The sequence below is a fragment of the Paenibacillus sp. FSL R7-0198 genome (genome assembly GCF_038000415.1).
GTDB lineage: Bacteria > Bacillota > Bacilli > Paenibacillales > Paenibacillaceae > Paenibacillus.
The window spans coordinates 5940161-5997831 of sequence record NZ_JBBOCB010000001.1 but is presented as its reverse complement, the minus strand read 5'-3'; the positions used below and the strand labels follow the sequence as shown (position 1 = coordinate 5997831).

52 protein-coding genes, 1 tRNA gene and 1 riboswitch (2 of these 54 running past the window's edge) are annotated in these 57671 nt (G+C 46.2%); of the genes, 15 read left to right on the top strand and 38 right to left on the bottom strand.

Annotated features, from left to right (window positions below):
* From MKY87_RS26365 to MKY87_RS26355, 3 genes are all read right to left on the bottom strand, one after another.
* Positions 1 to 152, bottom strand: the start of a protein-coding gene (locus tag MKY87_RS26365; RefSeq protein ID WP_340908331.1) for a polysaccharide deacetylase family protein. Its footprint begins 637 nt before the window's first position; the window shows 152 of its 789 coding nt (coding positions 1-152); it begins with the start codon at positions 150 to 152; its stop codon lies off the left edge, out of view.
* Positions 153 to 218: 66 nt separating this feature from the next.
* Positions 219 to 1157, bottom strand: a complete 939-nt coding sequence (locus tag MKY87_RS26360) for an aldo/keto reductase (RefSeq protein ID WP_340966828.1) — start codon at positions 1155 to 1157, stop codon at positions 219 to 221.
* Between the two features lie 112 nt (positions 1158 to 1269).
* Entirely contained in the window at positions 1270 to 3294 is a 2025-nt protein-coding gene (locus MKY87_RS26355; RefSeq protein ID WP_340966827.1) for a Na+/H+ antiporter, read from the bottom strand.
* Between the two features lie 405 nt (positions 3295 to 3699).
* On the opposite strand from MKY87_RS26355, the gene MKY87_RS26350 reads away from it, so the two are divergent.
* A complete protein-coding gene (locus MKY87_RS26350; protein ID WP_047842412.1) occupies positions 3700 to 3999 on the top strand; it encodes a hypothetical protein in 300 nt (99 codons plus the stop codon).
* A gap of 96 nt (positions 4000 to 4095) precedes the next feature.
* Here MKY87_RS26350 and MKY87_RS26345 read toward each other — a convergent pair whose 3' ends face one another.
* Positions 4096 to 4578, bottom strand: coding sequence for a MarR family winged helix-turn-helix transcriptional regulator (locus MKY87_RS26345; protein ID WP_091032120.1), 483 nt, complete (start codon positions 4576 to 4578; stop codon positions 4096 to 4098).
* Positions 4579 to 4849: 271 nt separating this feature from the next.
* On the opposite strand from MKY87_RS26345, the gene MKY87_RS26340 reads away from it, so the two are divergent.
* On the top strand, positions 4850 to 5965 hold the full coding sequence (locus MKY87_RS26340; RefSeq protein ID WP_339784697.1) for an FAD-dependent monooxygenase: 1116 nt from the start codon (positions 4850 to 4852) through the stop codon (positions 5963 to 5965).
* A gap of 117 nt (positions 5966 to 6082) precedes the next feature.
* Here the strand turns inward: MKY87_RS26340 and MKY87_RS26335 are convergent, their stop codons facing one another.
* The 9 genes from MKY87_RS26335 to MKY87_RS26295 all read right to left on the bottom strand — a co-directional run bounded on the left by MKY87_RS26335 (position 6083) and on the right by MKY87_RS26295 (position 19263).
* On the bottom strand, positions 6083 to 6310 hold the full coding sequence (locus MKY87_RS26335; RefSeq protein WP_339784699.1) for a hypothetical protein: 228 nt from the start codon (positions 6308 to 6310) through the stop codon (positions 6083 to 6085).
* Between the two features lie 216 nt (positions 6311 to 6526).
* Positions 6527 to 9103, bottom strand: coding sequence for a beta-mannosidase (locus MKY87_RS26330; RefSeq protein ID WP_340966826.1), 2577 nt, complete (start codon positions 9101 to 9103; stop codon positions 6527 to 6529).
* Between the two features lie 90 nt (positions 9104 to 9193).
* A complete protein-coding gene (locus MKY87_RS26325; protein ID WP_339784703.1) occupies positions 9194 to 10780 on the bottom strand; it encodes a helix-turn-helix domain-containing protein in 1587 nt (528 codons plus the stop codon).
* Positions 10777 to 12558, bottom strand: a complete 1782-nt coding sequence (locus MKY87_RS26320; RefSeq protein ID WP_338593683.1) for a cache domain-containing sensor histidine kinase — start codon at positions 12556 to 12558, stop codon at positions 10777 to 10779. The genes MKY87_RS26325 and MKY87_RS26320 overlap by 4 nt, the downstream gene beginning before the upstream one ends.
* A gap of 30 nt (positions 12559 to 12588) precedes the next feature.
* Entirely contained in the window at positions 12589 to 13443 is an 855-nt protein-coding gene (locus MKY87_RS26315) for a carbohydrate ABC transporter permease (RefSeq protein WP_165790059.1), read from the bottom strand.
* A 36-nt stretch (positions 13444 to 13479) separates the two neighbouring features.
* Complete coding sequence (locus MKY87_RS26310) at positions 13480 to 14361, bottom strand: carbohydrate ABC transporter permease (protein ID WP_091032136.1); 882 nt, start codon at positions 14359 to 14361, stop codon at positions 13480 to 13482.
* A gap of 101 nt (positions 14362 to 14462) precedes the next feature.
* On the bottom strand, positions 14463 to 15776 hold the full coding sequence (locus tag MKY87_RS26305) for an extracellular solute-binding protein (RefSeq protein ID WP_338593681.1): 1314 nt from the start codon (positions 15774 to 15776) through the stop codon (positions 14463 to 14465).
* Between the two features lie 258 nt (positions 15777 to 16034).
* Positions 16035 to 18128 carry an acyltransferase family protein gene (locus MKY87_RS26300; protein ID WP_340966823.1) on the bottom strand — a complete coding sequence of 698 codons (2094 nt, stop codon included), beginning with the start codon at positions 18126 to 18128 and terminating at the stop codon, positions 16035 to 16037.
* Between the two features lie 574 nt (positions 18129 to 18702).
* A complete protein-coding gene (locus MKY87_RS26295) occupies positions 18703 to 19263 on the bottom strand; it encodes a flavin reductase family protein (protein ID WP_249911150.1) in 561 nt (186 codons plus the stop codon).
* Positions 19264 to 19492: 229 nt separating this feature from the next.
* Here MKY87_RS26295 and catA point away from each other — a divergent pair, with 229 nt between their 5' ends.
* A complete protein-coding gene (gene catA / locus MKY87_RS26290; RefSeq protein ID WP_339784708.1) occupies positions 19493 to 20140 on the top strand; it encodes a type A chloramphenicol O-acetyltransferase in 648 nt (215 codons plus the stop codon).
* An 82-nt stretch (positions 20141 to 20222) separates the two neighbouring features.
* Here the strand turns inward: catA and MKY87_RS26285 are convergent, their stop codons facing one another.
* On the bottom strand, positions 20223 to 22826 hold the full coding sequence (locus MKY87_RS26285; protein WP_340966821.1) for an adenosylcobalamin-dependent ribonucleoside-diphosphate reductase: 2604 nt from the start codon (positions 22824 to 22826) through the stop codon (positions 20223 to 20225).
* A gap of 500 nt (positions 22827 to 23326) precedes the next feature.
* Between MKY87_RS26285 and MKY87_RS26280 the strand changes: the two genes are divergently transcribed.
* From MKY87_RS26280 to MKY87_RS26270, 3 genes are all read left to right on the top strand, one after another.
* Entirely contained in the window at positions 23327 to 25090 is a 1764-nt protein-coding gene (locus tag MKY87_RS26280; RefSeq protein ID WP_339784712.1) for a DEAD/DEAH box helicase, read from the top strand.
* Between the two features lie 3 nt (positions 25091 to 25093).
* Positions 25094 to 26287, top strand: a complete 1194-nt coding sequence (locus MKY87_RS26275) for a YqhG family protein (protein WP_340966819.1) — start codon at positions 25094 to 25096, stop codon at positions 26285 to 26287.
* 209 nt (positions 26288 to 26496) lie between these two features.
* Positions 26497 to 27447 (top strand): hypothetical protein, encoded by a 951-nt coding sequence (locus tag MKY87_RS26270; protein ID WP_340966818.1) that lies wholly within the window; start codon positions 26497 to 26499, stop codon positions 27445 to 27447.
* Between the two features lie 155 nt (positions 27448 to 27602).
* Here MKY87_RS26270 and MKY87_RS26265 read toward each other — a convergent pair whose 3' ends face one another.
* Entirely contained in the window at positions 27603 to 27821 is a 219-nt protein-coding gene (locus MKY87_RS26265) for a YqzE family protein (RefSeq protein WP_339784717.1), read from the bottom strand.
* A 195-nt stretch (positions 27822 to 28016) separates the two neighbouring features.
* Between MKY87_RS26265 and MKY87_RS26260 the strand changes: the two genes are divergently transcribed.
* Positions 28017 to 28760: an N-acetylmuramoyl-L-alanine amidase family protein gene (locus MKY87_RS26260; RefSeq protein ID WP_339784718.1), complete on the top strand. Its 744-nt coding sequence runs from the start codon at positions 28017 to 28019 to the stop codon at positions 28758 to 28760.
* Here the strand turns inward: MKY87_RS26260 and MKY87_RS26255 are convergent.
* Positions 28735 to 29529, bottom strand: coding sequence for a divergent polysaccharide deacetylase family protein (locus MKY87_RS26255; protein WP_445669467.1), 795 nt, complete (start codon positions 29527 to 29529; stop codon positions 28735 to 28737). The genes MKY87_RS26260 and MKY87_RS26255 overlap by 26 nt on opposite strands.
* 452 nt (positions 29530 to 29981) lie before the next feature.
* Between MKY87_RS26255 and MKY87_RS26250 the strand changes: the two genes are divergently transcribed.
* Positions 29982 to 31676 (top strand): carbohydrate-binding protein, encoded by a 1695-nt coding sequence (locus MKY87_RS26250; protein ID WP_445259515.1) that lies wholly within the window; start codon positions 29982 to 29984, stop codon positions 31674 to 31676.
* 144 nt (positions 31677 to 31820) lie between these two features.
* On the opposite strand, the gene MKY87_RS26245 is transcribed toward MKY87_RS26250, so the two are convergent.
* Together MKY87_RS26245 and pelA are read right to left on the bottom strand one after the other, a co-directional pair.
* Positions 31821 to 31905 (bottom strand) — tRNA-Leu (locus MKY87_RS26245).
* A gap of 132 nt (positions 31906 to 32037) precedes the next feature.
* Positions 32038 to 33000, bottom strand: a complete 963-nt coding sequence (gene pelA, locus MKY87_RS26240) for a pectate lyase (protein WP_339784720.1) — start codon at positions 32998 to 33000, stop codon at positions 32038 to 32040.
* Between the two features lie 419 nt (positions 33001 to 33419).
* Positions 33420 to 33551: riboswitch (cyclic di-AMP (ydaO/yuaA leader) on the top strand.
* A gap of 5 nt (positions 33552 to 33556) precedes the next feature.
* Here pelA and MKY87_RS26235 point away from each other — a divergent pair.
* On the top strand, positions 33557 to 34021 hold the full coding sequence (locus tag MKY87_RS26235; protein ID WP_091032168.1) for a C40 family peptidase: 465 nt from the start codon (positions 33557 to 33559) through the stop codon (positions 34019 to 34021).
* Positions 34022 to 34145: 124 nt separating this feature from the next.
* Positions 34146 to 34847 (top strand): hypothetical protein, encoded by a 702-nt coding sequence (locus MKY87_RS26230; protein ID WP_340966812.1) that lies wholly within the window; start codon positions 34146 to 34148, stop codon positions 34845 to 34847.
* Between the two features lie 69 nt (positions 34848 to 34916).
* On the opposite strand, the gene MKY87_RS26225 is transcribed toward MKY87_RS26230, so the two are convergent.
* The 4 genes from MKY87_RS26225 to MKY87_RS26210 form a co-directional block, all read right to left on the bottom strand.
* Positions 34917 to 35246, bottom strand: a complete 330-nt coding sequence (locus MKY87_RS26225) for a carboxymuconolactone decarboxylase family protein (protein ID WP_017689352.1) — start codon at positions 35244 to 35246, stop codon at positions 34917 to 34919.
* A gap of 141 nt (positions 35247 to 35387) precedes the next feature.
* Positions 35388 to 35606: a hypothetical protein gene (locus MKY87_RS26220; protein ID WP_307413871.1), complete on the bottom strand. Its 219-nt coding sequence runs from the start codon at positions 35604 to 35606 to the stop codon at positions 35388 to 35390.
* A 119-nt stretch (positions 35607 to 35725) separates the two neighbouring features.
* Entirely contained in the window at positions 35726 to 36055 is a 330-nt protein-coding gene (locus tag MKY87_RS26215) for a hypothetical protein (protein ID WP_036609615.1), read from the bottom strand.
* A gap of 97 nt (positions 36056 to 36152) precedes the next feature.
* Positions 36153 to 36734 carry a xanthine phosphoribosyltransferase gene (locus MKY87_RS26210; RefSeq protein ID WP_036609617.1) on the bottom strand — a complete coding sequence of 194 codons (582 nt, stop codon included), beginning with the start codon at positions 36732 to 36734 and terminating at the stop codon, positions 36153 to 36155.
* Positions 36735 to 36938: 204 nt separating this feature from the next.
* Between MKY87_RS26210 and MKY87_RS26205 the strand changes: the two genes are divergently transcribed.
* Entirely contained in the window at positions 36939 to 37994 is a 1056-nt protein-coding gene (locus MKY87_RS26205; RefSeq protein WP_338593654.1) for a YkvI family membrane protein, read from the top strand.
* 136 nt (positions 37995 to 38130) lie between these two features.
* Here MKY87_RS26205 and MKY87_RS26200 read toward each other — a convergent pair whose 3' ends face one another.
* The 6 genes from MKY87_RS26200 to MKY87_RS26175 all read right to left on the bottom strand — a co-directional run bounded on the left by MKY87_RS26200 (position 38131) and on the right by MKY87_RS26175 (position 45058).
* The gene (locus MKY87_RS26200) at positions 38131 to 39261 is read right to left on the bottom strand and encodes a glycosyltransferase family 4 protein (protein WP_339784724.1); all 1131 of its coding nucleotides are present in this window, start codon (positions 39259 to 39261) and stop codon (positions 38131 to 38133) included.
* A gap of 260 nt (positions 39262 to 39521) precedes the next feature.
* Positions 39522 to 40073, bottom strand: a complete 552-nt coding sequence (locus MKY87_RS26195) for a GNAT family N-acetyltransferase (protein ID WP_340966809.1) — start codon at positions 40071 to 40073, stop codon at positions 39522 to 39524.
* Positions 40074 to 40180: 107 nt separating this feature from the next.
* Positions 40181 to 41221, bottom strand: coding sequence for a hypothetical protein (locus tag MKY87_RS26190; protein WP_340966808.1), 1041 nt, complete (start codon positions 41219 to 41221; stop codon positions 40181 to 40183).
* A gap of 97 nt (positions 41222 to 41318) precedes the next feature.
* Positions 41319 to 42122 carry a Cof-type HAD-IIB family hydrolase gene (locus MKY87_RS26185; protein WP_278295848.1) on the bottom strand — a complete coding sequence of 268 codons (804 nt, stop codon included), beginning with the start codon at positions 42120 to 42122 and terminating at the stop codon, positions 41319 to 41321.
* A gap of 495 nt (positions 42123 to 42617) precedes the next feature.
* Positions 42618 to 43364: a pseudouridine synthase gene (locus tag MKY87_RS26180; protein ID WP_340966807.1), complete on the bottom strand. Its 747-nt coding sequence runs from the start codon at positions 43362 to 43364 to the stop codon at positions 42618 to 42620.
* Positions 43361 to 45058, bottom strand: coding sequence for an RsmB/NOP family class I SAM-dependent RNA methyltransferase (locus MKY87_RS26175; protein ID WP_340966805.1), 1698 nt, complete (start codon positions 45056 to 45058; stop codon positions 43361 to 43363). Before MKY87_RS26175 ends, MKY87_RS26180 begins: the two co-directional genes overlap by 4 nt.
* Before the next feature lie 221 nt (positions 45059 to 45279).
* Here MKY87_RS26175 and MKY87_RS26170 point away from each other — a divergent pair, with 221 nt between their 5' ends.
* Complete coding sequence (locus MKY87_RS26170; RefSeq protein ID WP_036609632.1) at positions 45280 to 45828, top strand: thioredoxin family protein; 549 nt, start codon at positions 45280 to 45282, stop codon at positions 45826 to 45828.
* Between the two features lie 218 nt (positions 45829 to 46046).
* Here MKY87_RS26170 and MKY87_RS26165 read toward each other — a convergent pair whose 3' ends face one another.
* From MKY87_RS26165 to MKY87_RS26155, 3 genes are all read right to left on the bottom strand, one after another.
* A complete protein-coding gene (locus tag MKY87_RS26165; RefSeq protein WP_340966803.1) occupies positions 46047 to 46529 on the bottom strand; it encodes a DUF309 domain-containing protein in 483 nt (160 codons plus the stop codon).
* The gene (locus MKY87_RS26160) at positions 46516 to 47331 is read right to left on the bottom strand and encodes a GTP pyrophosphokinase (RefSeq protein WP_091032183.1); all 816 of its coding nucleotides are present in this window, start codon (positions 47329 to 47331) and stop codon (positions 46516 to 46518) included. Before MKY87_RS26160 ends, MKY87_RS26165 begins: the two co-directional genes overlap by 14 nt.
* A 134-nt stretch (positions 47332 to 47465) precedes the next feature.
* Positions 47466 to 48563: a quinone-dependent dihydroorotate dehydrogenase gene (locus tag MKY87_RS26155; RefSeq protein WP_340967556.1), complete on the bottom strand. Its 1098-nt coding sequence runs from the start codon at positions 48561 to 48563 to the stop codon at positions 47466 to 47468.
* A gap of 253 nt (positions 48564 to 48816) precedes the next feature.
* On the opposite strand from MKY87_RS26155, the gene MKY87_RS26150 reads away from it, so the two are divergent.
* Positions 48817 to 48954, top strand: a complete 138-nt coding sequence (locus MKY87_RS26150) for a hypothetical protein (RefSeq protein WP_017689367.1) — start codon at positions 48817 to 48819, stop codon at positions 48952 to 48954.
* Positions 48955 to 48996: 42 nt separating this feature from the next.
* On the opposite strand, the gene MKY87_RS26145 is transcribed toward MKY87_RS26150, so the two are convergent.
* From MKY87_RS26145 to MKY87_RS26135, 3 genes are all read right to left on the bottom strand, one after another.
* Positions 48997 to 50439, bottom strand: coding sequence for a L,D-transpeptidase family protein (locus tag MKY87_RS26145; protein ID WP_340966801.1), 1443 nt, complete (start codon positions 50437 to 50439; stop codon positions 48997 to 48999).
* Between the two features lie 219 nt (positions 50440 to 50658).
* Positions 50659 to 50901, bottom strand: coding sequence for a ferredoxin (locus MKY87_RS26140; RefSeq protein ID WP_091032191.1), 243 nt, complete (start codon positions 50899 to 50901; stop codon positions 50659 to 50661).
* Positions 50902 to 51018: 117 nt separating this feature from the next.
* Positions 51019 to 52320 carry a DNA polymerase IV gene (locus MKY87_RS26135; protein WP_340967555.1) on the bottom strand — a complete coding sequence of 434 codons (1302 nt, stop codon included), beginning with the start codon at positions 52318 to 52320 and terminating at the stop codon, positions 51019 to 51021.
* A 531-nt stretch (positions 52321 to 52851) separates the two neighbouring features.
* Here MKY87_RS26135 and cimA point away from each other — a divergent pair.
* The gene (gene cimA, locus MKY87_RS26130) at positions 52852 to 54471 is read left to right on the top strand and encodes a citramalate synthase (RefSeq protein WP_091017507.1); all 1620 of its coding nucleotides are present in this window, start codon (positions 52852 to 52854) and stop codon (positions 54469 to 54471) included.
* An 80-nt stretch (positions 54472 to 54551) separates the two neighbouring features.
* On the opposite strand, the gene MKY87_RS26125 is transcribed toward cimA, so the two are convergent.
* On the bottom strand, positions 54552 to 55103 hold the full coding sequence (locus MKY87_RS26125) for a TlpA disulfide reductase family protein (protein WP_338593625.1): 552 nt from the start codon (positions 55101 to 55103) through the stop codon (positions 54552 to 54554).
* A gap of 226 nt (positions 55104 to 55329) precedes the next feature.
* Between MKY87_RS26125 and MKY87_RS26120 the strand changes: the two genes are divergently transcribed.
* Complete coding sequence (locus tag MKY87_RS26120) at positions 55330 to 55821, top strand: Mov34/MPN/PAD-1 family protein (RefSeq protein ID WP_340966799.1); 492 nt, start codon at positions 55330 to 55332, stop codon at positions 55819 to 55821.
* Here MKY87_RS26120 and MKY87_RS26115 read toward each other — a convergent pair.
* The 3 genes in view from MKY87_RS26115 to MKY87_RS26105 are tightly spaced (at most 41 nt apart) and all read right to left on the bottom strand, a layout consistent with a single transcriptional unit that may run on beyond the window.
* Complete coding sequence (locus MKY87_RS26115) at positions 55807 to 56544, bottom strand: exonuclease domain-containing protein (protein WP_340966797.1); 738 nt, start codon at positions 56542 to 56544, stop codon at positions 55807 to 55809. The genes MKY87_RS26120 and MKY87_RS26115 overlap by 15 nt on opposite strands.
* Positions 56541 to 57626, bottom strand: coding sequence for a DUF294 nucleotidyltransferase-like domain-containing protein (locus MKY87_RS26110; RefSeq protein ID WP_445669466.1), 1086 nt, complete (start codon positions 57624 to 57626; stop codon positions 56541 to 56543). Before MKY87_RS26110 ends, MKY87_RS26115 begins: the two co-directional genes overlap by 4 nt.
* 41 nt (positions 57627 to 57667) lie before the next feature.
* On the bottom strand, positions 57668 to 57671 hold the final stretch of the coding sequence (locus MKY87_RS26105) for an ammonium transporter (RefSeq protein ID WP_036609643.1). 1397 nt of this gene lie beyond the right edge of the window; only the last 4 of its 1401 coding nucleotides appear in the window; its start codon lies beyond the right edge, outside the window — the gene reads right to left on this strand; its stop codon occupies positions 57668 to 57670.

Sequence of the window (57671 nt, the reverse complement as noted above, 5' to 3'; positions counted from 1 at the left end):
AGTTTATCCTGTGTGGGAACTTCCCACACAATCTCTCCTCGTTCCTCATAATACTGACGGTTCTTCTGTACAGGCTTCGCATAGGCAGAACTGCTACCCAGCAAAATAATTAGCGTGAACATTCCGATGACTCGGGCTGCCTTCAGGTTCATGTGGTGTCCTCACTTTGTCTTCATACGTAAACTCCCTGTTAGCATTTCCCGATTCACCCGAACTCATTAACGAAAGATCTGATCCACGACTGCAATTTCTTCAGCAGTTAATTCCACATTTAATGTTTGCAGATTGTTAATGACCTGCTCCGGTCGCTTGGCACCCGGAATCAATGCATCAATCGAAGGCTGAGTCAGGTACCAGGCCAAAACCAGATGAGCAACCTCAACATCTTTGGATTGTGCTATGCTGCGCAGTTGCTCAACTTTATCGAGATTTTCAATAAAAGCTTCACCTGTAAACAGCGGGTTCTTTGCCCGTCCATCCTGAAAGGTTGTATCACGATTATATTTCCCGCCCAACAGTCCCGCTGCCAGAGGGAAGTAAGGAACAAAAGAAATGTTATGCTCAGCCGTATACGGCAACAGCTCTTTCTCCGCATCTCTTTTGAACAGATTATATTCAGATTGCAGTACGTCTACATGCCCGTCCTTGTTGGCTTCACGCAACTGATCAATGGAGAAATTAGATACGCCAATGGCACGGATTTTGCCAGCGTCTTTTAATTGTTTTAACGTATCTACCGCTTCATCCTTAGGCGTATGTTCATCCGGAAAGTGGATGTAGAACAGATCAATGTAATCGGTTTGCAGACGTTTCAACGCCTCATCCACGGATGTTTTCAGAAAAGCAGGTGAGTTATTTATGACAATCTTGCCATCCACTAATTTATGAGCTGCCTTGGTTGCAATGATGGTATTCTGCCGCTGACCGGTTTCCTTCAGTACTTCACCAATCAGTCGTTCGGAATGCTCCGGTCCATAGATGTATGCCGTATCCACAAAGTTAATACCTTGTTTCAAAGCTGTACGAACCACTTCCTTACCCGTCTCATCATTCAGCATGTCCGGATAGATATTATGTCCGCCTACTGCATTCGCACCCAGTCCAATGGGATTCACGATCAGATCCGTCTTGCCCAATCGAATTTGTTGTTCTGCCATGTCTCATCTCTCCTTCACTGATCGATATAAGTACATTTCTGTAATGATGCATGTTTCTTGTTACATATTATATCAAACCATTTAGCATATTTAAAATATCGGATTTATCGGATTAGGTGTTTTTCAGCGCAGTTGCTTCCACGTCGTTAATAAACCGGCGCAGTTTCGCAGCCACATCACGGGTGATTTCGCCGTTTTCATACAGTTGCTGAACCGTATTGCGCTGTTCCTGAATAGCTACCATCTGCAACTCCAATTTCTCCTGATTAAACGGATCTTCCGTTTTACCCTGGTTCCAGGTGCGCAATTTGGCAATTACACGCTCATACTTGGCAATGACCGACAGTGCGACGACTCGATTCCCATCGTTCATATGGGCACGAATAGCCTTAATTGCTGCTTCAGAGGTGCGTAACTTCACCTGACGGAACAGTTCTGCATTTTCAAGCATGAATGGTTGATTCGGCTTCTGGGACCGGTTGGTGAACAGATGTCCTAACACACGGCCGATCTCGCTGATCGAAGTCATGAACTGAGTGTTTGTGCGATTCGCCAGCATCATTTCCTTGCGATCCAGCCAGCTGTCACATTTGAAGGCCGCATCAGAAGCAATTGCATTTTCGTCCAGCATTACTTCAACTTCTTTACGCTCCGCGCGGGTGGCAATCAGGTTAATAGCCGTTTCTTGTTTCTGAATATCTTTGCGTTTACCGGCGGTAAGCTGACCTGCGGCCTGTCTGATGTACTTGGACAAGTCGGAGACAACTGCGAGTGCAGCAGCTTTATTCTCATCGTTCATTTCGGATTTGACAGCTCGTATTGCCGCATTGAGCATAATGTCATGTGCTTTTCGTTCTGACTTCTGCGGTGTTTCTTCTGTGGATTTCCCATCGTCCTTGGCCAGAACCGGAAGAAACACACTCGCCGCAATCAGGGAGAAGAGGATAACCCCTGCCGCGAGGAAAATAATCAGATCCCGTTCAGGGAAAGGTGATCCATCCTGAAGCACATAAGGGATTGAGAACGCACCCGCCAATGTTACAGCCCCCCGTACCCCAGAGAGGGAAATGATCGTAATATCCTTGAATCTGGGCCGGCCAATTGAGGATTTGGTACGCAACAATTCATTCCCTTGCCAGAACAGATAGATCCAGAGAAAGCGCAGAACCAGCAATAACACCGAGATTAGGCCCACATAGCCCAACACCTGCAGATTATTAAACGATACATTTTCAAAAATGGTACTCAGCACATCCGGGACCTGTACACCCAGAATAACAAACACCAGACCATTTAGTATAAATAAAATGACTGACCATGTGCTCGCAGATACCACCTGCATTTTTAACTGAACCGATTCAGCGCGGTCACGCTCAATGGCGTGGATAATACCACCTGCCACTACCGCAAGAATACCGGATACCCCAATTTCTTCACTCACCAGATAGATGATAAATGGCGTCAGGATTTGCAGCAGCATGTGAATGGTTACATCTTCCATGCCCAGCCTGCGAATCCACATCCCGAGCCTGATTAGCAGAAAAGATAACAATGCCCCGACGAGAAGTCCGCCAATTGCAATCAGAATAAAACTAAAGGTTGCCTGCGCCAGGGAAAATACACCTGTAACCGTGGCTGCAATGGCGAATTTGAAGGCGACCAAGCCGGATGCATCATTCATTAATGCTTCACCTTCAAGAAGCCTATGTATACCTTTGGGCAAATGTACCCGCCCAGCCATGGCGCCAACGGCCACTGCATCTGTCGGGGACAATATGGCTGCAAGAGCAAAAGCAGCAGGTAACGGAATTGAAGGAATCAGCCAATGAATGGCATATCCCGCCACGACTACTGTCACGAATACAAGCCCTAGTGCAAGCAAAAGTATCGGTGCACGCAGATTCCATAATTCATTCCTTGGTGTTCGCTTACCATCGTTGTATAACAAAGGTGCGATGAAAAGGACAAAGAACAATTCCGGATTCAACGGCAGGTGAACACCTGCGGGAAGCAAAGCTATAGCTACACCAAGCACAATTTGAATGAGCGGAACGGGAATAAAGGGTACAAACCGGTTTAAAATATTGGATAAACCAATTAGTACCAGTAACACAAGTACGGCAATAAATATTTCCATGATGACAATCCCTTTCCGCTATAGAAGTGGTGAAACCTTTGTTGTATAGGTTTATTTTAACATAATCCAGACTTTGTTATAAAAATGTTGTCATATTCATATACCCATTTAACTGGTCACAGACTAATCATTATAAGTTGAACTATTCATTTACACGATAACGGAGAGGACAGAAAAAACCTGAAAAAGCAAAGCGTTCGCCTTTATCCCCGGATTTTCCCCTTTGGAAAAGGGAATCAAAAAAAATCAGGGGATAACAGCGATTGGAAGGTTATTCTGTCATCGTAGTGTCAGTGTAAATAATCTTTAGTTAACTTATATAGATTGAAGAATTCTGATGGATTCTGTATATAAGATGTTACAATATGCTCAGGACAATACCCGTTTGGAAAGGAACTTGCATCTATGGCATTTGGAATTAAACGACAAGAGCTTGCTGCTTGGAAGGAACAAGTGGCTCGGGGTGAGATTGCGTACCTCACTCATTTCTGGATTGACAACCGATTCCCCGGTATCACCAGTGTCACCAAAGTTGGCTGTGCAGATCTGGAACGTCTCGAACGTTGGTGCAACGATCATGGGCTGGACCCGCGATACATTCATCGGCGGCAGCCCTTTCCCCACTTTGACCTGATGGGCAGCAAGCAAAAAGAAATTTTGATCCAAGAAGGCATGACAGATCATGTGGTTCGCTTTCATTTGTAGATCAGCTCAAAAACGCCAGTCTTCAAGGTTCATCCCCCCGCAATTAGGGACGAACTCATGAGGACTGACGTCTTCAAGGATCAAGTCATATATGGACTACCGGTGGATCTGCTCAAACGACTTCATGTTCTCCAGCAGTTTCAGTTCAATTTTCTTCAGCATGCCAAACATCTGCTGTTGCTCCTCTTCGGAAAGTGCTTGCAACAATTCCCATGTCATTCGGCCGCGATTCGCATTAAGTGTCTTGGCTAGCTGCGCGCCTTCATCCGTTAAGGACAGCCACACAATCCTCCGATCTTCTTCACTGCGCACCCGCTGGATCAACCCTTCCGTCTCCAGTTGATTCAGTACAATGGTGGTTGCGCCGGAAGACAAACTAAGTTGTCTGGCCACATCAACCGCCATACATTTTTTTTCCCGTAAAATCATGCCCAATATATGACTTTTTGTCGGATTCAGTTTACAGTTGGTTTCGGTCTTCTGCTGCTGATCCAATACTTTGTTTTTATATCTGAAGAAGGCCTCCAACAATTGATCTACATTTGCCAATTGAGAGTTTCGCTCCGTATCCGGGCTCATAAACGTTCCTCCTGCCTTTCATCATAACCTACCTTATATTGTAACATATTTACACTATGATGTTTGTGAAAAATGCGCTTGTATCCGACACCCTATCGTTGACTGCAAGACTCTTGTTTTATTTCCGGTTTCACCTATTGCATTATGGCAACGGGTTTGTTTATAATAACCTATATCTTTAAAGTTACTTTTAGTTACTTAATGATTTTAATAAATCTGTTGTTATAAAGTAAATGAAGCGCCATCATTATAATGTAAGGGACTTATGCACATGAATCAGAATATACAATCTCAACTCAAAACAGATGTTTGCATCGTCGGTGCTGGACCTGGCGGTGCTTTGCTTTCTTATTTACTGAATCAAAAAGGAATCTCCACGATGCTCATTGAGCGGCAGCCCCACCTGCACAAGTCGTTTCGCGGGGAGTTGCTCAATGTGGACGGCGAAGCCATTTTGAATAAACACGGCCTCTATTCCCTCATTCAGGAACGCGGAGCGCTGCTCTTGGAAGAGATTCAGTATTGGGAAAATGGGCAGATTATTCATACGGTATCACCAGGCAATGGAGAATCTCATGTTGGTATTCATGTACCTCAAGATCATCTCCTGGAAGCCATCGTGTCGCACGCTGAGCAGCACAACTCCAATGAACAAGTACTGTTTAATACCATCATGACTGGCTTGCTACGAGACAAAAACGGCCAGGTCGTGGGTATTAACATTCGGCAGAACGGCGTTCCTGCCTCCATTCAAGCATCTGTTATTGTTGGTGCTGATGGCAGATATTCTGCTGTACGCAAACATTCCGGTTTGACCCCCGAGATTCGCAAGCACGGGTATGATCTGCTCTGGGCACGCATTCCAGCACCCGTAGGTTGGGAACCCGCTGTTCGGATGGCCAGCATGGATGGTCAACAGCTCGCACTGTTCTCACAGTTCGGCGGTTATGTTCAGATTGGATGGAACATTCCCGAGGGAGCTTACTCCAAGCTGCGAGAGCAGCCGATTGCTCCTTTTGTAGATAAACTTGTATCTGCTTTTCCTTGCCTGTCTGATTCTGTAGCTGCCAACATTCAGAGCTGGAGTGATTTTGTTCTGTTATCCGTCGAAAGCAGCTATTGCCAGTCGTGGGCACAGGACAATGTTGTACTTATCGGTGATGCCGCTCATACCATGACACCAACCGGTGCGTTTGGACTTAATGCCGCGCTCGAAGATGCGGATGTGCTCTCCGAATTACTTGTCCAAATGGCCGCAGATCAATTCAGTTCCACTGCACAACTTCAGGAACTTCAGACGATTCGCGGTGCAAAGGTACAGCAGCAACTTGCACGACAAGTGGAGATGGAATCCTCTTTCCAACAGCGTTATGAATCCTCTCTCTAAACCCAGTTAATACGGATAAAATGTTTATATGCCCAAACAGCCGATCACTTCCTCATAGAGAAGAATCGGCTGTTTGGCTTGTTGGTTTATCTTTTTCATGTAATTCCGTACCCTTCTTCATTTTCGTTTGCGTGGAGCAAACGTGTCTTCTCTGGGTGCTTCTTGTACAGTATCAACGTCCTTCGGATAGGATGAGATGTTATCTTTTTCATATACTGCTTTCTCCAGATTGTTTAAGCGGCGCAATACTTGTTTGCTTTTACGAACGATATATACAATACCAATAATCAGCAGGATCAACATCAGAATGAATATAACCATCTCCGGATAAAAGACAAATGACATAAAATTACCTCCTTTTGAAAACGATTGCTTTCCATCATTCTAACCTTAATATGCCAACATGTGAACCCGATTGGAAGTTTCGCTTGTGGACTAAGGACAGGGTAACCTGACACAACGACATGAACTCACCTGCTGCAAAAGCAAAAAAAGGTGGCATCCCTGATCAGGATTACCACCTTGAACCTCGCATAAGATTCGAAGTCTGTTATTAATATTTTATCCTTCTCTGCCGTTCATGGCACTGACCCGAAGTTCTGTCAAAGGCAGAGAAGAATGCTCCGGATGACGAAGTCTTACCGTCCGGCTCTCACCGGGGAGCAGATCGAAATAATTGTCACTGAATCGTACACGCCCAAGGGGAAGCTCCAGCTTCACCAATCGTGCAATCGCACCACTGGCCGTAACCGTAACAGACTGCTCCTCCTCGTTCACATGTACGCTCAATTGCGACTCAGGCAACGTCACATCCTTAGGATCACGCAAGAAGTACCGATTAATTGGCGCCGCGAACCCTTCGGATACCAGCTCAACCATTACTTCCTCCGCACGTCTGCCCTGTAACACCTCTGCTTCAGTTAATTCAGCAATACACAGTGAGGATTGTGATGTTACTTCAACAGCATGTGTGCTGGAGTAGATCTTCTCTCCATTCAATGCATAGACATTGAGTCGAAGCTCCCCTTTCAAGACTTCACGTGTATCGTTCACAACCCACAATGCAAGCGGCTCCCCCGGCTCATGCTCCAGTGACAACAGGACAGGATGAAAGAATATTTTCCCGTAATAAAAGGATGCCTTCGGTAGCAGTTCATAATCAATCATGGACCAGCTTGTTCCTGGCCAACTGTCATTTAATTGCCACACGAGCGCACCGCTGTTACGGTGATTGATGCGCCGGAAATGTTCAATTCCATAGCGCAATCCTTCTGCTTGAGTCAGCATGGAATAATTCATGTACTCCTCTATATTTTGCGGAATGCCTGTGTAACCTTCCATCAACAAAATACCTTTTTGATGATTGGTATCCTTGTTACGATAGGCCATCTCCGGACTACCCCAGTAAAACTGACCTGCGGGCATATTTTTCTCCAGTGTGTAGCGATTGGCCGAGGCGTGCATACCAAATTCACTGCTGAACAGCGCATGATCCTTTTTATAATTTTTGAACGTTACACCTTCAATACTGTAGTCCAGCAACGGCGGCTCTCCATACTTCCTTGGATAGACCGAACCATGCCATACCTGCCAGTTGTGGCGGTCCCCCACATCTGGATCATTAGCATCCTGACCATTGCTGTCCCCGAACGGTGAAGAGGGCCAGTACGGACGAGACAGATCCAGTCGTTCCAGCACCTCAGGGATCAGCTCATGATAGATAAGTTCACCGTAGAACGGGCTGGTAATATCTCCACTTGCCGACTTCATATCATAGAGCCAGTCTATTTCATTATTGCCACACCAGATGGCAAGCGAGGCACGGTTACGCAGACGCAGGACATTGTTTTCTACCTCTTGCCGTACATTATCCATGAAATCACGATTGAAATCCGGGAACAATGCATTCGCAAATGCAAAATCCTGCCACACCAACACCCCTTGCCGATCACACTCATCGTAGAAGACATCCTTCTCATATATACCACCAGCCCAGACACGCAGCATGTTCATATGTCCTTCCACCGACAGCTCGACAAGCTCACGATATCGAGAGTTCGGGATGGCGCCAATCAGATGATCAGCCGGAATCCAGTTGGCTCCCTTGGCGTAGATCTTGACTCCGTTCAGGATAAAAGCAAATGCATCTTCACCCCGTTCATTGTGAAGAGCCAGCTCAATCGTTCGTAACCCATAAGGCTCGCTATAACGATCCACCTCAACGCCATCTGCGTATAATGTAACCTCCAGCGTATACAGATACGGCTCACCCAGATCATGAGTCCACCATAACTGAGGTGACGTGACGTTCAACCTGATATCTGCCTTACCACCTTCTACAGGTAGTTCAGTGGCACCTGCCACCTCGTGTCCATTGCGATCCAGCAAACGAACATTACAGGACGCAACCACAGCCTGTTCACGTTTCTGTCTGCTACGGAAAGACAAGACGGATTTCACATCCGCCGTGACGCGTAAGACAGCCAGCTCTGTACTGACTGATTCCGTGCGAGCATACACACTTTCCAGCTTGGCTATTGTTCGTTTTTCCAGCCGTACAGCACCCCAGATCCCCACCGTAACCATACGTGGCCCCCAGTCCCAGCCAAAGTTCATCGCTGCTTTGCGCAACCATGGCCGTTCCTTCGTATACGAGGACCAGTCAAAGGTTTCTTTGTCCCGCTGATACAGGTGAAGCGGATCGAACTTGACAGCAATCGCATTCCAGCCACTGCGTACCAGAGACGTGACGTTAAATGTATGTGACATAAGCATATTGGCCGTTTTCCCGACTTCATGGCCGTTGACATATACCGTTGCAAACGTATCCAATCCTTCGAACACCAATTCAAAGTGCTCCTCAGTTTCTGCATCTCTCACCAGATTGAAGGTTGTGCGGTACCACCATTCCTTATGCTCAATCCAGCGACTTTTGGCATCATTATGACCGTAATAGGGCGGATCAATGATACTGCGCTCAATCAGTGCAGCATGTACATCCCCAGGCACTTCTGCCCCGATCCAGAAACGGTCATCCAGCGCAGCAGCTGCAACATCCACTGCCCGCTTGTCCCCAACTTCAAAATGCTGTATCTTCCATTGTCCCGATAAATCCTGACTTGAACTATGGGTCTTCATAAGTTCGCCCTCACTCTCCAATAACCCTGAGTAACACCATATCGAAAACGTTTGCAGTAAGGCAAGACATGTTTCCTCATCTGCTCATTTCTAACTTCCCGAAGGCTTGAACGACAACGCCTCTTCGCGATATTCACTCGGGGTCTTGCCGGTATGTTTTTTGAACAGCCTGCTAAAATATTTCACGTCCTCGTAGCCGCTGATGGCAGCGACTTCACTGACCTTCGCTGGAGACACCGCCAGCATATCCATCGCTCTTCGTATACGCATATCGGTGACAAAATCACCGAAGGTCACACCCATTTCTTTTTTAAACAGCTCACTGAGGTGACCCGGATGCAAATGAACATGTCCAGCTACCTGCTGCAGATTAATATCCTGCGCCAATGAAGATTCAATATAACCGATAGCCTTCTGCACATGAGCAGCCTGTCCCTGACCCATTCGGCTATGATAGATATGCATCAGACCATACAGATGATGGAACAGCATATCCCCGAGGTCACCAGCTTCAGCATCCGGTTCCGGCAACCATGGCTCGAGCCTTGCGGGTTCTTCACGCCCTGTGGCTCGCATTGTGCGAGTCAGCCAGCGATGACCTACAATGACGGCTGAGTGCAGACAAGCATTGAACGATTCTGGTGTGACCTCCGGCTCTGTAATCAAATTAGCCACAAGTTCCCGCGTCCATGTCGTTAACGTGACTGAATCATTATCCAGCAATAATGTACCAAGTGTGGTCTCCTCTTCGTGCGTAAGTACAGTTTTACCACCTTGGCGATCCTGAACGTGCTCATAATGCCATACTTTATAATCCACCAAACCCCGATATCGGAATGCAGCTGACGCAGTACTGTAGCTTTCGTGCAGATCTGCATATCCACGCACAGGCAGACCTACCGCTGCGCGCAGGGTGCACTTCAGTAATTGCTCCACCCGACGTAATGCACTCTCCAGCCTGAACGTAGTTTCATGTTCCACAGGCGGCCATGAAACTACACAAATAATTTGCTGTTTCTCTACATGAGCAATGGCACCAGGTAACATATCCTCCAGGGTATTCTGCACCGCAAATCGTAATAGCGCATCCGAGGATCGATCCCAACCCTCTGCTCGAAGAATAATGACTTGTCTGAGAATCTGTTCATCATCAAGGCCACCAAGCCCTGCCTCTTTTCCAACATCAGATCGCAAGAATGAAGGAAAATGGCCCGAAGCGGTGTCACCATCAATGATCCACCCGGCAAATAACCGCTCTCGATTCTCCCGCATAAGCTGTCCCTCTCTGGACTTCTCTGCCCAACGTTCCGAGATTCGCTGTTTGGCCTGTAATACGGTTTTGATGATCTCTTCCGGCTTACTTGTTTTGAGCAGATAATCTGTAACACCTTGGCGAATCGCCTGTTGGGCATAAGAAAAGTCATCGTATCCGGACAAAATAATGACCTCCAGCTCAGGTAACAATCGCAGGCCCTCTTCTGCCAGTTCCAGCCCTGATCTGCCTGTCATCCGAATATCGGTCATCAGGATATGTGGACGTTCCTCAGCCAAACGTGTTAACGCCTCCTCTGCCGAGGCAGCAGGTTGAAGAAGTTCAATTCCGAGTTCATGCCAAGCGATAACGCTGGCAAGCCCTGTACGGATAATCACTTCATCATCAACAATTAATAGTCTCATGACGAACCCTCCAAGATTGGAATGGAAAACGAAATCCGGGTACCTCCCCCAATCCTGCTGTCTACTTCAAGCTGTGCATCCGCTCCATAATGGAGCAGCAGTCTCTCATTCACATTGCAGAGCCCATAACCGCCTTGGTTTAGCTGTTTTTCCGGCTGTTTTCCCTTCCATTCCCTAATGCTTATCCTTAATTGTTCCAGCCTGTCCGGCTCCATGCCGACACCATCATCCAGCACCAGCACATTCATCTGTTCATTATCCGGGTCCTTGCGAATCATTATGGTGATGGTGCCCACGCCTGTTTTGGGCTGAATGCCATGAATCATGGCATTCTCAACGAGCGGTTGCAGCAACAGCTTCAGCATCATTCGCTTCTCAAGCGCTGGATCTACGATATAATGCAACACGAATTGATCAGGGAAACGAATTGACTGCACACGCACATAATGGCGAATATGAGCAATCTCTTGTTCCACAGGGCAGTAATCCTGACCATTATTCAAGCTGATACGTAGAAAATCACTCAGGCCCTCAACCATATCCGCGATCCGCTTCTCTTCAGACATCAAGGCAATCCAATGAATTGAAGAGAGCGTGTTATAGAGAAAGTGCGGGTTAATCTGCGCCTGAAGCACTCGAAGATCCGCTTCTTTTTTACGAGCTTCACCCCGAATAACCTCTTCCTTCAATAACTGAATATGTGCACCGAGCAGATTGTAACTCTCCCCAAGCCTACCGATCTCGTCATCACTTTCAGACCGAAACAAAGGAAGCGGGCGTTCCGGATCAATTCGGGACAGATGTCGGGTAAGTACACGAAGCGGCCTCGTCACACGACGAACCGTAAACCAGACCAAGCCAGCACTGATCGCAGCAGACATCGCAACGGCGCAACCGGTCAGAATAAGAATGTACCGATTCTCGGACTTGTACTGGTCATAAGGAACCGTTCCAACCAACGTCCAACCGGTCAGTTCTTCCGGATAATAGAGCAATGTCCGTTTATCGTCACCACTGCCATATGTGGTTGTTCCGCTACCGCCATCCTGAATTAACGTTGTGACTCCTGGTTCGGCCTGCTCCAGCTTAAGTCCAAGCCGGGATTTGTCCATTGAAGACAGAATCTCTCCAGAACTGCCGATGAGCTCCAGTCTGCCTTGCCCTCTGCCTAATCCCAGAGCGGCCCATCCCTTGGATATGGCCTTCTCATCCAGACTAATGGCTAACCAGCCGATGGGTCGATAATCATGGATACTGCGGATTGGCCGAACCAATGTGATCACATTTTGAATACCCGCGTAATTCTGCACCGGGTATACCCCCGTCCATTGTTTGACTGCTTCACCGCTTGGAACAGAGGGATACGAAAGGTTGGATTCATTGGATTCATACCAGGTAGCGGTTGACAATGTGGCATCAAAACGTCCCGGATATATAGCGATGTTAGCGATATATTTCTTGGAAGCCGCCAGATTGGTCATTCTGCCCAGGATATCCACTCGGTCCAGCTCATGATCTTCATTGTGGCTAAGATACTGCTGGATGTCCCGTTCTCCAATCAGGAAAATCGATAGGTTCTCGGCATCTTGCAGCATATAACGAAGATTCGCTTCCACCTGTTTCAGTGTATCCATGCCGGACAGTTTTGTTTTTTGCTCTGTAATGCGGGAAGAGATCAGAAAGGCGAACAGGCCCAAGGCCAGCAATGGCACAATCATTGAAGCCGTCACGACGACCGATAGCTTCCTTTGTAACGAAGATGTGAGCCAGCGTGCCAAACGTTTCTCCTCCTCTGGATGCGCTTTCGCTTATCCTTTGACAGCTCCTGCTGTCATACCTTTCATAACTTGTTCCTGGAATACGAGATACAAGATAATGGTTGGAATGACCGACAGTGTCATGGCAGCTAGCGTTAAGCCGTAATCGGTTTGATACCCATCCGCAAAGTTCGCAATGGCCAGCGGTAACGTTTTCAATCCGGTTTTGTTGATGAATACAAGCGCAAATGAAAAGTCATTCCACGCATGCAAGAAACTCAGGATCGTAACCGTAGACAACGCAGGTACGGACATCGGTAACATGATCCGGGTAAACAGCCCCCAAAGTCCTGTTCCATCAATGAAAGCTGCCTCTTCAATATCACGTGGAACACTTGTCAGATAAGCAGTAAGCACAAAAATAGCTGTAGGCAATGCAAAAGCCGTATAAGGTAATATTAATGCCCAGTACGTATTCAGCAAGGACATCTGTTTCATTAAAATAAATAAGGGCACAAGTGTACTATGGATCGGAATGAGCATGCCCACAACAAAGAAAGTCATGATTAAGCCTTTCCAGCGAAACTGGAAACGGGCCAGGATGAATGAAGCCAGCGCTGCAATAAACAGCGTTAGAATAAGTGACCCCACCGATACGATTAGTGAATTGCCAAAAGCGGTCCCCAGCCTGGAGCTTTCCCATGCATTGCTGAAATTGGCAACATTCCAGTTTTCCGGCAGTCCAAAGGGCCTGCTATAGAAATCTTCATTTGTTTTGAATGCACTAATCACGAGCCAGTAGAACGGATACAATGTTAAAATACCATAGACCGTTAGCAGCGTCCAAACAATTCCGCTACGTAGGCGGCGAATCGGATGGCCCGAGCTGCTTCGTGGTGATGGCATGGATACAGGTGTCACACGCATAATAACTCCTCCTCTCTATTGATTCTCTTTTCGTTTGCGACTGGTTAACCACTGGCTTGTTCCGATCAGCAGCAGGGAGATCAGTACGATGGTTGTTGAGATCGCACTACCAAAACCATATCGGTATGTTGTAAAGGTGGAATTGTACATATACGTTGCAAGCAGTTCCGTCGCATGTGCCGGACCACCCTTGGTCATGATGTAGACCAGATCGAATGATTTCAGACTACCCGAAATACATAGAATGATCGCTACCTGAACCGTACCCCAGATCATGGGCAGAGAGACGGATACCAGCTTCCGGATTCCTGAAGCCCCGTCTATTTTGGCAGCATCATGAATCTCGCCGGGAATATTCTGCAACGCCGAGATGAAGATAATTAGATACAACCCGACAAAGCTCCAGAGCAGCGGCGGTACCAATGAGAAAATGGCAATCTTGTCATCGGAAAGCCATTGCAGCTTCCAACTTTCAAGCCCCAGTGCGTCCAGCAGAAAGTTTAATATCCCGATCTGCGGATGATAGATATACTGCCAGATCATACCGATAACTACAGTGGATAACACCATCGGCAGAAATACGGCTGAGCGCAGAAACCGCTGTAATGGATTGCTTTTGTGTAAGATGACCGCCAGCATAAGCGCTAACGGAATCTGTCCAAATACCGACGCCAACACAAAAATAACGTTATTTTTCAGCGCCCGCCAAAATACAGGATCATGCCAGATCTCCACGTAATTATCCACACCAATATATTTGGATGCGCCGATGCCGGACCAGTTGAAGAAACCGTAGTATGCCGACCACACGACCGGTACAAATACAAACAATGCATAAATGATGACTGCCGGGGCCAACCCCAGCATAATAAAACGCCGACTGCGCAGTGCGTTCATCTGTTCACTTCCCTTCGATAAATTCCTTTACCAACTTGCAACTGACTATCCCATTCATACTTAAGACCCCTCCCCTGCCGGGAAGGGGTTTTAACGAATGCTTACTGACTAACTGCATTGGCTTGAGCCGCCTGAATTTTAGCCGCAATGTCTTCGGCCTTGCCACCCATAAGCAACTCTTGCAATGCATTATTAATAACCTCAACCGTTGCCGACCCCAGCTTGGAATCGTATACTGGCGTGATCTTCACTTCCTGCATCAGATCATATAATTCTACGAACAATGGATGTGCTTTGGTTTTGTCCAGATCAATCTTGTAACTCACCAATGTGCTGCTATCCAATGTGGCCTTCTGACCATCAGGTCCTGCCAGCGCGTAGAACAGCTCCATCGCTGCCTCTTTTTGTGCACCGCTCAGCTTTTTACTTACACCCAACCCGGTTCCTACTACACCGGATGTTGTTCTTGGTTCACCCTGACCTCCGTCCACTGGAGGAAGAATCGTAATATGTGTGTTGTTCAGCACCTCTTCAGGTGCATTGTTCACCAGATTTGCCAAGGCCCATCCGCCGTTCATGACCATCGCTGCCTTACCTTGGAAATAAAGTTGCATCATTTGTGTCTCATCGATACTATTGAATCCATCCTGGAATGCCTTGGTGTTGCCAAGCTCCTGCATCTTGTTCAAGGCTTCAATAAATTGTGGATCGGTAAAGCTTGCACCCTCTTGTGCTGTCGCTTTCAGGAACCAGTCTGTGCCGGTAATCCGATCAGCCAGTGTACTGAATATCGTTGATTGAGCTACCCAGTTGGCCTTGTTGCCAAGTGCCATGGGAATGACTTTATTTTGATTAAAAGTAGCAATCGCTTGTTCCAGTTCCGCCCAGGTCTCAGGCACTTTTACGTTGTACTGTTTGAACAAAGCTTCATTGTAATAAATGAAGGAACTCGGCGCCAGATTCATGGGCACGGAGTAGATATTCCCGTCTACGGTGTATCCGTCCAATGCATTGGGGATAAAGTTATCTTTCCACTCCGGCTTTGCGTCCAGCTCTGTATTAATGGGTTGCAACAGATCCCCTTTTACAAATTCCTTAGTCATGGCATCCGGCCACATCACGAACAGGTCTGGCATCTCGTTGGCAGCTGCCACCGTACGAAGCCGGGTTTTGAGACCATCTGTTGGCAAGCCTTCATCCACAACTTCAATATCTGGATGCGCCGCGCGGAAATCTTCAATAATTTTGCGCATCGCAACCGCCTTTGCATCCTGTCCGGTCCAGTTGTGCCAGAGTGTGACGGTTACTTTGTCATTGCCGCTGCCTCCTTCTGAAGTGTCCCCGCCAGCACAGCCAGCCAGAATAATGGAGAACAATGTTATTGCCAGGAAACCCGAAAGCCATTTTTTCAACATCTCTATATTCCCCCTCGGCGATTTGAATACACTTATTGTAAATGGTAACGCTATCATACCGTAAGGTGACGATCCACGGATGCAGGGGTGAAAAATATCGGTTCCCCTGTTTGGAACTTACTTTGCTGACTTATTGTTCATAACATATAAAAAAGAGCCCTCACAATGAGAGCTCTTTCTTGTTGCAGCCGTTGGTAGCTTCACCCCAGGCTATATATAATGAATAAGTGCTAAATCGTATTAAACATGGATTGCGTATTATTGGATACTGTTTTTCACCAGTTCTGCAAAAGCTTCGGACCCTTGCGTAGTGAGATGTACACCATCTTTTTCAAAATATTCGTCATGTCCCTCACTTGCACTGTTCCAGTCAATCAACGAGACATTGCTGTACTTGGATGCTGCCTCATTCAACGCCCTGTTCACCGTTCGTTCCCACGGACGAGGTACGCGCACAGTAACCAGATATACCCGATCCTCATCCTTCAGATAATCAAGCACAGCATTCAAGTTTTTGGAGTTAAAGGAACCATTCGTCCCGAGCTCCAGCACCACTTTGCTGCCCATTTGGTTGTTTTGTTTCAGACCTTCCAATACATCACCTGCCTGCCACATCTGACGACCAACATGTCCGTCCACATACACTCCCGATATACTTTGCTCGAGATACGGTTTTGCATCCAAAATCACCGAATCTCCAATGACGGTATAATGAACCTTGCCATCCTGGGCAGGAGGAGCTGTTTCTTCATTGTCCTGAGATGAATCAGGTGTATCATCCGTATGATCCGTATTATCGGATTGATTCGCTCCAGCGTCATCCGGCGCATCATTCTCGTTATTCACGGAGTCATTAGCCGGCTTATCTTCAGACTGAACGTCCTTGCCAGGATTCACTGAATTGCCTTGGTCGTCAGGTTTTGAGTCTGGAGCAGACTCTCCTGTTGGCTTCTCATTTTTCCCCGGATCATCTTTTGTTCCTGCTTCCGGTTTATGTGTATGAGCATCGTTCTTTTGGCCAGAGCCTGACGTTCCTGTAATAGCTGGCAACACATCCTGTCCCTGTTCCTCCGCCACGGAATTCTCTCCATTCAATGTGTTGGACATCGATACCGAATGGGAGTCGGAGTTCGCTGCATGTGAGACCATCATCTGGGATACCGTATAGGACAACAGCAGCATCGTCATCAACAGACCTGCCCGCTTCCACCATACGTTACGTATACCGATTGATGACCGCCCTCTTCCCCATAATCGGGACCAAGAATCACGGAATCCATTGTACCGAATCGAATTTTCAATATATTTAAGGGACAGTGAGGCCAGTATAACCGTTGCAGCAACCTGTAAAATGATTCGTACAGGATGTGCTCCTCCCGTATCCACCGCGGGATTGGTTAAAATAATGACAGGATAATGCCACAGATATAATCCGTAGGATCGCTCTCCGATCCAGCGTAGTGGCTTCGCTCCAATGATACGTGCCAGGAAAGACGATGGGTGAGCCAACACCGCTACCAGCAACGTTGTTGCAATAGCCTGAAGCACCATGCCCCCTTGATACAGAAACGGATCATATTCACTGCTATTCAGCATCATGTAGATTAATAAAGCAAGCGCAGCAAGTCCCGATACATCGAGCACAAGCCGGTTCATGCCAGGCAGAGAGTTCGATAGCTTGCGACTAGGCCACACCACGGCGAGAGCAGCACCTGCCAGTAGTGCGAATGCTCGCGTGTCTGTTCCATAATATACACGGCTCGGGTCCAAATCCGGATTATACATGATGGCCATTGCGCCAGCAGACAATTCAGCTGCGACAACAATGAAAACGACCAGCCATCCCTTTCTTTTGAACACTATAATTGCTGCGATCAGTAGAAGAGGCCATATAAGATAAAATTGCTCTTCCACAGCCAGCGACCAGAAATGTCCAAACGGTGATGGAGGGCCAAAACTTTCGAAATAGGAAACGTTGTGAAAGATATACCACCAATTGCTTATGTATAATACACCCGAAACGATATCACCACGAAGCGCAGCAAGCCGCGATGGGTCTGTACAGGCCAGCCAGATCATCACCACAGCTGTCATGGTCAGCATGCCTGGAAGCAAACGCCTTACCCGTCTTACCCAGAAATCACCGAGTGAAATGCGTCCATGTTCCTGCCACTGTGACACGAGAATATCGGTAATTAAATATCCCGAGAGAACAAAGAATATACCTACACCGAGCAGTCCACCCGGAATAAAATCCAAATTCAGATGATAAGCGATTACCGCAAGTACCGCGATGGCTCGCAAGCCGTCAAGTCCGTTCATATGTCTCTTACGATTTAACGATTGTGACATGCATGCCCCTCCTTGTTACTGTGAGTCAACAACATCGGTGTTGGGGGCATAAAGGAACTCCTGATCGTTCTGGTTGTCATTAACATACGTAGTGCACCTTCCATCTTTCATTTACAACATAAGAAAAGCTTCTGTTTGAAGCACTATCCGATGATGCTACATTCTGTGTGAATTCTATAATCTTAAAAAAGACGAGTTGCCTGTCCATTAAGTTTAATTATTAAAATATTCTTTATATTCATTCGTGAGTTCACGTTTAGCATTATACGCCCGAAATAAGCCTCATACTTTACAGCAATAGTTACAAACGATTAAACCGATGTAACCTTTCCTGCCAGCTCATATAGCTGTAAAATCATACTCTAATTTTGTCGTTAAATATAGTACTTTTCATCGAGTGGCTAAAATTACCTGTCCCACTTGCGCAAACCAGCATACCCATGCACACATCGATTGAAACAATTGAATTCATAACAAAAGGCTGCCGACTTGCTCAGCAGCCAATATCCATTATAAACCTATGTCAGACCGGATTGAAAGTTTTGCTCATAATTGCTTCTTCTTGCCTAGGACCCTAGAGGTGGAACGGGTGAATCTTTTCTTCTGTCCTCGCATCCATGATCCGGTATGCTGAACGCCCTGTGTACATCGGGATTTGCAACTTCTCCAGATCAACCATTCCATTCTCCAGAAAGTACTTCTGATCCTGATATCGCTGCAACACTTCGCCTGCAATCCATTCATGGTCACCATATGTCGTAATGTCCATAACCTTGCACTCATAAGCAAAATAAGCGTCTGTCAAAATGGGTACACTTACCTTGATTCCTTCCTCATATGGAATGCCGAATCTTTTGAATTTATCCGTATCTCTTCCACTGAACGTTCCTGCAGCTTGAATCCACTCCGATCGATGACCTGGCAGGAAATGAACACCGAATACGCCGCTCTTCTCAATGAGTTCATAGGAGTATGTTTCCTTACGAAGGGAGATGCCATATACGCCTGGTGATGATCCGATGTATGTATGCCATCCGGACGCCATCACATTCTGGACTCCCTCATGACGTGAAGTCACCACCGCTACCATTCCAGGATAAGAATAAAATATGGGTTCTTCTATCGGCTGACGCATCTAATCCCCTCTCTTCTTCGTTATAAAGACAATTTTAATTATAAAGTAAAGAAGCAGGTTGAAAAAGCGTTTGCAGAGGATTTCGCTATAAGCGACACATTCATTCTCATGTTATACTGAGATGGTCAATTTCTAAAATACGATACTGGGAATGTGATAGGATATGGTCAAATCAGTCAAATATACCTCCTAAATGAAGGCATTATTCAAATTTAGGAGGTTATAACTTATGTTTAATTCAATCGTGTTAGATCAGTGGGATCGAAAGCCATACTTTGACCACTACTTGAATCAGGTCAGATGTACCTACAGCATAACTGCTAATCTGGATATCACTCTATTGATCAACGAACTGAAGCTTAAAGGATTGAAGTTCTATCCCGCTCTTATTCACATGATCTCTACGGTTGTCAATACACACAGGGAATTTCGAACCTGTTTTGATGCAGAGGGGAAATTGGGCTATTGGGACGAAATGTCTCCGAGTTATACGATTTTTCATGAGGACGACAAAAGTTTCTCAACGATCTGGACAGCATTCCATGAAGATTTCGAGACGTTCCACATTCGTTATCTGGAAGATATGAAGAATTACAAAGATCACAAACAATTTGTTGCCAAACCCAATGAACCACCAAATACATTTCCCGTTTCCAGCATTCCCTGGGTGAACTTTACGGGATTTAATCTGAACATTTATAATGAGGGAACTTACTTATTGCCCATTTTCACGATGGGAAAATATGTTCAACAGAACGATAACGTTTATCTTCCCTTATCCGTTCAGTTACATCACGCCGTGTGCGACGGCTACCACGCTGGCGTTCTATTTAATGAACTGCAATCACTTGCAGATTGTTGTCATGATTGGTGTTAGTTAGCTAAATGACAAAAGGCATCCCTGACTTCATGATGGAGTCAGGAATGCCTTTTCTTTTTCCCTTTTATCTAAGTGATACTTAATTACACTTACTGTACCCACAGTTGCTGCATGTTTTGCATCCTTCCACATTCATCAGGGATGCCGAGCCGCATGAAGGACATAAATCTCTCGATTCGGTAAAGTTTTTCTGATCCTCCACTTGTGGATATGTGCTCTTCACTTGCTTCTGTTCTTGTAAAGCTCCAGTTTCATTCTCCTGCACATTGCTCTGTACATGACTTTCCAATGCTTTGGCGACTGCATCAGCAATCGATTCCACCCGGTTAGCTCCGAAGCCAATCGCACCCGTACCGCCGATACCCTTGAGATGTTTGATCAGCAGTTCCACCTTGTGCCCATGATCTCCGTATCGCAGAAACAGTGAGCATACCCGACCGAGGGCCTCAGCCATGGCGAATACGTCCGATCCTGCTTTGCCCACGTTCAGGAAGATTTCTCCCGGCGTTCCCTCCAGATCATTGATCGTAATGTAAGCCATCCCGAATGGCGTATTGATTTTGTATGTTGCACCACGCAGTACCTGAGGACGGCTTCTATATTGTTTATCCAGCACTGTAGAAGAGGAAGGGACTTGATCGGAAGAATGCGTTCTAACACCAACCTGGCTATTGGAAGTTCCATCACTTGCCTGCCCTTGTTTCTCTTCAGCTTCCGCCGTGTTCTGATCTTCGGCCTTGGTCTCTTCCTTCTTCGACGTGGACAACACCTGCACATCCCTGCTGCCGTCGCGGTATATCGTTACTCCTTTACAGCCAAGATCGAAGGCCAGTTCGTACAGCTCAGCCGTATCCTCCACCGTAAAATCAGCCGGACAGTTGGCCGTCTTCGAGATGGAGCTATCCACCCATTGCTGAATCGCGGCCTGCACCCGGATATGGTTCTCAGCCGACAGATCCATCGCCGTCACATAATAGTCGGGTAAAGCTTCACCCGGATGTTCATCCAGCCAATCTTGTGCAATCGGTACGAACTGTTCATCATAACCTAGACGGCTTTGACGGAAATACTTGAAGGCGAAATACGGCTCAATACCAGTTGATGTGCCCACCATCGTACCTGTACTGCCCGTTGGCGCCTGTGTGATCAGTGTGACATTTCGAATGCCCTGTTTACGAATCGTCTCTCCCACTTCAGGGTATGTCGCAACCATGTTTTTCATAAATCCACTCTGTAAGTACGGTTCAGCTTCAAATGCTGGGAAAGCACCCTTCTCTGCTGCAATCTCTGCCGATGCCAGATAGGCCGCCTTTGCCATGAATCCATACAGTTTATCCAGAAATTCAAGGGATTCAGGACTGCCATATCGTATACGCAGCTTAATCATCAGCTCTGCCAATCCCATCGTGCCAAGCCCAACCCGGCGTTCACGCTGCTGATTCAGTCTATTTTCCTCAAAATGATATGGTGTTGCATCGATGACATTGTCCAAAAATCTAGCCGAGATACGAGTGGTTTCCGCCAGTTCATCCCATGCCACATCATGATTCGTTTCATCGTAGAATTTGGACAGATTGATCGCTGACAGATTACATACACCCCAGCCAGGCAGGCCTTGTTCCCCGCACGGATTAGTACAGATAATTGGGTTAAAGTACCAGCTGTTGGACATCTGATTGTAATACTCCATGAATACCACACCAGGCTCTGCCGATTTCCAGGCTGATTCAATAATGGTATGCCAGATTTCGCGAGCCTTCAGCGTACGATAGTGTATCACCGAATGACCTGCTGCTTTCCATTGCTGCATATCCCCGTTCCACTCGGTGTCGTAGTCCGGATCGTTCGTATCAGGGAAAACCAAATCCCAATCTCCATCCTGCTTGACAGCCTCCATAAATGCATTGCTCACACATACAGACAGATTGGCATTGGTCACCTGCCCCATCGTTTGTTTCACGGTAATAAAATCCAGCACATCCGGATGCCAGTCATTCATCATCAGCATGAGCGCACCCCGGCGGCTTCCGCCCTGTTCAATCAGTCCAGTCGTATAACTGAACAGTCCGCCCCACGATACGGAACCGCTGGATGATCCATTGACTCCTTTCACCACCGCTCGGCGAGGACGCAATGAGGACAAATTAATACCAACACCTCCCCCACGTGCCATAATTTCCGTCATCTCGGTCAAGGTTCTCATGATGCCACCCCGACTGTCTTGCGGAGATGGAATGACATAACAATTGAAGAGTGTCAGTTCATCGCTTGCCCCCGCGCCCGCAGCAATTCGGCCTCCGGGTACTAACTTCCAATCTTCCAACACAGAGCGGAACTTGGACTCCCACGTTGCCCGCTGATCGGCTGTGGATTCGACAGAAGCCATCGCTTTGGCGAGACGGTCCCACATCTCTTCCGGTGTTTTTTCTATGTTGAGTGTCAATTTCTCCACACTTGTCTCGATCATCTCTCCACTTCGAGTCCTTACTTGTACAAGCTGGCCCTGACGTTCTATGATTTCGCCCACTTCCTTGGTTGGGAACTTGGGATCATCCTTGGTTAATACCAATACCACATCTCCGACCTTGGCATGATTCGGATCAGCATCTTTCCAGGCGTATCGGTCCAGAAATATTTTTTCGCTAAGTCCTTCTAATTGATGCGATCGTTGGTTTGATTTCATCGCTACATTCAACCTCCCCGAATAACGCTACATTTTCACTACAAGAGTAAATTATGACGAAACACCACATATAGTGATATAAATTCAGTATAATACACCATATATTGATTTTCCATGCGACTTTTATCATAGTCCATCTTCATAGACTCCCTATATTCGGACAAGCTTCTTGTACATAAACTGTAGTTCACATTGGTTCAACTAAACTTTTTACACAAGAACGGAGAGGACAGAAATAATCTGAAGAAGCGAAGCGTTCGCCTAAAAGCTTTCTGAAAGAAAGCTGCATCGGAAGCATACGCTATCCCCAGGTTTTCACCCTTTGGACAAAGGAATCAAAAAAATCTGGGGATAACAGCGATCGGAAGGTTATTCTGTCATCGGAGTGACAAGTGTAAATATTCCTTATTTCAACTTATATAGTTATGAACTGACTCTCATTCGTCCATACTATTACCTACGAATAAAACGTCATCACGTATGGCAGGGGAGGAAGCACCATGAACCGGAAGAATCCGCACCACATGAATCAACCAGTAGCCGAACTGCCCGTTCCGTTGGAATTTGATCGGAGCTGGATCAATCAGTTGGAATCACGACTGGATAAAGGAGGCCCTTGGGGGGATTATCGACTCTTCCAACTGGGCATTCAAGCCGAAGAAACCAATCTGATTCCCAATTTTGACGAGATCCAGTGTTTGAAGCATCTACAAGGCCTTACTCCACTCCCTCACCAGATGGACACTGCTCGCAGAGTATTATTTGAAATGTCAGGCCGGGCCATTCTCGCCGATGAGGTGGGTCTTGGCAAAACCATTGAAGCCGGTCTCATTCTGAAAGAATATATGGTTCGGGGTCTCGTATCCAAGGTACTCATTCTCGTGCCAGCGTCTCTTGTGTTGCAATGGGTACGGGAGTTGAATTCGAAATTTGGCATCCCTGCTATTGCCCAGAAAAAGGCCTATTCCTGGCAGAATGAAGTGGTTGTTGCTTCCATGGATACAGCCAAACGTGACCCGCATAAAGATATGCTGCTGAATACCGATTACGACATGATTATTATTGACGAGGCACATAAGCTCAAAAACAAGAAAACAACCAACTATCAGTTCATGCTGAAATTGCGCAAAAAGTATTGTCTGTTGCTCACAGCTACACCTGTGCAGAACGATATGAGTGAGTTGTTCAATCTGATCAACCTGCTGAAGCCCGGTCAACTGGGCCGTCAGGGTGACTTTGCGGCCAACTTTGTCGTAGACAAACGGGTTCCGAAAAATCAGGAACAGCTTAAGAACGAGTTATCCAAAGTCATGATTCGTAACCGCCGCGGCGAAGGCCCCGTTCAATTTACCAAACGGAACGTCTCCAACGTGAACTTGCAACTATCGCCCGAAGAACAAGCGCTGTATGATGGCGTGACTTCCTTTGTTAAAGACCAGTATCAGGAAGCTGGCGGCAATCTGAGTAGCATGCTATCCCTTGTTACATTGCAGCGGGAAGTGTGCAGCAGTCGGGATGCTGTGTTCGTGACACTGGTTAATCTGTCGAAGAAACTTCCGCTGGACTCTCCCCTTCGGGACAAAATTTGGGAACTCGTGGCCCATATTAAAGCGATCAAGGAGAATACCAAAGCGGAGAAAACGATGGAACTGGTTCGGAACATGAATGAAAAAGTCATTATCTTCACCGAATACCGGGCCACGCAGGAGTATCTGCTAAACTATTTCCGCAACAATGGACTTACAGCTGTACCCTATCGGGGTGGCATGAATCGAGGCAAAAAAGATTGGATGATGGATCTCTTCCGCGGGCGTGTGCAAGCCATGATTGCAACCGAAGCGGGTGGCGAGGGCATTAATCTGCAATTTTGCCATCATATGATCAACTTTGATCTGCCTTGGAACCCTATGCGGGTAGAGCAGCGGATCGGTCGGGTACACCGGCTTGGACAGCAAAATGACGTGAACATCTTCAATTTATCTACGAGCGGAACCATTGAGGAACACATCTTGAATCTATTGCATGAGAAGATCAATATGTTTGAGATGGTGATCGGCGGGCTGGATGTCATTCTGGAACGGCTGGAGAAGAAGGAGTCCATTGAGAAAAGTTTGTACAAAATCATGTTGGAATCACAAAATGATGAAGATATTCGCCGTAAAATGGACTCACTTGGACAATCGCTGAACTCCATTCAACGTGAGGTTTCAGATGAAGGCCCTGCCGTATCCGGGTTGTTAGATCTTCGAAAAGGAGGCAGCTAACTCATGACCATGTCGCCCCATGAAGTGCAGGCTTATGTTCTCACCTATCTGGAAGCACTTGATTGTCAGATTATGGAGCGTTCTCCCGCCCATGTTACAGTCAAACTCTCGCCTGAGGCGGACAAAGCGTTGACCAATCGCCCCTATTATTGGGGGTTCGTGGAACGAACCGGAGCACCCGCTGAGACGATGTCCTTTACATTTATATTTGATCCTGACAGTTATCAGCAGGCCATTGAAGCAGCAGAAGCCAAAGCTGCGGAAGCATCACCTCCTGTTGTCCCTAACCCTGCTGGAACAAATGGCGTAACCAATGGCAGTCCTCAAGGCGAGCCACCAAAAGAAACCATTCTAGGCCGTTACTTCGGTATTACGCCATCGCTGCCACAGCTGGGGCCAGGACGAATATTGCGTGAAGAAGTGGTGTATGGCAGTCGCAGACTGCAGCAGATTTTCGGCGCTGCCCGTGAAGGCGGTGCCTTCGTAAACCTGTTCGAACAGGCTGCCAAACGGCAATTGCGGGCTACAGCGCCAGCCGTATATGAGCCTTGGCTTGGTGTCTGTTTCAAGGTGGAGTTCGCCTGTGATTTGAAACGGGAGGAATTGCATTTTCTCGGCATCTCCCTTCGCTCGGGTGAAATTATAGAGAAATTCGGCACCAAGCTGAACCGACGTGATCTCAGTCCGAGGCTTGCGGAGAACATGCATGTGCAGACAGCTAAAGTTTCGTTAGTTGATGCCGGAGCTGCTTTGGAATCTCATTTGACGAACCGCTTGCTGGAACTCGATTATAGCTGGGCAGAGAAAGCCCAAGAGCGGCTTGATCTGGAGCTGGACGTGTTGGACACCTATTATGAAGCGGTACTCCGAGAAGATACACCTGAGGTAGAATCACCAGGTAACGTAACCTCAGACACGGAGAATGTCCATTCTGACCGCACGCCACCTGCACAACTGAAAAAAGTTGTGGATATAAAGAACGCTAAACCCATTGGAGCAGATGTAGAACTGGCGGCAGAAGCCGCAGTACCGATCAACTCCGAGACAGATGCCGAAGAAGAGAAAGCAAAACAGGCGGTAATAGATCGTGAAGCTATGAAACTGCAGTATGAGACACGCCGGACCGAGATGATCTGGCAATATGAACCCAAAGTGAAAGTGACTGCCATTAGCAGCGGCATGTTTCACTTAAGATAGACGAAGACACTACTTTTCCTGCAAATGCTGGCAAAAGTAGTGTTTATTCATGATCAGCTGCCCGACAGGTTGCGGCAACCTTTGCATAGCCTGTCCCCTAGAATGAAACTAGACCCGCTCAGGTAACGGATAAATGAAAAGTAGGTGTAAATTTGAAACGATTCTTTCATACATGTTGGAACAACGCTCGGAAAACAACCTGTATAACCTTGGGCTTGCTCAGTTGTCTTGCCCTGTTCTCTTTTTGGTCGATAGCCAATGCAGAGGAACAAAAAACGTCTTCGCTATCCCCCGCATCATCAACAGAGTATAGCCCCGAACATCATGGCATTCAGAATGAAAAGCTAGCTCCCGCTGCTGTGCAACGGTTTGCAGAGCAACAAGCTGTTACACTTGGTACAGTGAACGGCGAAGCGCATTGGAAGAACGCCGATCTGGATTTCTACCCTCTGGGTCCAGGTACACATAGCTGGCTCGTACAAGCTGAGTTTGAAGGCAAACCTATCGGATATATGATTATTACAGTCACAGAGCAGGGTCAGATTGTGCTTAGTGAATATGGTCATGGAGAACAGTCACCATACAACAATGAACTTCTTGGACAAGCCTTGGATCGGCAACATGTGAACCTTGAGGCATTACTTGCTGGCGGAGGAGAGCTTCATCTTGGTTATGCTCTTCCCCTGCTGGCTTATTGGAAAGTGGAGCAACCTAATCATCCTGCACTTTATATTGATGCTACGAACGGAGATGTACTGCCGTCAGAGTTCCTAAACCTGCTGGAGGCTGATTCCAAAAAGAACTCTGCCAGCATAACTGATTTATCCACAACGCCATCTTTATCAGTCGATCCACTTCATCTCCGACCCGTCTTCAATCCGGCTGACAATCTGTTGTGGATTACCTCCAAGCCTGTTGCTGCCGACCGGGCACAAGATGTGATACAACACGGGGAGAATCAAGAGATTGTTTTCTCAGCGGATGATCGGAACGTCGTATACGGCGGTCCTCTACCCGTTAGCGGTTATCAGCTGTGGCACACAGATCAGGAAGCAGAGTCCATTCTATATGTAGCGTTAGGCGGAAAATCATCCATTCAACGCTTTGTCCCTATGAGCACATTGCAGCAAGATGGCCATTTTTACATCGTAAATCCTTGATTATCAGCAAAATCTTAAGATTCAGTCAACTCACGTTAAAACTATAACTCTCCACAACAAATAAGACGCCTTCCCATGAAATAAAGGGATTGCGTCTTTTGGTTTTACATTAGGGCGTGTCTTAAAACTCGCTGAGTGAAGTAGGTGAGCGATCGTTACCCTTTGCCCGAAGAACTTCGTTTATGAGACTGGGTGTCCAATTCTTTTTCCTTTTTCCCCACCCACAGAGATACAGCAAACGGAATCATGCCAAACCACTTCATCGCCCATGGTTCTTTCCTTTTGGCGCGACCTTTCCGCTCGTCCTTCGGTGTATCGATATAATGAACAACACGCTGCGTAATGTATTTTACCAATTCATCACTTTTGGCCATAACATCTGCCTCCTTCGCTCCTGCACATTAGCGGAGCTTACGATAGTTCTATTGTGTGCAAGATGTGTTATGGTTAAACATTTTTTTATTGAAAGGAGTATGAAAAACCTCAGAATGCACAGTCTAATGCCAAAGGTATCCATAGAGTCATTAATCTGCATTCGATACCTATTTCATGAAGGAGTGTGTATTCCCATGTATAAGCTGCTGACCGCTTCGGTAGCCTTGCTACTCAGCATCCATTGCCTACCCATGCTGCCCCATGTCGCTTATGGAAAAGCAGCCCCGTCCCAGAACAGTCCATCCATGCTGCCGGTGACCGATGGAGATGCTTATCGCTCAAGTCATCATGCCTTTGCAGCACCCGTTATCCTGCTCGATGTAGGCCATGGCGGTATTGACGGTGGTACATCAGCCCAAGGTGTGCTGGAAAAAGATATCAACCTGGCCATTAGCGAAAAGGTCTATCTCCTGCTTCGCAGCAAAGGTTATGCCGTTATCATCAATCGACTTGGTGATTATGCACTTAGTGATGAGAACCGCTGGCTGAACAGCCGCTCCCGTCATACCAGGGATCTTGCCCAACGTAAAAGCCTTAGCGAAGAAGTAAGTACAGATATTGTGGTCAGCATCCATGCCAACTGGAGTCCCCGATCGGCCGCACACGGCCCGGTGGTATTGCACCAGAAAGAAGGCAGGAGTTATTTGCTGGCCCAATCCATTCAGGACGCTATGAACAAGTTGTACGGAACGGAGCACGGGGTCGTATGGGGCAAGCCCTTTTATTTATTGAATTACGTGAAGCAACCTGCCGTCATCGTCGAAACTGGATTTTTGAGCAATGCGGCAGATCGAGCCAGAATGAGTGACCCCGCTGAGCAAAAACGAATCGCCCAATCTATTGCCAATGGCATTATTTATTATCTGTCGGTAGTGTAGGAGCAGAATGCCATTGCCACACATCTCGAACCAGATCACCGATTCCTACAAATTGAACCTGATTTTGCAGACGGGCGACGGACTCACGAATCACTGCGGATGTGTTCATCCCCGAATGACCGACATGACCAATAACAACACAGATATCCTTGTCGATCGCACGCTGAGCAGCCAAATCCATTTGCTTGCGAATGTGTTGTTTGGAGTTTTGATCATCCAGGAAAATGTCATTACCTACAGGTGGCATATTTTTGGATACGGCCAGTTCACCCACCACGGAGCGAAAGTTCGTACGGCTGTCTACAAAGAAGAGGCCCCTCTCCTTGCATACATCGAGCACAATTGACATGATGCGTTTGTCCGAAGTAATTTTGGAACCCATATGATTGTTCATGCCAATTGCGTGGGGCACATCATCAATCGCTTTCTCCACGCGTGAGCGGACTTCTTCATCTGTTAGATTGGATGTGATTGCACCCGGGCCCAGCCATTCAGGTCGTCCTTTCTTGGGTTCCATGGGCATGTGCACAATCACATCCATCCCCTTTTCATGTGCAGCCATCGCATCTTTCTTCGTTGTTGGCAAAAAAGGCATGACCGCTACCGTTAGTTTAACTGGCATCGCCAGGATCTCTGCCGTACCCTTCATGTCATTACCAACATCATCGATGATAATCGCTAACCTTTTGTGATTCGATGTAGACTCTGAAGCTGCCGCTGTAGGACCTCCTGCCGATATGTCTGCGTAATACACAATCAAAAATGCCATGATACATGCAATGAATCGATAAATCTTTCTCTGTACCTTCATCATGATTCCCTCCCCGTAACTTCTGTGATCTCATTGTTTGATAATGAAGGTAGGAATATGTAAGCCAAAGCCTTCCTTAATAACAATATCCCCGCCATTGGAGACCTGTATTTCAAGCAAACACCGCCATCATTCCAGTTTTCCTTTTGCAATCAGACAAGAACTGTCATTGAATAGTTAGAAAATAGAGATTAATTAGAAAAAATACTGTAATTTGTCAGGTTTTCAGTTTAGGAATTATTTAGTAGAATCAACAAATGAAAGAGGTTCTATGCTTCATTTCTATCCTATGATTTATGGAAGGAGGTTTTGAAAGGGTTTACATAAAATAAATGCCAGTCAATCCGCTATTCTTGTTTGTTTTCCTGGTCGCGGTTTCTCTATGTAACCATTTACCATTATCGAGGAGGATGAAAGTAGTGAAATTCAAATTCAAAAAGACGATCAATGTTTTATTGGCCTGCTTAACAGCTCTGCCCCTCATGTTAAGTCCTACACAAGTTTCGGCGGCAAGTGATGCCAACATTAATTTGTCCTCAGAAAAACAACTGATCAAGGGCTTTGGGGGCATTAACCTTCCTGCCTGGATTGGTGATCTGACTCCCGCTCAACGTGAAACTGCATTTGGTAATGACCAGAATCAGTTAGGCTTTTCAATTCTCAGGATCTACGTCGATCCAGATTCTAATAACTGGTATCGTGAAGTTGCCACAGCCAAACGGGCTATTGAAAAAGGGGCTATCGTATTTGCATCCCCATGGAATCCTCCAAGCAGCATGGTTGAAACATTCAACCGCAATGGGGACACCAATGCCAAACGTTTGAAATACGACAAATATGCCGCATATGCGCAACATCTGAACGACTTTGTAACCTACATGAAAAATAACGGCGTAGATCTGTATGCCATTTCTGTGCAAAATGAACCGGATTATGCTCATGACTGGACCTGGTGGACTCCACAAGAGATCCTTCGATTCATGAAAGAAAATGCCGGGTCCATTCAAGGTACCAAAGTCATGGCGCCTGAATCGTTCCAGTACTTAAAGAACATATCCGACCCAATCCTGAATGATCCGCAGGCACTTGCCAACATGGACATTCTGGGAGCACATACGTACGGAACCCAAATTTCGAACTTTGCCTACCCTCTCTTTAAGCAAAAAGGAGCCGGTAAAGAACTGTGGATGACTGAGGTGTACGTTCCGAATAGTGACAACAACTCAGCAGACCGCTGGCCTGAAGCACTGGACGTTTCCTATCACATGCACAATGCCATGGTAGAAGGTGATTTCCAGGCCTATGTGTGGTGGTACATCCGCAGACAGTATGGTCCGATGAAAGAGGACGGTACCATAAGCAAACGCGGATATAATATGGCTCATTTCTCCAAATTCGTGCGTCCAGGCTACCTGCGAGTCGACGCAACGAAAAATCCGGATACGAACACCTTTGTCTCAGCCTACAAAGGTGATAACAAAGTCGTCGTCGTGGCGATTAACCGTGGAACTTCAGCCACAAGCCAAAAATTCGTTCTGCAGAATGGTAATGCCTCCACTGTGTCCTCATGGATTACGGACAGCAGTCGGAACCTGGCAAGCGGAACCCCGCTTACCGTATCCAATGGAGCCTTCACGGCACAGCTCCCGCCTCAGAGCGTAACAACATTTGTTGCCAACATTACTGGCGGAAATAGCGGCGGGAATACAGGCAGTGGCACTACGTATGAAGCTGAGACCGGAACATCACTTACGGAAGCTGCCATTGAAACAATCTACCCCGGTTACACTGGCTCCGGGTATGTTAACTTCAATGCGATGACTGGTTCAGCCATTCAATGGAACGGCATTAATAATGCTACAACAGGTACCAAAAACGTAAAGTTTCGTTATGCGCTGGAAAGTGGAACACGGAACCTCGACATTTTTGTTAACGGAACCAAAGTTATCAGCAACGAGCCCTTTCCGGCTACGGGAAGCTGGTCCACTTGGGTTGAAAAAACAATACAGGTCCCCATGAACACGGGGACCAATACATTGAAAGTGGTTACCACCGGATCGGAAGGACCGAATATTGACAGCATTAATGTTACCGCAGCGCAATAAACGTTCCTTAGGGCTGATGGAAGACATTTGCTGTACATGCAGCTAAGCACTAACCTCTTGGATACTCAAGTCTAAAGTTAGTGTTATATCAAAAAATGCAAAAAAGACTCCTTAAGCGTTAGCTTAAGGAGTCTTTTTTTTAGATGCGGTCGAGAGGACTCGAACCTCCACGGGGGGTTAGCCCACACGGACCTGAACCGTGCGCGTCTGCCAATTCCGCCACGACCGCATATTGTATCTCCACCATCAATATCGGCGACAATAAATAATATATCATGCGGAATCTATCATGTCAACACTGAAAATAATAACAATAAAACCCGAACCAGACGTCGATTCGGGCTTTACCTTTAACTACAAATTAAAGCTTGGAAGGCCAGTTGCCATACCATGCATAACCGCCTCTTCTTTCTTTATCAATATCACTTAATTTGTATTTAACTACCCCGTCACGACCAATAAAGATTGGTTTATCTGTTCCGATCTCATAGAAGCGTGCCCAAATCGGTGCAGCTTTGGAATCAGCGATAATTTTACTATCTCCATTAGCTCTTTCATACTTGTAACCCGTAATTTTCACCTTGTTAAACCAAGCCTCCGCTCCTTTAATGGATGCGGTAATTTTAGCGTTAGCAGGTCTGGTTTTCAGAAATTTAACAATCGTTACACTCTCTCCAGCTGTCAGCGATGGCACTTCGTAGATTCTTGCGCTCGCTGGTTTAAGGGAACTGGAATCATGTTGTTGTCCCCATGCTGTCAGCTTACCACCTGAAACGACTTGTGTATTCAGAATCGCCTCCACACCTTTGGCAACTGAATTTTTACTGCGATTAGCAAGTGTGCTGTCGATAAATGAGAAATCACCTTTGCGTGCCGCTACTTCATCCAACATGATCATTACATTAATCATGGCATCATCATTGTAAGTGATATGCTTGTGATATCCAGAGCTTTGGTAAACTTGTGGCCATCCGCCGTTTGAATACTGCATGTTGATCAAAAAGTTAATTCCTTTGATTGCAGCTGTGGAGTATCGCGGATCATTCGTCTTTTTAAATTCCTTCGCCAATCTTCTAATTTCTGAGTATGTAGCCTTGTTGTCTATCGTGGACTTCGCCCACTCTCCACTTGTCTGTTTATAATCTTTTCTCCAACCTCCATCCGGCAGCTGGTTCTTCAAAACATCTGAAATACTCGCTGTAGTACCCGATGCATCCGCAGCAGATACCGTCCCTACAGGGAGAACTGCCATTCCAACTGCTGAGAACACCATCGTACATGCCAGGACAAAAGTAATTATTTTCTTCGCTTTCAAATGTAACACTCTCCTATGTTCGTTTTTATAAATCTGCCACTTCTACTTTACCTATGATAAGCGTCCCCAAACCTCCTTTATTTGTATTTATCGCATAATAAAATCAATTTTAATCCAATATGTGGATTGGATAATCAGATAATATGCAAAAAATCGATTTTTGTCAATATATGCAACTTAATGAATATAATCTCTCTAATTCTACATAACGGGATAGTTCTTTTAACTCATGACAAACCTATTTATTTATCCAAATTCGTCTTAAACGAATCAATAATGACGTTTTTGTCATGAATGATACCCAAACTTAATCCCTTCTTTCATATAAAAACCTTAATTCCGCTAACATTGAGGTATTACGAAGGGTTTTAAATGGGTTTGACAATTACGCATTTATGCAATATAGTTTCAAATAGTTACAAAAACTTAATTATTCATTGCCGAGTTTCATGTTTGAAAACGGGGGAACCAATTTGGGTGAATTATTCTTATACATAGGAAATATAGGGAACCTTCTACCGAACCCTTAGCTAACTCCGTAGGCATCGAAGGGAGAACATTGATTTTGAAAAAACTGATTATCTCCATTTTTGGAGCAGCTGTATTATTTACATCCGGGGCAACAAGCACAGAGGCAAGCAGTATCAACTCCGTAGTGAACAACATGACAGGTATTCCTTACAAATGGGGTGGCACGACTGTAGCCGGCTTTGACTGTTCTGGTTTTATGAGATATCTTTTCAACAAATACAGCATTGAATTGCCACGTACTTCTCAGCAGCAAGCCAAAGCAGGTACTCCGGTAGCCAAAAGTAATGTTCGGACAGGTGATCTGGTGTTCTTTAATACAACAGGCAAAGGCATTTCACATACAGGTGTATATATCGGCGGCGGACAATTCGCTCATGCCTCCAGCAGTAAAGGTGTAAGCATCACAAAGTTATCGAATCCATACTTCAATGACCGCTATGTAACAGCACGTCGGGTAACTGGACAGTTTATGTATGATAAAATGTTGGGTAAAATGTAATTCACATACAAAAAGGCATCGGTTATTAACCGGATGCCTTTTTTGTTTAACCATTTTTTGTCTTCAACTGCTTTCTTAAACAATGTAAAATGTTTTAGGAAATAAAAGGAGATGAGGAGAACAATTGAAAAAGTTAATGTTTGTTTTAAGTTTTGCTATTTTAGTAATAGGTAGTTTAGGATGCAGTAGCGAGAACGAAAAAGATTTTAGAGATGTTTCATGGGGTACCAAGATCGACAAAGTCATTTCAACTGAAGAAAAGAACGGTAACTCAGGTTATGAAGAGGACGTACATAATGAACATGAGAAAAGTATCGAATATTCTAATCTTGTAGTTCTGGGTAAGAAAGCAGATGCTAAATACGTTTTCACTGATTTATTAGACAATGATAGCATTCTGGAAATGATGGAAGAAGGAAAGGAATTATCAGAGGAATTAAATAACCCCAATACAACAGAAACAAGGAAAGAAGAGATATACAAAATAATGGACCAGCGCCTTGAAGAAATGGAAAATGCAGCAGATGAATATCCATTAGATGACTTCTTGCTCCACGAGGCCACATATTATTTTGGCATGTTAAATAGTCAGGATTCTGATGAAATTCTGGAAGAGCTAACGAATAAATATGGTCAGCCTGGAAGCAAGACCTTCGATAATTCCATTATATATCTCTGGGATACTGATCGCTCTAAGATTGAATTTCGTCCTGAACGGTACTCCACAATAAACTATACAGCAAACTACTCCGTTATGGAGAAATTTGCTGATGTGGACAAGTATAATAAAAAAGCAAACAGTAAAGAAAGTAAAAACGATCTTTAAAAAACAGGGTTATACTCCCATATTGAAGGGAAGTATAACCCTGTTACTTTTTCACAATGTTTTTTTATATTAATGTAGCGCCTTCTGCACTCGCATCGCGCCCTGAGACAGAGCATGTCCGCCTCCTACAGCTCCGGCCACGGCTACGGTCTCCATGATCTCCTGATCTGTAGCGCCCTTGGCACGGGCTTCTTCTACATGGTAGAAAGTACATACCTCATTGTTGGCAAACAATCCAATGCCGAGCGCAATGAGCTGTTTTGTCTTGGCATCAATCACGCCAGGTTGGAAACATTCTCCCGTAAACTCATGATATGACTTCACCACACCTGGCAGTACATCGCTTAATGCTCCAATCTGATCCTTGTAGGCATGAACTTTATCATTCATCAATGTCATCGCTTGTAGCACACCCTCTCGGCTATAGTTACAGATCTTCCTCACTGTACCTATCTTCTCTCCCGAGTGAGTCAATTATGCCAACAAATCATGGTAATTCCAAACATTTAACGCTCATGGCTCTGCCATAATTATAAACTGTTACTCACTAAGTGGACTCTGGCGCGGCTCGCTGAACAGCTGATATCGGTAACCGCGATCCAGCTTGACGACACGTCGATTCTGACGACGGATAAGTACCTGCTCGCCATCCCAGGCAACAACAATCCCGGTTACATCGTTAGATTCCAGCTCGTCCCGTACTACTCTTACTTTCTCACCTGACAGACGCAGGGCGTCCAGTTCTGTATCACTGATCATCTTCATGGCTCCTATATTCCAAATTTATTTACAAAAAGAGACCTAAATGAAATGTCATTTAGGTCTCACGTGACTGTATTGGACTGTCATGTCATTCGAAATTATGTCCCGACTGAAAGTTACCGCTGCGCGTGCTCTTTGCTGTCGTTCTTCTCGAACCAAAAATCAAGCACTTTGGCGGACATCACACGTTCTTCAAGGTACTCCACTTGATGCGGTGTAAATTGTTCTTTCCAAGAGAAGGACAACTCTTCGCACAAGCCTACAATCGTCAGTAATTCTGACCAGGCAACATAGCGTTTGTACCAGAAAAATTGAGGATGTTCAATCATATAGGGATAAAGGTCATCGAATTCCGTATGTTTACAATCCAGGGCACGTTCAAAATGAACTTTCGATTCCGCCAGCTTATCATTAAAAAATTGTTCTGTTGCCGGTTGGTTCCCCATGGTGTTGCCTCCTCTCCCTAACATAACCCCATTATAAATGAAATCCGCGGTCATGCAAAGGCATAGTTCAAAAAATAGGCCCTATTCCTTTAAAATGTCACATTTCGTTATCGTCAAATTGTACCGTACCATCGTTCAGGGAACGAATGCGTACCAAGGCTTCCACCGGAATACCCTGTTCACGAATCGTGCGTGCCCCTGCCTGGAAACTTTTCTCGACCACAACGCCGAATCCGACGAGTTCCGCACCGGAACGCTCGATAATTTTGATGACGCCACGAGCGGCATCTCCATTGGCAATGATATCATCAATGAACAAAATACGGTCATTCTCATGGATGAACTCGCGGGATACCATAATGTCAGTTACAATTCCTTTGGTAAAGGACGGTACGCGTTCACAGTAAGCATCAGGATCAGCCAGAAGTGTTTTTTTGCGACGGGCGAATACAAGGGGCACCCCAAGTTCATAGGCTGCGGCAAAAGCAACCGGAATCCCTGAGGATTCTACCGTAATTACCCGAGTCACTCCACTTTCACGAAAACGGGCAGCGAACTCACGTCCCATCTCCATCGTTAATGCAGGATCAATCTGGTGGTTCAACAGACCATCCAGCTTTAATACTTGATCCGAGATAACCACACCTTCTTGTAAAATTCGTTGTTTCAATAATTCCATGATTTGACCTCCCAAGCCTATCCTATGAGGTAAAAGTATCATATATCTATCTATAAGTTCAAGCGAAATTGCCTGGGCGCTGTCCTTGAGACGCAATTCAAGCCAAAGCTCATTATCGATTGTCATGACTTTCGTGGGTCAAGCATACCTTGTACCATGGTACCCGCATGTCCAAACTATACAGGGGCCTGAGAGGGGAAACACATGAAACAGGCATTTCGGGTGCTGCAGATCGCATTTACATACATCGGAACGGTTGTCGGAGCCGGCTTCGCTACAGGGCAGGAAATTTTGCAGTTTTTTACCCAGTATGGCAAATGGGCCACCATCACCATAGGCTTATCTACCATGCTCTTTGTCTGGTTAGGTACCAAAATGATGCTGATCGCTCACGATACCGGGTCCCGCTCTTATGAGGATCTGAACAAACATTTATTCGGCCACAAGGCGGGAAAATGGATCACCTGGGTGACCCTTCTCATTCTCATTGGCGTGAACAGTGTCATGCTTGCCGGAGCAGGTTCCGTTTTTGTCGAACATCTGGGTTTGCATTATCAGACAGGTCTGATCGTCACACTTGTAGGGACATATCTGCTTCTCGGTCGAGGCATTCAGGCCATCCTACAAATGAATAGCATCGTCGTGCCCATGATGCTCCTGTTATCTCTGCTCATGATCACCAGTACCATCCATCATCCAGGCGCTTCCCGATTCATCACACTGACGACAGACTCAAACCCTGTTCAAGTGTGGCTGTCTCCACTGTTGTATACTTCATTCAATCTGGTGTTGGCTCAAGCTGTTCTTGTGCCTGTAGGTAACCAGATTCGTAGTCGGAGTGTGCTGAAATGGGGTGGAGTATTGGGTGGAATTGGTGTTGGTTTCATGCTGATGGCAGCTCATTTTGCCATGTCGGCTCAGATGCCCGGCATCATTCAATTCGAAATCCCGATGGGTAGCATTGCCTTTCAACTTGGATGGGCAGTGCAATCTGTATATGTATCCCTTATTTTCATGGAAATATTCAGTACCTTTGTAGCCGATATCTATGGAATGACCTTGCAACTCAGACAACATATACGCGTCCACCCCCGTTTCATTACATTAACCATTATGCTGTTGTGTTACTCACTCAGTCAGTTTGGATTCAGTTCCCTGCTGTCCATCCTTTACCCCATCTTTGGAAGTATGGCATTAATCTGGGCTGCCAAATTGGTACTGAACCGCTGGGGCACCTTTCGTAAACGCAACAATATATGAAATCTCACGGTCCATGTACTTCATGAATATGAGCATTCGTTTGCCTTATAACCACAAGTCACCGCGGGTACTCTTTCGTTAAACATGACAAAAAGCCGCTGTTTATCACAGCGGCTCGCACTTTTTGCTCTACGTTTTAGGCTTGGCTAGGAAACTGTAGATACATCTTTTTCAACTCATTGACCGATCTGCCGAGCGAGTAATGTGTCTTGGCTTTTTCACACGCTGAACGGGCAAGTTCATAACGATAAGCCGGGTCCAGCATCACCTTTTCAAGTGCTTCAGCCAGTGCAGAAGGATCTTCTGCCGGTACAAGCAACCCATTGCTACCGTTCTCGATCTGTTCCGGTATACCACCTACATCCGTACCCACAAGGGCAAGACAACTCAGCGCCGCTTCAGCGAAGACGGAACCAAATGCTTCTGCCCGTGAAGGAAGTACAAAAACATCAAAGAATGGCATGAATTCCTCAGGGTGCAGCGTGTAACCATAGAAGATGGTCTCATTATAGATCCCCAATCGCTGCGCCAATTCTTCCAGATCAGGACGAATCGGTCCATCTCCAATAATATGTAACACATAATCATGACCTCGGCCCTTCAGTTCCGCACAAGCTTTGAAAAGAATATCCAACCCTTTCGCCGGAACAAGCCGACATACCGTGACCAGTTGTGGTATCGCATTATCATGAGGAATCGGCTTAAACCGCTTCTCATCAAATCCATTGGGAATCACACCGATGACATCAGGTTCCTTTACGTAGGGAGCCAGATAACGACGGAACGAATCCGACACCGTTAAGAGACGCTCTGCCTGGTGTTCCAGCTCACCATATATCGCAAGCAGGAATCGATGCTCGGGTCCATCCGTTTCAATGCGTCCATTAAGGATTAATTCTCGTTCATAACTGGAGTGAATCGTCTGAATGAGGGGTGTATCCGGGAAAACCGTTTTCATCGCAAGTCCTGCAATTGGGTGGTGGGCATGGATCAGATCATAGGGCTTCTGAATACGCAGTTTGGTCCACCATAGATAATCACGATAAGTTTGAATATATTTTTGGACAACAGGACTATCCTGATATTCCGTCCAGTCAAACGTTTCGAACTGAACTTCCTCTCTGCCCTTGTTGCGAATTCGTTTTGGCAACGAGAACAGATCCATTTCCCACCTCGGGGTTGTAAATCTCTCTTGCATATACGGAATCATAGAGGATACACCTCCGGGCTGCTCCGGAGGAAAGAAAAGCGCCTGCAGCAATTTCACTGTTAGTTTCCCCCTTTCCACTTACGTACTGATCTACTATCCATTATGACATAGGGAAGCCGGAACATCTATATTACGTAAGATAGTGCAAACTTTTGGCTATTTAAACCGCTCAATCAAAGCTAAACTGACCAAGCTTTTGTTCACCAACTCGTATATACAACATATTCATGAAACGTGCCTCTCAGAAGCAAAAGCTTTAATTCAGCAGTTAACCGCTCGCGTTTGTTGTCAACATATTCATTGGGTAGTCAGAATTCTCAGCTCAGTAGCTCCACGGGCTTCTCATATGTACTGTAACCATCGGTCTCTCCCAAAAAAGTATACCCATTCCGCGCGTAAAAGGCGTTCAACGTAGCATTGCTCGCTCCGCAATCTAACCGAAAAGTATGTTTGCCTTCAAAATGTATGCCACTGCTGGACCATTGCAAAATGGACCGTCCCAGACCGCTCTGAGCATATTTTCTTCGAATCGCTAGCCGATGCAGATAAATCGCACCATCCTCGGCATGAGCTTTTGAACCCCAAAGATGAATATCCCAAGGGCTTGGCTGAACCAAAAGGATGACCATCCCCGCTACGTCCGCTCCTTTTTTAAATACAAACACATCCCCACGCCGAATCGCCCCTGCCGTATCATGTGAATCTTCACCTTTAAGCAAAGCATTCCATTGGGAAGAACCTTGGCTTTGTAACCATTCGGCTGTCTCCACCAGCAGGGACATCACATCCTCCGTGTCTTCCGGCTTCGCCTGAACCGCTTGAAAACCATCGTTAATATATTCGCTACTAATCTTGAATGAGTGCCTCATTGTTCTCCTCCGCTTCCTGATCTCTTTTAAACTAATGGTACTATACCGGGAAATGGATTTTTCGTCAAAATGAATGAGAACAAAAAAAGGTAAAAGGCAGCTGCCTTTTACCCATCTATTCTGGCTTCATCAATAATCTGATTTCGATACAACATCGTAAGGTGCAGAGTATCAAACTCCATTTCCTTGTCCAACTCCTGCATCAACACTTCGACCAGGCTCTTTCGCTGAATACTGGTACCAGGAACCTCGTAATCAATGTATCCCGTCAGATCGGAATGAGAAGTGTCTATTGTTGCTGTTCCCACAGGCAATCCACCTCGTTCCTGAAGAAACAGCTCATATACCCGGAACTCCCGATCCTTACGCTTTAGCATGACATAACATGTTTCTTCAGCAGCTTCCAACTCATCCAGATCCGATTCATCGGTATCCTCAAATTCCTCGGAGAAATCGCGATGTACCCACTCTAGCGTTTCGAGTTCGTTGCCCTGATGCCACATGCGAATCGTAATCGTATCGATGACATCTTCATCCAGCTCTCTGACCAGCAACTCTGCCGCAGCTTCCAATTGATTCTCTTCCGGCTCGTCATACCAGTGTATTTCACCTTGTACATCAGCGCCATATTGTTTTAAGGAAGCTTCTGCTAATTCCTGCCCTTCTACATCATTGAAAATATACGTCGATATGCTGCGTCCTGCGCTTACCATTTCCATCTCCAGAACCTGATCCCGATCTTCATATGTAAACGATTCGGCTTGTGAAACAGGAATTACCTTACTTCCACTGCTCTCTATATCATCATAGCTGCCTTCGTCATGATTCCTCTCTTCAGACGGCCACACTGTCTCTGACTCAGGCTGATGCAGAACCGAATGTAATGAGCCACAACTAACCAACACTTCATAATATGCAGCTTCCAACGCATCTGCAAGAGATCGAACATAGGCATGCACTTTTTCCACGATACGTTCCTCTGTACCATCTGTCAAAGACTCCTGCTCGATCTGAAGACTACCTGATAAACGATCTCCTTCTCTGTACACAAGGAAAAGTGAGCCTGCATATTGACCATTGACCATCACGTCCTTTACTTCTCCACCTGATGTCCGCAGGTCTGCAACCAATTCCACATCATATTTCATCACGCGTCCTCCTCCATTCCTAACGTTATTCTCTTAGGATGCCCCTGAGGACGGTAGATTATGAGGGAAGCGTGCATTTCAAATATTAGATGTAAGGTTAGACGGATAACACATATTTTTGGATCGCGTGTGCCACACCCTGCTCGTTATTCGAGAGTGTAACCTCGTCCGCAGCAGCTTTCACCTCGTCCGGTGAGTTATCCATGGCAATGCCTTTGCCCGCAAAGGTCAGCATCGTAATATCATTGAAGTAGTTACCAATCGCCATGATCTCCGAAGGCAAGATTCCCTTCGATTCGGCAAGCCTTTTAAGCGCAGCGCCTTTGGACGCTTCGGGATGCATCAGATCAATAAAAAAGTCACCACTCCGTGTCATATAATAAGGCAGATTCCAGGTAGACCATTCCTGAAGTACTGCATCCATCTGTTCGATCGGTCCAAATGCAGTGAATTTGGCCAGCGGTTCTGTCATATCAACCCACTTGGGTAACTTCAGTGGCTCGGCCATAAAGTTGTAATACATCTCACGCACCTGCAAACCCAAACCTTCCGGTTGATCCACATATAGACCAAATGCCGTATTGATGTCAAAATGTACTCCATTGGTTCGACAGTACGATATGATCGGCTCTAGTCCTTGTCCATCTAATGCAAAATGATGAACCACCTCACGGGTATCCACTTGCGCCGTTACGGCACCATTATGTGTAATCACATATCCATCCAGTCCCATCTGCTCCATAAAAGGAATCGTGTTGGCAGGACCTCTACCTGAACACAGAACGATCTCTGCTCCCTGACGGGAAGCTTGGATCAAGGTCTCCTGAGTCCATTCGGTTAGTTCATGATGATCATTCAGCAGTGTTCCATCTACATCAAGTGCAATTAATTTATAGGTCATTCTAGCTTCATCCTCATCTGTTAGTAGTCGCACCCACCCAAACCCTCCCTTCCGAGGGAGGGCCCCAGAGGGCTCTGCCCTCTGGACTCCCGTCTTGCTCACCGGTGTTAGGTCGGATCTTGCTATGTCACGGTTGTCGTAGGAACGCTTGTTGCCGGGCACACCGCTGGTCAGCGGCGGTCCCGCCCAAGCTTAACCGGGACCATTACGGGCAAGGCTTCGCTTTCTGCCCGGCTCCCTGCTCCACTTCGTGAAGGTCGGGAGCTTTTCGCCTGCGGCGTTAGTATCGGGGCTTCGCTTCCCTCCACAACTCCCTGCTCCGCTTCGCGAAGGTCGGGAGCTTTTCGCCTGCGGCGTTAGTATCGGGGCTTCGCTTCCCTCCACAACTCCCTGCTCCGCTTCGCGAAGGTCGGGAGCTTTTCGCCTGCGGCGTTAGTATCGGGGCTTCGCTTCCCTCCACAACTCCCTGCTCCGCTTCGCGAAGGTCGGGAGCTTTTACTTCCGCAGAAGGCTCAACTCATCTGCGGTTAGTTCACGATAGCTTCCGATAGCAAGATCGGAAGCTAGTTCCAGCTCACCCATGGCTACGCGTTTCAGATAAATCACTCGCTTGCCTACCGCCTGAAACATACGTTTTACCTGGTGAAATTTCCCTTCGTGAATAATAAGCGAGATCGACGAGATCTTACCTTCTTCCGTTTCTTCCTGACCAAGTATAGTCAGTTGGGCCGGCAGCGTTTCGTATCCGTCATCCAATTGAATGCCCGCCTTGAAACGTTGCACATCCACTTCATCCACGTTTCCCAGAACACGGGCTTCATAGGTTTTGGGCACATGCTTGCGTGGAGATAACAGATCATGGGCAAGTGGACCGTCATTCGTAAGAATGAGCAGTCCCTCCGTATCCTTATCCAGTCGTCCCACAGGAAACGGATTGAAGACCCGATCCTCTTTGCGTAGCAGATCCAGTACCGTCTTATCTCTGTTATCCTCGGTAGCAGACACAACACCCGGAGGTTTATGCAGCATCAGATAGATCATCTCCCGATACACAATCCGCTCGCCATCGGCTTCAATGACGTTGACCTCGGGATTCACCTGTACACCACTGTCTTTCACCGCTTTGCCGTCCACATGGATTCTGCCTTGTTTCACCATCTTTTTAAGTTCACTTCGTGTTCCTACACCCATATGGCTTAATATTTTGTCCAGACGCAACGTTTGTTTGCCTTTTCCACTCATACCGATGTCCACCTCCAGCCTGCCGGATATTCATTCTTCAGTACACCATCCAGCCATTTTCCCCAGCCAGCAGCATAACCATCTACACATACAAGAACGTACCCTTTGGCAAACGTATCCGCCTTGAGCACCACTCGTTCTTCTTCAATATTTAACGTTTCACCCTTGAGGTACCTCACAGCCTCGCCATCAGCAGATGACAGATTCACGCTTCGCCGTGCTTCAGATGCATTCAGAGCACAAGCAAGCGGGTGGGACGGGACAAATCTTCCATTCTTGATCGTTCCCATAAACCAGCCTGGTCGAATGACTTTCAGTCCCTCCAACCGAGCTGCACCAACCGAGGATTGATACACACGATCTCCGTAACATACCGTTTCTCCAGTTAACTCAATCTCCAATTGTTCTTTCATAAACTGAGTGTAGATCGCAACCGGATCAATACTTGCCGGATCAGCTCCATGTCCCTGACCCCGTTCCGATTTACGTCCGCCGTGATCTTTACCTTTTTTGCTCTGTCTACCCGAATTCTTGCCGCCACCAGCCTGTCTGTCATGGGACTCTCGGGATTCAATTCGCAATAAACGTTCCTTTTTGCGATCAGCCTTGGTCATAGCAATTGAAGAAGCAGCAATAGAGTGATCCTTGTTCCCCTCTACTTCAATCCTGGACACATCCACGACCTGTCCATACTCCATTGCTCCTTCTTTAACTACTCCAGGTTGATCTGTTTCTACTTCTTGCCCTGCACGATGCTGTAATACAGCGACATAATGTCCTTCCCCTTCCAAAAGGTGAGGCCACAATCTTGCGGTACCACGCGTTTGATCCAGCACAGCTTCCGTCTCATCGGCCTTCTCAGGCATCATCTGACGTACCCATTCCGGACGTCCTGGAGCGAACCCTGTCTCATCAGGAATGTCCATTACTACGAAATCCCGGTTTACATTCAGGAACTCCGCAATCATCGCTTCATTTTCCTCCGGTGCAAAGGTACAGGTCGAGTATACAATCGTACCTCCTGGAGCCAGTAATCGTGCCGCAGTTTCAAGAATATCGCGCTGCATAAGTACACATTTTTCCACCGAATGATGTTCCCACGATTTCACCATGTCTTCATCCTTGCGGAACATACCTTCACCTGAACAAGGCGCATCGATTAATAGTTTGTCAAAATAATGCGGAAATGCATTTGCGATCCGCTCTGGCGACTCATTCAAAACAACGGCGTTCCGCACCCCGTACAATTCCACGTTCTTGGCCAGTGCTTTTGTGCGTTCAGCATGGATATCGTTCGTCACAAGTACACCCTTGCCTTGCAGCTTTGCAGCAATCTGTGTTGTTTTCCCTCCCGGAGCAGCACACAGATCAAGCACACGATCTCCAGGCTCCACCTGCAATAATTCGACTGGAGCCATTGCACTTGGTTCCTGTATATAATACAGGCCTGCATGATAATAAGGGTGCAGCCCCGGTTTAACACCATGAGGTACATAGAATCCTGTCTCACACCACGGAATAGGTCTTAGATCAAACGGAGCAATCTCATCGAATTGTTCCATCGATATTTTTAACGTATTCACTCTCAGTCCCGCATGGGGAGACTGTTCATACGATTTCATAAATTGTTCAAACTCATCACCCAGCAAACTTTTCATTCGCTCAGCAAATATCAAAGGTAACTTTACACCCATATTCCCACTCATCCTGTCTTGGTAAGATTGCAATATCGTTTTATTTTATCATATCCAAGCTTTGCTTTCCTATCATATCGTATCTATTCCACTACAGCGTGTAATGTAGTATACTGGCAAGTAGATTGATTCCTGAGCAAAAATTCGGGTGTTTATGCATATAATCCCAACCTTTATTTTTGCCCAAACTATATTTCGATATGATCGATGGGGGATGTCCAATGAAATCCAAGAAGAAAAAGAAAAGTGCTGCGATCCTTATATTCCTGGGTATTTTAATCATTATGATTGCAGCACTGGTTGTCGTAGACCAGCAATCCAAGAAACAGATGGATTCAGTCGAAAATGCTTATGGCATCGCTGCTTCCAAGCTTAATCCAGCTACACGCGAGCTACTTAGTGATCCCAACTATCAACAAATTATTGTACCCACTGATCTCAAAGCCAAAATCGATAACAAAGACAGCTTTTTTGTTTATTTCTTCGCTTCCGATTGCTCGCACTGCCGTGCAACAACACCTCAGTTGATGCCACTGGTTGACAGTGAAGGTATTGAGCTTCCGCAGTTCAATCTGCGTGAATTCGAAGCAGGATGGACCGATTACAATATCGAGTTCACGCCTACACTCGTCTATTATGAGGCTGGTGTCGAAAAAGACCGTATGGTTGGCGGACTGAAAGAGAATGGCAGTGACCAAGGCTACACACTGGATGATTACAAACAATTTTTCCAAAAATATAAAGGCAGTGCCGCTCCTTCGGCAAGCTAACTGCTAGATCCGTTTCCATAAGTATCTACAATAAGGCACTTGTATAACCAGACACTGTTCTGTTGAAGGACAGGCTGTGCCACCTGCAATCATCTGAATAAGACGCAACATTCAAAAACACCCCGATCTTTCCCTTTACAGGAATCGTCGGGGTGTTTCATATACATGGAACTTCATATCCATGGGATGCTCATTTGGATGTTAACGCTGATTACGGCTTAAATTTTACCCTGATCCATCGCCTTCATCTTCTCTTCGTATATTCGCCCTCTGGTAGGACTGCGCCGTTGCGGAATATTAGGTTTTAGCTCAAGCGATCTTCTAGATATCTCTTGTTCTAAGACCTCATCAACAATTCGTATGGACAAATCCCTGTAAGTCACAGACTGAACATCTGATAGGGACAGTTCCTTCACGATTTCCTGTACATCCCGTACCAAAGTCCCAAGGTCAATGCCCAGAATTGTAGCAGGATAAGGTTCCAGAAGATCAAGCGAGCTCTGTAACATCATCGTTCCTCCGCGGAGATTGCCATTCCTGAAGTGGTATAAACCAACCGCAATTTGCAACAACCCTTTATAGAGAGAATTCCGGTTACGTTCAAGCCACAATTCTTCCAGCACCTCATGGCACTCGAAATAATCCTGATCCCGATTGAAGTAGATTAAGTAGTCAATGTACAGTGGCTCATAGATGCTCATCCGGGTTTTCGCCCTTTCTGGCGTTGTTCAGAAGTTTCTTCACGTCATCGAGCAAGTCTTTGAGCCCTTCCATATCATGCCGTTCCCAGTAATCGTTAAATCGCTTCTGTGCTTCAATCGCTTCGCTGACAAGGTGGTAGAAGTACAATTGATGAATGATATTCAATGTTCTTGACACGATATTGGAATCATCCTCAAATGCCTTCTGCGCCTCCAAAATCTGTAGACGAATTGCAGACATCTCATTATCCAGTACAAAAGCAGCCTCAGCTGTTTTTTTCAGCCTGGCTCGCATGTCATCCGGTAAGCTCTCCCGGAATTTGTAACTCAGAGAATGTTCAATGGTAGCCCAGAAATTCATGGCAAGTGTCCGGATCTGAATCTCGGCCAATACGATCTTTTGTCCCAGAGCCGTCTGAACGGGATACTCAATAATCATATGGAAGCTGCGATAACCGCTCTCTTTGAAATTCGTAATATAATCTTTCTCAATGAGTACCGTGAGATCCTTGCGGCCTCGAATGTATTCGGCAACCCGACGGATATCATCTACGAATTGGCACATGATACGGATACCTGCAATATCCTCAATGCCTGTCTCCACGTCATCAAGCGACACATTCAGTCGTCTGGATTTCTCCAGAATACTGGATATTTTTTTGACACGACCGGTAACGAATTCAATCGGGGCATACTCTTCCCGTTTTTTCAGCTCCGCCCGCATTGTCTTAAACTTGACTTTTAATTCCTCTACCGCTTGTTCATAAGGAAGTAAAAATGTACCCCAGTCTCTACCGTCCATGCTTATGCCTCCTGTCTCTATAGCGTCCCCTGTTCTATTCCATTATACATGATGTTTGGTGGGGGGAAGAGTCCCGAACCATTTTACGCTCTTCCATGCTTCTATATTTTCAATCCGGGGATCCACATTCCTTCTTAACGATGCTCCGCACCAACCGCTTCAGAGATATGACGATAACCGTCCTTGCGCAGTAACTCACGCAGTCCGGCATGAATACGCCGATTCACCTCAGGTCCTTCGTAGATTAATGCTGTATATATTTCGACCAGACTTGCTCCGGCTTTAATTTTCTCGTATGCATCTTCACTTGTGAAAATGCCACCTGAACCGATGATCGGAAGTTTGCCTTCGGTCTGACGATAGATCTGGCGAATAATCTCCGTAGAACGCTCACGTAGAGGTTTACCGCTCAGACCGCCAGTCTCTTTTGCATGTTGGTGGGAAAGTCCTGTACGACTGATGGTTGTGTTCGTTGCAATAATGCCAGCAACACCGCTGTCTGCAATTGTGCGAACCATATATTCAAGTTCCTGATCATTCACATCCGGTGCAATCTTCACCAGAACGGATTTGGTCGCTCCGCCCGCTCGTGCATGCTGCACGTTCATCTCGTTCATAACCGCAGCGAGCAGTTCCTTCAATTCATTCCCATGTTGCAGATTACGCAAATCCGGTGTATTTGGTGAACTGATATTAACCACGAACAGATCAGCATAATCGTATAGTGCCTGAATGCACTTCGAATAGTCCAAGTGAGCTTCCTCATTAGACGTTGCCTTATTCTTGCCGATGTTAACAGCCACTGGAATACGCCGATCCTGTAGACGTGAAAGTTCTCCTGCCATGGCTTCCGCACCAAGATTGTTGAAGCCCATTCGGTTCACCAAAGCCTCATCCGGAGGCAAACGGAACAGTCGTGGTTGATCGTTACCTGGTTGTGCAAGTGGTGTCACGGTTCCCACTTCCATGAATCCAAATCCGATGGAAGAAAAGCCCGTTACGGCCTGTCCGTTTTTGTCCAGACCCGCAGCCAGACCAACAGGTGTAGGGAAATGACACCCAAACATGTCAACAGCCAGATCAGACGTTTCACGAACGCCGTACATCACACGTAGTCCGGAAGGAACCGGACGGATGCTGCCCACGCCACTAAGGCCGCCAATAATCAGATGATGGGCCTGTTCAGGGTCCATTTTGAACAACAAAGGTTTAGCAAGACTTCTGTATAACAAATCACTCACTCCGTTCTGGTCCGGTACGCCAAAAAGCCGTTGTCCGTCTTTTCATATGTAAAAAACACTCTACACACAAGTCTATCTGTTTCTTATTAAAAAGGAAAGTAGTTTGCGCATAGACAGCACAAATCGAATAATACAAAATGCTCACAAGAAATCCACCCGCCCACTGGAAATGACGAGTTGAATTCTTTACAATGAGAGCATGGTTACTCTACACCAGTTCTATTCCAATAAGGAGGAATAACTCATGGCTCCCAAACGTAAACCACCTGCATTACAGCAAAAGAAAGAAGAAGTGAATCGCAAAGCCATTGCATGGACAGCAGCCAGTGTAGGCGGCTTGATCATCATCATTGGTGCTCTTATCATTATTGCCAACATGTAGATGATTCAGGCTGAATCCATCTGATTCTACATATCCAACAGATCAATTCAGCCAGTGATACGTTTTGTTCGGATTATTCTGCTTTGGAACAAGTGTATGCTGATAACGCTGCTTTGCTTCTGGAACAAGCGTCAGATCTGGCAGTACATCTTCTCCAATGCGTACCGGAGTGCCTTGCGGAGCAAGAGCGAATAACTCTTCTACATCTCCTGTACGCATTCTCACACATCCAAGGGACTCATCCAGTCCGATACTGTCTGGCTCGTTGGTCCCGTGGATGGCATAATTTGTACTCGAGAGTTGCATACCTCTGCTTCCAAACTCACCGTTCGAGCGCCCATTCGGATTGACCACTTTATCTGTGATGATAAATGAACCCTCCGGGGTTCGATCACCGCCAAGTCCCACATCATACATACGAACAATGGTATTCCCACTAATTAATGCAAGTTTATGTTTATCCTTATCAATGACAATCTCCAGCGGTTCCTGCAAAAAAGGCTGACCTCCCAGCGTATCTGCAAAAGCGGCATTTTTGCCTTGAGACGAATTCGAAGTCGTTGAACCATTCTCTTTACCACTTGAATCGTTCTTTCCTTCCTGTGCCTTTCCTTGATGCAAAGCTAACAGCTTCGGAAACATCTCGGTCATCCCTGGCGCAGTCTCGCCCAGAATATTATTCGGAAATGGCTGGGCCATTTGCGTTACACTCTTGGGCCAAGCGTCATTTTTTTTGCGATAGGCAACGATTGCACTTGATAATGATGCAGCCGCTTCCTGCTTGGCGGTCCACGCCATAGCCATCTTTTTGATTTTCGGCGTGACTTCAGGAGGTTCACAGTTACATTGCTTGGCATCATAACTCTGTGCAGTTAATTTACCTTTTGTATTGGTTTGTACTATGTATTTCACAGGCATATTTCGCTTCCATAAAGACCAGTCATCCGAGGTTTGCATACCCAGTACAGCAGAGGTCTCTACTTTTGGGCCAGACCCGGACCAGGCAGCTGCGAGCGCAGTCTCGCCATGGTTGCCTCCACCAAATGCCGCAGCAGTAAACACATTACTTGGTGGCGCGGATGCAGTCACAGCCTGTTTATCCGCTTCTATAGGCGCTTCGATGTCATCTGTGGATTCCAGTGCTGCTGACAGTGCGTCGGCCGCTTCACGACTGAACCCCGGAGCGTCCGCAGGTGGCAGACCTGCCAGCACAAGCAGCATGAACAACGTAAGCCACATTTTGCGTCTACGTTGTTTTTTCTCTTTTTGCTCAGACATCTCCACCAGTTTCTCCTGATAGTCTACCCAGATGTCAGCAGGAGCTTTACTGCGTTCAAATGCTTCGTAAACCTCGCCCGCTTGCTGAAAACAATAATTGGCTTTGGCCTCCTGTCCTTCGCCCAAATACTCCTTTCCAAGCAAGTACCAAGCCATTTTATTGTCGGGATGTTTCTTGACATATGTTCTTAGATGAGTATTTTGCATCCGATCCTCCACTATTTCGCCTTTTTCCGTATATCCATATATATCGGCATAACATGGCGTTGAATCCATAGGACTTGAGTACCCGGTGGAAAAAAGGGTTTTCGACAATAATCGTCCTTGATCCACAGGTCATAAGATCACAGTTAAATGAAAACAAAAAAAGCACCTTCCCTTGTCGTAAAGACAAAAGAAAGTGCTCTGTGTTCATGCAAGAAATACTTAACCCTCTTTATTAAAAGGCTCATCCGCTACTTTAATTGAATCTGTAGGGCAGCCATCGCATGCATCCTGCATATCGTCAAACAAGTCGTCTGGAATAGCTTTGATACCATGGTTAGCATCGCCGTCAAAGATAACTTCTGCCAAACCTTCATCATCGTAATCGTAGATGTCAGGAGCTGTTGCTCCACAAGCGCCACATGCGATGCATGTGTCTTTTTCAACCCAAGTATATTTACTCATTTACATTCTCTCCTCCTAAAATTCGAAACGTACAGTGTTTTTATCTAGAAACATATTAATACAAAGTAAGGATAATTACAAATCATTTTGCAACCACAAGTCTCTATTATCCCTTATTTAATCAAGACTTTGCAAGTTATCTTTTTGCAGGGAAGTACCGCGCACTTTATGATTGCGAAGCAGCACGGAAGGATCATCTCCAAGCATGCCAGCGGTCACAACAGCATTCTCACCAAATTTATCACGTAACTGATCCATAATCCGAATCAGATTGTCCTTCTTGGGCTTCTGCTCATATTCGAACAAGTCCATCTGCACAGCGGATTCTTCTCTTGGAATCAGGTTTTGAAGTGTCACACCCAGCATACGGACAGGCTTGCCACTACCCCAATGCTTCTCAAATAGTTTACAGGCTTCACGGTAAATGACCGTCGCATCCTCCGTAGGAACTTCCATTAGACGTGATCGGGTGATTGTCTTCATATCCGGTGTGCGGATCGTAATCTGAATACCCTGGCTGAACATTTCGTGCTTGCGCAATCTTCTGGCTACCTGGTCACTTATATTGAGGAATACCCGATGAATCTCATTCATATCCGATACATCCGCCGGTAGAGTGGTTGTATGCCCAATGGATTTATTAGCTTCCCGTTCCGCGTGAACTGCGGAATGGTTAATGCCATTCGCAGAATTTTTGAGCCATGTTCCATTAACTCCGAATAGTTCGGTCAACATGTTCTCGTCCGACTTGGCCAATTGACCAATCGTTTCAATGCCCAGTTTTTTCAGCTTTTCAGCCGTTTTTTTGCCAATGCCAAACATCTCGTTGCATGGTCTGTGCCAAAGAATCCGGGGTACGTCCCTCATGCGTAAAATGGAGATACCGTTCGGTTTTTTCAGATCCGAAGCCATTTTCGCCAATAATTTGTTGGGTGCAATGCCAATGGAACATGGCAGCCCCAATTCATCCTTGATTCTACGCTGAATGCTCTCCGCAATCTCCATTGGATTCCCGAATTGCCTTGAACCTGTAATATCAAGATAACATTCATCAATGGATGTTGCCTCAAGTTGAGGGGTATAACTATACGCAATCTGCATGAAAGCTCTTGAATATTGACGATATAAATGAAAATCAGGACGAATCACAATGAGATCAGGGCACCTTTTCATGGCTTGGTGGACAACCATACCTGTTGAGATGCCTCGATTACGAGCGGCATATGAGCAGGTTACAATTACACCCTTTCGCAGTTCACTGCTGCCCGCAACGGCCGTTGCTTTTCCTCTATATAAATCTGGTTCCTCGGCTTCATGTACAGAGCAGTAGAAAGCATTCATATCGACATGCAGAATCACCCGTCCGGCTGTAGGGTAAAATTGATCCACATTCGCTGGAGGATTGCCGTCTGAAGACATCATGAACCCCCGCCCTTTCTTGCACACTAATTAATGAAACGAATTTCTTTCTTCTATAGTATATCAAACCCATTATGTTAATTCAGTCACGAACATTTATTTTCTGCGGGATCTGATCAGAGACCGAATAATTAACCATCCTACACTCACAAAAAATATCAAAGTGATCAGAGCAATAATCGTATTTTCCCATACAAAACTCAAAATTAACCCTCCTTTTCTTCCATATATTCCAATTAAAACTCAATAATAGATTATAACATACATCCGGATTATGATTAACATCCTTCTTTTTTCTCTAAAATCCGTTAATTGTTACATGAAACTGCGATTTCTATGTAGCATTTGGCTATAATGGTGCTATAATAATTAATTATACAAATTGACGACTTTAGGACAAATCAGCGCATTGAGTTTAACACAGTGTAGCGTTGCCGAATCGAAGGATTCGTCCACTAACGTACTTAACAGCTTTTCCCAACTTACAATCCAAACTTTTAAAAGAGCGCTTTATCTCAAAGGAGGATCTTCATGTCAAAGGCCATTTCCATCTTCGATACGACTTTACGTGACGGCACACAAGGGGAGGGTGTCAGCTTATCGGCAGACGACAAACTCAAAATTGCCAAGAAGCTTGATGACCTGGGTGTCCATTATATTGAAGGCGGAATTCCCGGCAGCAATACCAAGGACATTGAGTTTTTCAAAAGAGTCAAGGAATTAAACCTGAACGCAAAGGTTGTTGCTTTTGGCAGTACCCGCCGAAAAGGCAGTGTTGCTAGTGAAGACGCCAACCTGAAGCGCATGATCGAATCCGGTGCTCAGGCTGCAACCCTGGTCGGTAAATCATGGGACTTCCATGTGCATACCGCTTTGCAGACTACATTGGAAGAAAATTTGTCCATGATCTATGATTCCATCGCCTATCTGAAACAGAATGGAATGGAAGTGATCTTTGATGCAGAACACTTCTTTGACGGATTCAAACATAACCCGGAGTATGCTCAAGCGGTCTTGACCAAGGCCCACGAAGCTGGAGCGGACTGGCTCGTCATGTGTGATACCAACGGCGGGACGATGCCAAACGAGGTGCACGAGATCGTATCCACACTGCATAGAAGCCTGCCTCATGCACATCTCGGTATCCATACACATAATGATTGTGAACTGGCTGTGGCCAACACACTCAGCGCTGTACAAGCCGGAGCCCGTCAGGTGCAAGGAACGATGAACGGTTATGGAGAGCGTTGCGGTAACGCCAATCTCGCATCCATTATCCCGAACCTGCAACTGAAACTTGGCTATGAATGTGTTACTGAGGATTCCATGAGACAACTTACAAACGTGGCTCGTTATGTTAGCGAGATTGCCAATGTGAATATGCCGATTAATCAGCCTTATGTCGGCAATGCTGCTTTTGCTCACAAAGGTGGGATTCACGTCTCTGCCATTCTGCGGGATTCACGTACCTATGAACACATCGTGCCTGAACTGGTTGGTAACAAACAACGTGTACTGGTCTCGGAACTTGCCGGACAAAGTAACATTGTATCCAAAGCTCAGGAACTGGGGCTTGAGTTCGATCCAAGCAGTGCCAATTCACGTCAGATTATTGAGAAGATCAAAGACCTGGAGCATCAGGGTTACCAGTTCGAAGGTGCTGATGCTTCGCTTGAATTGTTAATTCGTGAAGCGAACGGTGACATGAAAGAATTGTTCACGTTTGAATCATTCAAAATGCTTGTGGAGAAAACGGCGGGCAAATCCGTTGTTTCTGAAGCTTTTGTCAAACTTAATGTAGCTGGAACAAGTGTGTATACCGCTGCTGAAGGTAACGGTCCGGTGAACGCACTCGATAACGCTCTGCGGAAAGCATTGGTGCAATACTTCCCTTCACTTGCCAATATGCATCTGTCAGACTACAAAGTACGTGTACTGGATGAGAAAGATGCCACAGCCGCCAAAGTTCGTGTATTGATCGAATCCAAAAATACGGAGAACACATGGAACACTGTCGGTGTATCCGAGAACGTAATTGAAGCAAGTTGGGAAGCTCTTGTACACAGTTTCCGCTATGCTTTGCTTCAAGAAAAATTGCAGGATGAGCCGGGCACACTCCCTATTCCTGCTCATGGGATAAGCAACCACTAATAACGCTTATTTCCCGGAAAATATAAAGAAGCCCTGCACCCATGATTCATGGATGCAAGGGCTTCTTTCTTTGCAGAAAATTAATTTGCAACTAGCTCTTTAATCTTACGTTCCAACTCTTTCTCGGGTAATATGCCCAGAACAATCTCCTGTATAACTCCTCTGGAGTCAATCAGAACATTCGTTGGAAAAGCCACCCCATTGTATTGAGCGTACACTGTCCCCTTCTCATCCAAGGGAATAGGGAATGTCAGTTGGTACTCATCCACAAAAGCTTTGGCATCTTTGAGTTTATCGTATGACGTTACATTAACCCCATACATGTCAAGCTTATCCTTGTATTTCGCAGCCATTCTGTTCAGCTCTGGAGCTTCCTGCTTACACGGCTCACACCAGGATGCCCAGAAACTGACGAACGTAGCCTTATCTTTGGCACCGCCCACACTGTACGTTTTCCCATCCATTGCTGTCAGAGAAAAAGCAGGCGCCAGAAGACCCGCACGTGGTCCCGTCTCTGTAGGCATCGGTTCTTCCTGCTTAAAGACGGCTGCAATGCCGTCACCCGCATTCTGGGCCAGTGCAATACCAACCAGCAAGACAACACCAAGGAGTATGTATATGTTTCGTTTCATAACCCGCCACCCTTTTATATAATTAGCATATTGAAACTGAAACCGTAATTTCTGCACATGCTAAATGTTTATCACGCTCTATCACAGTTGACCAGAACATGATTGCCAAATGTTCTCTTTATTATTGTACCCTTTTCCTTTAAAATTTTACAATCCGCATTACAGAAAATAAAATGAAAAAGGACTCCTGCCTAAGCAGGAGCCAAAGAGAGAGGGGTGAATACAAATGGCAGCACTTCACGGGCAGCAAAACGTCTTCTACATCCCTTCTTCCGTAGAGCAAGAGATGTCAAAGCACATGTTCATTTCGCTGCCGCAAGAAGCCTGCGGGGTTATGCTGGGTGAAACCGCAGCGGGCGGTATACGAATCAGTCGGTTTCAGCCCATTCGTAACGTAGCACCTGACCCGCTGCACCATTTTACTCTGGATGATGCCGAATGGATTCGGTGCGTATTCTCCGAGCCTAAGCTCATTGGTATCTTCCATTCTCATCCGCAGACCAGGCCTTTTCCTTCCTTAGAGGACTTGCAAGCTCTTCCGGCCTTTGCCGGTTTGCTTCAGATGTACCTCATCGGCTCACCCGACCTAACAAGTGGGTCGCGATCTCATATGCATCTGAACGGTTATCTGATTGAACCCTCGAAGGAATCGCAGGATCAGGCACACCGCGTTGTGCCTTCATACAATCTGCTTCCCGTTCCGTTATGCGTGACTTAGCTGGGTATACAAATCACCCAAGGTCTCCACATTTTTACGCATCATGTCCTCCAGATAACAGGACCATAACTGTGCAGTCATTTTGGAATCTTCCAGTGCATGGTGACGCCCATAGATCGGGATGCCTCTGGATTCCAGCAATTCATCCAGACCATACCCCGGCCTGCTCGGTTCAAGCCAGCGGGCCAACATCATCGTATCAATTAAACGATGTGTCAGTCTTACCTTTGAAGTCCGCCACAGAGCTGCATTCAGAAAAGCACGGTCATGCGCACTTGCGTGTGCAATCAGAACATTTCCACCTACAAAAGACATGAAATCATGCAGCCCTTCCAGCAAAGTTGGTGCGTCCAGCGTCATCTCCTGCGTAATACCTGTAAGTTCAGTAATATGTTCCGGAACCGCAGTCTTGGACTGCACCACCGTATAGAACTGCTCCCCTTCCAGTACCGCACCACCATGTATACGGACCGCACCAAATGAGATAATCTCATCCCCATGCTGGGGCGAAAAACCCGTCGTTTCCAGATCAAATACAACTGCGTCCAGCTCATTTAGAGGCGTATGCAGAACCTCAGGTCTGCGCTGTTCTCTCATCATAGAGCGGATAAACGCCATGTGTTGCGCCGTAGGGGCTCCCATAATGGAAGCGATGGCGGAAGGAACCCCTCCCTGACGCAGCGAATTCCAGAATCCTGTATTGCCCCTTGCCGGCTCTCTCATGGACGTCTCCTTTCTGCAAAACGCAACTGTCTTTGCAAAGCACGATGCACTCGTCGTACCAACCCGAGCGTATCCCTGAGCTCATAATGAATCTGCTTTTGTTTCATCTGTTTCTCATCCAGGAATCCACTGCTATGTTGCAAATCCCCTTGGATGACAACCGGTGTACTTCTCCGAAACTTTAGAGCGGCTATGAACGCCCGCTGGCATGCATCCAGTAATGTAAACGGAACAGCTTCAAGTGTTGTCAGTCTCTCCATTCTTTTTAACGTAGATGACTCCTTGATCCCATGTTGCAAAGCCAAATAACGGGCACTATTCACCAGCGGAATGTACAAACCATACTTGACATCAAATCCACCTGCATGTTCACCAAATCGTTCTGTGACCACACGTCCAAGTACATTCAATGTAGCTTTATGTTTAACCGTATTGCGAAGAACTGCATCCGAAAGTTCAGGAACCAGTCTGAACTGTTCATAAAAACTCGTGATCCATTCCTCTGCCAGACTTTGCTCACCTGCAACAAAACGCATGTCTGAAGCAATAATCAGATTACGAACAGGCTCCCAATTCAGGTCCGAGCTCCACTCTGCTAATTGTTGCTTCCATGACGCCAACGTTTTTCTCCACAATGGCTCTGAACACATGACTTTGCCTTCGCACTTGGCGTAACCAAGCCCTTCCAACATATCCGTCATTCGCTGTCCGAGCTGAGCAAAATATTCCTCTTTACCTTCATGCGGAGTATCGCTAATGATCATGCCATTATCCTGATCACTCCATAACGTTGCTTCTTCCCTGCCGGAACTGCCAAATACGATAAAGGCATAGGGGACGGGAGGTTGGCCGAAGCCTTCCTCAACCATCCCCTGAATGCATAACTCTACTGCTTTCCGTGCAATCCGGTCATGCAGTTCATTTACCGTTTGGTACCACTCGATCGGCGACAAGGAAGCGGACAACAATTCCTGGAGCTCGTTCTGTAATATCACACGTGCCTGACGCAGTTCTTGAGAAGACACCGCACCATCGATTCCCTGATAAGACCAGGAATAGTTTGTATACGAGATGGGTTCCATCATGTCCAGCCTCCTTGAAGCATGATTCAGCATCATTCACCTCAG

Bases quoted from the DNA above. Each gene is read 5' to 3' on its own strand.
- MKY87_RS26260 (WP_339784718.1), top strand. From the start codon at position 28,017: ATGTATAAGCTGCTGACCGCTTCGGTAGCCTTGCTACTCAGCATCCAT.
- MKY87_RS26150 (WP_017689367.1), top strand. From the start codon at position 48,817: ATGGCTCCCAAACGTAAACCACCTGCATTACAGCAAAAGAAAGAAGAA.
- MKY87_RS26350 (WP_047842412.1), top strand. From the start codon at position 3,700: ATGGCATTTGGAATTAAACGACAAGAGCTTGCTGCTTGGAAGGAACAA.
- MKY87_RS26305 (WP_338593681.1), bottom strand. From the start codon at position 15,776: ATGTTGAAAAAATGGCTTTCGGGTTTCCTGGCAATAACATTGTTCTCC.
- catA (WP_339784708.1), top strand. From the start codon at position 19,493: ATGTTTAATTCAATCGTGTTAGATCAGTGGGATCGAAAGCCATACTTT.
- MKY87_RS26165 (WP_340966803.1), bottom strand. From the start codon at position 46,529: ATGAGCATCTATGAGCCACTGTACATTGACTACTTAATCTACTTCAAT.
- MKY87_RS26355 (WP_340966827.1), bottom strand. From the start codon at position 3,294: ATGGAAATATTTATTGCCGTACTTGTGTTACTGGTACTAATTGGTTTA.
- MKY87_RS26205 (WP_338593654.1), top strand. From the start codon at position 36,939: ATGAAACAGGCATTTCGGGTGCTGCAGATCGCATTTACATACATCGGA.
- MKY87_RS26325 (WP_339784703.1), bottom strand. From the start codon at position 10,780: ATGAGACTATTAATTGTTGATGATGAAGTGATTATCCGTACAGGGCTT.
- MKY87_RS26120 (WP_340966799.1), top strand. From the start codon at position 55,330: ATGGCAGCACTTCACGGGCAGCAAAACGTCTTCTACATCCCTTCTTCC.
- MKY87_RS26210 (WP_036609617.1), bottom strand. From the start codon at position 36,734: ATGGAATTATTGAAACAACGAATTTTACAAGAAGGTGTGGTTATCTCG.
- MKY87_RS26175 (WP_340966805.1), bottom strand. From the start codon at position 45,058: ATGGGTGTAAAGTTACCTTTGATATTTGCTGAGCGAATGAAAAGTTTG.
- MKY87_RS26170 (WP_036609632.1), top strand. From the start codon at position 45,280: ATGAAATCCAAGAAGAAAAAGAAAAGTGCTGCGATCCTTATATTCCTG.
- MKY87_RS26360 (WP_340966828.1), bottom strand. From the start codon at position 1,157: ATGGCAGAACAACAAATTCGATTGGGCAAGACGGATCTGATCGTGAAT.
- MKY87_RS26135 (WP_340967555.1), bottom strand. From the start codon at position 52,320: ATGTCTTCAGACGGCAATCCTCCAGCGAATGTGGATCAATTTTACCCT.
- MKY87_RS26330 (WP_340966826.1), bottom strand. From the start codon at position 9,103: ATGAAGACCCATAGTTCAAGTCAGGATTTATCGGGACAATGGAAGATA.
- MKY87_RS26110 (WP_445669466.1), bottom strand. From the start codon at position 57,626: ATGGAACCCATCTCGTATACAAACTATTCCTGGTCTTATCAGGGAATC.
- MKY87_RS26280 (WP_339784712.1), top strand. From the start codon at position 23,327: ATGAACCGGAAGAATCCGCACCACATGAATCAACCAGTAGCCGAACTG.
- MKY87_RS26295 (WP_249911150.1), bottom strand. From the start codon at position 19,263: ATGCGTCAGCCGATAGAAGAACCCATATTTTATTCTTATCCTGGAATG.
- MKY87_RS26285 (WP_340966821.1), bottom strand. From the start codon at position 22,826: ATGAAATCAAACCAACGATCGCATCAATTAGAAGGACTTAGCGAAAAA.
- MKY87_RS26140 (WP_091032191.1), bottom strand. From the start codon at position 50,901: ATGAGTAAATATACTTGGGTTGAAAAAGACACATGCATCGCATGTGGC.
- MKY87_RS26115 (WP_340966797.1), bottom strand. From the start codon at position 56,544: ATGAGAGAGCCGGCAAGGGGCAATACAGGATTCTGGAATTCGCTGCGT.
- MKY87_RS26145 (WP_340966801.1), bottom strand. From the start codon at position 50,439: ATGCAAAATACTCATCTAAGAACATATGTCAAGAAACATCCCGACAAT.
- MKY87_RS26335 (WP_339784699.1), bottom strand. From the start codon at position 6,310: ATGTCATTTGTCTTTTATCCGGAGATGGTTATATTCATTCTGATGTTG.
- MKY87_RS26250 (WP_445259515.1), top strand. From the start codon at position 29,982: ATGAAAGTAGTGAAATTCAAATTCAAAAAGACGATCAATGTTTTATTG.
- MKY87_RS26220 (WP_307413871.1), bottom strand. From the start codon at position 35,606: ATGATCAGTGATACAGAACTGGACGCCCTGCGTCTGTCAGGTGAGAAA.
- MKY87_RS26195 (WP_340966809.1), bottom strand. From the start codon at position 40,073: ATGAGGCACTCATTCAAGATTAGTAGCGAATATATTAACGATGGTTTT.
- MKY87_RS26215 (WP_036609615.1), bottom strand. From the start codon at position 36,055: ATGGGGAACCAACCGGCAACAGAACAATTTTTTAATGATAAGCTGGCG.
- MKY87_RS26125 (WP_338593625.1), bottom strand. From the start codon at position 55,103: ATGAAACGAAACATATACATACTCCTTGGTGTTGTCTTGCTGGTTGGT.
- MKY87_RS26190 (WP_340966808.1), bottom strand. From the start codon at position 41,221: ATGAAATATGATGTGGAATTGGTTGCAGACCTGCGGACATCAGGTGGA.
- MKY87_RS26225 (WP_017689352.1), bottom strand. From the start codon at position 35,246: ATGACATTGATGAATGATAAAGTTCATGCCTACAAGGATCAGATTGGA.
- MKY87_RS26185 (WP_278295848.1), bottom strand. From the start codon at position 42,122: ATGACCTATAAATTAATTGCACTTGATGTAGATGGAACACTGCTGAAT.
- MKY87_RS26275 (WP_340966819.1), top strand. From the start codon at position 25,094: ATGACCATGTCGCCCCATGAAGTGCAGGCTTATGTTCTCACCTATCTG.
- MKY87_RS26345 (WP_091032120.1), bottom strand. From the start codon at position 4,578: ATGAGCCCGGATACGGAGCGAAACTCTCAATTGGCAAATGTAGATCAA.
- MKY87_RS26300 (WP_340966823.1), bottom strand. From the start codon at position 18,128: ATGTCACAATCGTTAAATCGTAAGAGACATATGAACGGACTTGACGGC.
- MKY87_RS26255 (WP_445669467.1), bottom strand. From the start codon at position 29,529: ATGGCATTTTTGATTGTGTATTACGCAGACATATCGGCAGGAGGTCCT.
- MKY87_RS26340 (WP_339784697.1), top strand. From the start codon at position 4,850: ATGAATCAGAATATACAATCTCAACTCAAAACAGATGTTTGCATCGTC.
- MKY87_RS26310 (WP_091032136.1), bottom strand. From the start codon at position 14,361: ATGAACGCACTGCGCAGTCGGCGTTTTATTATGCTGGGGTTGGCCCCG.
- MKY87_RS26160 (WP_091032183.1), bottom strand. From the start codon at position 47,331: ATGGACGGTAGAGACTGGGGTACATTTTTACTTCCTTATGAACAAGCG.
- MKY87_RS26180 (WP_340966807.1), bottom strand. From the start codon at position 43,364: ATGAGTGGAAAAGGCAAACAAACGTTGCGTCTGGACAAAATATTAAGC.
- cimA (WP_091017507.1), top strand. From the start codon at position 52,852: ATGTCAAAGGCCATTTCCATCTTCGATACGACTTTACGTGACGGCACA.
- MKY87_RS26315 (WP_165790059.1), bottom strand. From the start codon at position 13,443: ATGCCATCACCACGAAGCAGCTCGGGCCATCCGATTCGCCGCCTACGT.
- MKY87_RS26265 (WP_339784717.1), bottom strand. From the start codon at position 27,821: ATGGCCAAAAGTGATGAATTGGTAAAATACATTACGCAGCGTGTTGTT.